General features: G+C 33.3%; 35 protein-coding genes. 28 read left to right on the top strand and 7 right to left on the bottom strand.

All coding sequences use genetic code 11. The features are described 5' to 3' along the window. Positions 1-3: 3 nt before the first annotated feature. The 3 genes from IKS50_RS09125 to IKS50_RS09115 are packed head-to-tail and all read left to right on the top strand — an operon-like array spanning position 4 to position 555. The gene (locus tag IKS50_RS09125) at positions 4-96 is read left to right on the top strand and encodes a TOBE domain-containing protein (RefSeq protein ID WP_394357530.1); all 93 of its coding nucleotides are present in this window, start codon (positions 4-6) and stop codon (positions 94-96) included. Positions 97-126: 30 nt separating this feature from the next. Next, positions 127-333, top strand: a complete 207-nt coding sequence (locus IKS50_RS09120; protein ID WP_292848784.1) for a molybdopterin-binding protein — start codon at positions 127-129, stop codon at positions 331-333. 15 nt (positions 334-348) lie between these two features. Further along, positions 349-555 carry a molybdopterin-binding protein gene (locus IKS50_RS09115; RefSeq protein WP_292848781.1) on the top strand — a complete coding sequence of 69 codons (207 nt, stop codon included), beginning with the start codon at positions 349-351 and terminating at the stop codon, positions 553-555. Positions 556-557: 2 nt separating this feature from the next. Here the strand turns inward: IKS50_RS09115 and IKS50_RS09110 are convergent, their stop codons facing one another. The 4 genes from IKS50_RS09110 to IKS50_RS09095 are packed head-to-tail and all read right to left on the bottom strand — an operon-like array spanning position 558 to position 2,435. Then, the gene (locus IKS50_RS09110) at positions 558-698 is read right to left on the bottom strand and encodes a hypothetical protein (protein WP_292848778.1); all 141 of its coding nucleotides are present in this window, start codon (positions 696-698) and stop codon (positions 558-560) included. Between the two features lie 2 nt (positions 699-700). After that, complete coding sequence (locus IKS50_RS09105; protein WP_292848775.1) at positions 701-1,138, bottom strand: molybdenum cofactor biosynthesis protein MoaE; 438 nt, start codon at positions 1,136-1,138, stop codon at positions 701-703. A 48-nt stretch (positions 1,139-1,186) separates the two neighbouring features. Continuing rightward, positions 1,187-1,720 carry a nicotinamide-nucleotide adenylyltransferase gene (locus IKS50_RS09100; protein ID WP_292848772.1) on the bottom strand — a complete coding sequence of 178 codons (534 nt, stop codon included), beginning with the start codon at positions 1,718-1,720 and terminating at the stop codon, positions 1,187-1,189. A gap of 4 nt (positions 1,721-1,724) precedes the next feature. Then, positions 1,725-2,435 carry a hypothetical protein gene (locus IKS50_RS09095; RefSeq protein ID WP_292848769.1) on the bottom strand — a complete coding sequence of 237 codons (711 nt, stop codon included), beginning with the start codon at positions 2,433-2,435 and terminating at the stop codon, positions 1,725-1,727. Positions 2,436-2,528: 93 nt separating this feature from the next. Between IKS50_RS09095 and IKS50_RS09090 the strand changes: the two genes are divergently transcribed. The 12 genes from IKS50_RS09090 to IKS50_RS09035 all read left to right on the top strand — a co-directional run bounded on the left by IKS50_RS09090 (position 2,529) and on the right by IKS50_RS09035 (position 18,948). Continuing rightward, positions 2,529-3,194: a hypothetical protein gene (locus IKS50_RS09090; RefSeq protein ID WP_292848766.1), complete on the top strand. Its 666-nt coding sequence runs from the start codon at positions 2,529-2,531 to the stop codon at positions 3,192-3,194. Then, entirely contained in the window at positions 3,195-3,725 is a 531-nt protein-coding gene (locus tag IKS50_RS09085; RefSeq protein WP_292848763.1) for a DUF367 family protein, read from the top strand. A gap of 257 nt (positions 3,726-3,982) precedes the next feature. After that, positions 3,983-8,212 carry a hypothetical protein gene (locus tag IKS50_RS09080; RefSeq protein ID WP_292848760.1) on the top strand — a complete coding sequence of 1,410 codons (4,230 nt, stop codon included), beginning with the start codon at positions 3,983-3,985 and terminating at the stop codon, positions 8,210-8,212. A gap of 28 nt (positions 8,213-8,240) precedes the next feature. Next, a complete protein-coding gene (locus IKS50_RS09075; protein WP_292848758.1) occupies positions 8,241-10,328 on the top strand; it encodes a SpaA isopeptide-forming pilin-related protein in 2,088 nt (695 codons plus the stop codon). A gap of 12 nt (positions 10,329-10,340) precedes the next feature. Beyond that, a complete protein-coding gene (locus IKS50_RS09070) occupies positions 10,341-12,398 on the top strand; it encodes a hypothetical protein (protein ID WP_292848755.1) in 2,058 nt (685 codons plus the stop codon). A gap of 117 nt (positions 12,399-12,515) precedes the next feature. Then, the gene (locus tag IKS50_RS09065) at positions 12,516-13,502 is read left to right on the top strand and encodes a toll/interleukin-1 receptor domain-containing protein (protein WP_292848752.1); all 987 of its coding nucleotides are present in this window, start codon (positions 12,516-12,518) and stop codon (positions 13,500-13,502) included. A 14-nt stretch (positions 13,503-13,516) separates the two neighbouring features. After that, positions 13,517-14,374, top strand: a complete 858-nt coding sequence (locus IKS50_RS09060) for a toll/interleukin-1 receptor domain-containing protein (protein WP_292848749.1) — start codon at positions 13,517-13,519, stop codon at positions 14,372-14,374. A gap of 15 nt (positions 14,375-14,389) precedes the next feature. Further along, positions 14,390-15,103 (top strand): hypothetical protein, encoded by a 714-nt coding sequence (locus IKS50_RS09055; protein ID WP_292848746.1) that lies wholly within the window; start codon positions 14,390-14,392, stop codon positions 15,101-15,103. Positions 15,104-15,302: 199 nt separating this feature from the next. Further along, entirely contained in the window at positions 15,303-15,449 is a 147-nt protein-coding gene (locus IKS50_RS09050; protein WP_292793602.1) for a 50S ribosomal protein L40e, read from the top strand. 79 nt (positions 15,450-15,528) lie between these two features. Next, complete coding sequence (locus IKS50_RS09045; protein WP_292848743.1) at positions 15,529-16,281, top strand: geranylgeranylglyceryl/heptaprenylglyceryl phosphate synthase; 753 nt, start codon at positions 15,529-15,531, stop codon at positions 16,279-16,281. Positions 16,282-16,378: 97 nt separating this feature from the next. Then, on the top strand, positions 16,379-17,452 hold the full coding sequence (locus tag IKS50_RS09040; protein WP_292848740.1) for a DNA double-strand break repair nuclease NurA: 1,074 nt from the start codon (positions 16,379-16,381) through the stop codon (positions 17,450-17,452). Beyond that, positions 17,446-18,948, top strand: a complete 1,503-nt coding sequence (locus IKS50_RS09035) for an ATP-binding protein (RefSeq protein ID WP_292848737.1) — start codon at positions 17,446-17,448, stop codon at positions 18,946-18,948. Before IKS50_RS09040 ends, IKS50_RS09035 begins: the two co-directional genes overlap by 7 nt. 63 nt (positions 18,949-19,011) lie before the next feature. Here IKS50_RS09035 and IKS50_RS09030 read toward each other — a convergent pair whose 3' ends face one another. Then, positions 19,012-19,854 carry a PfkB family carbohydrate kinase gene (locus IKS50_RS09030; protein ID WP_292848733.1) on the bottom strand — a complete coding sequence of 281 codons (843 nt, stop codon included), beginning with the start codon at positions 19,852-19,854 and terminating at the stop codon, positions 19,012-19,014. 303 nt (positions 19,855-20,157) lie between these two features. Here IKS50_RS09030 and IKS50_RS09025 point away from each other — a divergent pair, with 303 nt between their 5' ends. The 11 genes from IKS50_RS09025 (at position 20,158) to IKS50_RS08975 (ending at position 38,815) form a co-directional block, all read left to right on the top strand. Then, complete coding sequence (locus IKS50_RS09025) at positions 20,158-20,628, top strand: MGMT family protein (RefSeq protein WP_292848730.1); 471 nt, start codon at positions 20,158-20,160, stop codon at positions 20,626-20,628. A gap of 11 nt (positions 20,629-20,639) precedes the next feature. Next, the gene (locus tag IKS50_RS09020) at positions 20,640-22,196 is read left to right on the top strand and encodes a ClC family H(+)/Cl(-) exchange transporter (RefSeq protein WP_292848727.1); all 1,557 of its coding nucleotides are present in this window, start codon (positions 20,640-20,642) and stop codon (positions 22,194-22,196) included. Further along, a complete protein-coding gene (locus tag IKS50_RS09015) occupies positions 22,197-22,697 on the top strand; it encodes a nitroreductase family protein (protein ID WP_292848724.1) in 501 nt (166 codons plus the stop codon). It abuts the gene before it with no gap. 78 nt (positions 22,698-22,775) lie between these two features. Continuing rightward, positions 22,776-24,602, top strand: coding sequence for a BspA family leucine-rich repeat surface protein (locus tag IKS50_RS09010; RefSeq protein WP_292848721.1), 1,827 nt, complete (start codon positions 22,776-22,778; stop codon positions 24,600-24,602). A gap of 69 nt (positions 24,603-24,671) precedes the next feature. Then, positions 24,672-25,643, top strand: coding sequence for a methenyltetrahydromethanopterin cyclohydrolase (gene mch / locus IKS50_RS09005; protein ID WP_292848718.1), 972 nt, complete (start codon positions 24,672-24,674; stop codon positions 25,641-25,643). Positions 25,644-25,889: 246 nt separating this feature from the next. Continuing rightward, entirely contained in the window at positions 25,890-26,726 is an 837-nt protein-coding gene (locus IKS50_RS09000) for a DUF4013 domain-containing protein (RefSeq protein WP_292848715.1), read from the top strand. Between the two features lie 120 nt (positions 26,727-26,846). Beyond that, a complete protein-coding gene (rbr, locus tag IKS50_RS08995; protein WP_292848712.1) occupies positions 26,847-27,392 on the top strand; it encodes a rubrerythrin in 546 nt (181 codons plus the stop codon). 96 nt (positions 27,393-27,488) lie between these two features. Continuing rightward, positions 27,489-28,034: a rubrerythrin gene (gene rbr / locus IKS50_RS08990; RefSeq protein ID WP_292848709.1), complete on the top strand. Its 546-nt coding sequence runs from the start codon at positions 27,489-27,491 to the stop codon at positions 28,032-28,034. A 65-nt stretch (positions 28,035-28,099) separates the two neighbouring features. Next, complete coding sequence (gene bsh, locus IKS50_RS08985; RefSeq protein ID WP_292848706.1) at positions 28,100-29,077, top strand: choloylglycine hydrolase; 978 nt, start codon at positions 28,100-28,102, stop codon at positions 29,075-29,077. Positions 29,078-29,161: 84 nt separating this feature from the next. Further along, positions 29,162-34,741 carry an Ig-like domain-containing protein gene (locus IKS50_RS08980; protein WP_292848702.1) on the top strand — a complete coding sequence of 1,860 codons (5,580 nt, stop codon included), beginning with the start codon at positions 29,162-29,164 and terminating at the stop codon, positions 34,739-34,741. 144 nt (positions 34,742-34,885) lie between these two features. Beyond that, positions 34,886-38,815 carry a C1 family peptidase gene (locus IKS50_RS08975; protein WP_292848699.1) on the top strand — a complete coding sequence of 1,310 codons (3,930 nt, stop codon included), beginning with the start codon at positions 34,886-34,888 and terminating at the stop codon, positions 38,813-38,815. A gap of 3 nt (positions 38,816-38,818) precedes the next feature. Here the strand turns inward: IKS50_RS08975 and IKS50_RS08970 are convergent, their stop codons facing one another. Both IKS50_RS08970 and IKS50_RS08965 read right to left on the bottom strand, forming a co-directional pair. Continuing rightward, positions 38,819-39,529, bottom strand: a complete 711-nt coding sequence (locus tag IKS50_RS08970; protein WP_292848696.1) for a thymidylate synthase — start codon at positions 39,527-39,529, stop codon at positions 38,819-38,821. Positions 39,530-39,722: 193 nt separating this feature from the next. Next, positions 39,723-40,313 carry a DapH/DapD/GlmU-related protein gene (locus IKS50_RS08965; RefSeq protein WP_292848693.1) on the bottom strand — a complete coding sequence of 197 codons (591 nt, stop codon included), beginning with the start codon at positions 40,311-40,313 and terminating at the stop codon, positions 39,723-39,725. A 368-nt stretch (positions 40,314-40,681) separates the two neighbouring features. On the opposite strand from IKS50_RS08965, the gene IKS50_RS08960 reads away from it, so the two are divergent. Next, entirely contained in the window at positions 40,682-41,254 is a 573-nt protein-coding gene (locus IKS50_RS08960; protein WP_292848690.1) for a helix-turn-helix domain-containing protein, read from the top strand. A 145-nt stretch (positions 41,255-41,399) separates the two neighbouring features. Further along, entirely contained in the window at positions 41,400-43,064 is a 1,665-nt protein-coding gene (locus IKS50_RS08955) for an AMP-binding protein (RefSeq protein WP_292848687.1), read from the top strand. The last annotated feature ends 152 nt before the right edge of the window (positions 43,065-43,216 follow it).

The raw sequence follows: 43,216 nt of genomic DNA, 5'->3' as shown, positions 1-43,216 counted from the left end.
GTTATCACTAAAGAGTCTGCTGAAAAATTAGGTTTAGCTGAAGGCGATGACGTAACTGCAATCATCAAATCAACCGAAGTTATTATAGGTAAATAGATATAATTATTATTTAAGGAGGATATTAAAATGAAACTTAGTGCAAGAAATCAATTAAACGGTAAAATTACAAATGTCGAACTCGGAGCTGTTATGGCAAACATCAAAATCGAAATTTCAGAACCTAACACAATTACAGCTGTTATCACTAAAGAGTCTGCTGAAAAATTAGGTTTAGCTGAAGGCGATGACGTAACTGCAATCATCAAATCAACCGAAGTAATCATAGGAAAATAAATACGGAGTGATAGAATGCAACTTAGTGGAAGAAACCAATTACAAGGTAAAATCACAAGTGTCAATCTTGGCGCTGTTATGGCTAACATCAAAATCGAAGTAACCGAACCTAATGTTATCACTGCAGTAATTACTAAAGAGTCTGCTGAAAAATTAGGTTTAGCTGAAGGTGATGATGTAACCGCTATTATCAAATCTACTGAAGTGATTATAGGTAAATAGGACTAATATCCTATTAACCCTAATAATATTAAAACTATTAAAACAATCACACCAGCTTTTAAAAGTGTTTTTAAATTTTTTATAATTGCATAAATAACTAAAAATAATATAATTAGTCTTAAAATAAACATGAAGGTTATCATATCTATCCTCCTGCGAGGATAGTTTTAGTGCCTTCTTTTGATATTTCTTCTTTTTTAAATTCAACTTCATATTTGACGGTTTCAATAACTTCTTTTAATGCGTCAAGTGTCTCTTGTCTGTGATTTCCAAGCACAGCCACTAAAAATAACATATCTCCGGTGTAGAACTCACCAATGTAGTGAACAACTGAGATTTCATGAACGTTATATTTGATTTTTGCATTTTCAACAATTTTTTCAATTTCGCTTTGAGTTTTTTCCCTGTCAGGGGTTGTTAAGATCAACTTTTCCAGGTTCATGTTTTCTTCTTTTCCACGAACTATGCCTTCAAATGTGAATATTGCACCTGAATAATCTACTTTGCTGCTTTTTTTCAATTCAGCTATTAAATCGGCGGTTGTTATTTTATCTTCTTTTGCTTCGATAACTCTTACTGTCATATTATAATCTCCTAATTTAAAATGGGACGTTATAGTATATAACTATTGTTATATATCACTAACTTCTTTTTTGGATAAATTTTTAATTCGCTCAATACCATTTATCTCTCTAATCAACTCGACTGTAGCATTAGGCACTAAGTGTTGCCAAGGCTCATCGTTAATTATGCGGCGCCTAACCTCAGTACCTGATAGGTGAAGGCGGTCATAAAGAGGAGGTTGCCTTACTTCATAACCCTCTTCGCAGAATAATTGTTTAACCAATGGATTTCCTGAATAAACAATGTCAAATGGCGGAGTTAACATTTTAACATGTGAAGGCCAAATTGCATTGAAATTAATGTCCTGCATTGGGATAATATAATATCTTGATGGGTCAACTTCTATTTCAGCCAAAGCCTGATTCATCATCACCAGCCTTTCGCCTGCAGTAAATGGATCTTTTATCTCATGGCTTAACTGAGCACTGCCAATACCGATGATGATTTCATCCACTTCGGTTAAAATCTGTTTGATAACTTCCATATGTCCATTATGAACGGGCTGCATACGGCCAATTAGAATTCCACGGATTTTTTCCATAATATCACACTTCTATTCCATCCAAACTCCTGATTAGATTCACTGCAGTTTGATGTTTCTGATTAATCGGATCTGTAATTGAAGTTTCCATAAGAAAAGTATTGAGACCTTTATCGGCTATAGGCATTGTAACCTTTTCAGGACTGGTACCCTCATCAAACTGGAAATTTACAAGATTAACGTCATTCGCTATTTTTGTAATATACCTGTCGATGTCATCGGTTCTGTTCGATAAGCTAAATATGAAATTGGAATATTCATACTCCGGATTTATCTCATGAACATCGACAACTAAAAATGGGTCGTCTTTAACAATATTCGGAACAACGAACTTGTTCGCCAGCTCTTCACCGGCGGCTCTTGTTTCGTCATGTGAAGTGAGGCTAGGAATGGTTTTGATGTAGTAGATCACATACCTTTTACTTAAATCCTTAGTTCCGTTCTCTGAGGTGATGTTGTAGATTGTCTTGTTGACCTCTTCATGGATTTCATGTTCCCTTGGGTGAACTCCAAGGATGATGCCGACAGTTTCATTTGAAGATGGATTTCCTGCTATAATCTTGTAGACAGTTCCATTCGCATTGCTTCCGACTGTGGTTACATTATAGACATTGTCTGGACCTTTTGTAACTTCGCTGATAATAATCGCCAAATTGAATATTACGACTATTACCAAAATAATGAGCAATATTTCATATTTTAATTTTTTATTCATAGAAATAACCTATTTAAATATCTGCAAAAACTTATATTAAACACTTTTTACTAAACAGTATTATATAACTCAGAATTAAAGGAGTATTATTCAATGGAAAATAAGAATATTATTATAATTTTGGTAGCAATCATTGCAGTCATTGCGATTGCAGGAGGCATATTGGCTTCTGGAATATTAAATGGAGAAAGTAAAGCGCCAACTGAAACTACTCCATTTGAAACAGAATTCATGGACGGTAGCTTTGTTGGAAAAGTCAAATTAGCAAATGACGATGAAGCTTATATGCGCTCATATGTGGATAAAGAAAATAAAATAACATATAATATCTCAACAGTCGACGATTCAGACGCTTTAATGGACATATACTATATTCAAGGAGTCATGAATCCGGAAAAACGTACCATCAACGGCAACGATTGGAATATTTACTTTACCCAAGCGGTTGAAGGAAACGATACAGCATCCGATGACAACACAATGAACATTATCATTTGCCAATCACAAGGTGAAAAACAAGGATATTTAATATATTCCATTTTTGATGCTAAATCCAAAGTCAATGGAACAACCGTATATGGTGATGCTTATAAGGATTATATTGAGCCTTTGCTCAATAGCATAACTTTAAAAGAAAGCAGTGATGTTCCTAAAATCAATGAGGAATTCGGTTTAACCGAAGATCAGTTTGCACAGCAAATGGAATTAATTAAAGAGTACAAATCCGGTAATACATCCGCATTGGAAGGATATGTCTAGATGAAAATTACGGTTTTTCATGCAAATGAGTGCGACAAGAAAAAATGCACAGCCATTAAATTGGCAAAAATGGGGAAATGCAGATTAGTTGACAATATAAACAAGATTCCCTCAGGTGCAATAGTTCTCAATCCATATGCCGAAAAAGCCGTATCATATGAAGACTACCGTTATGTGCAAAGGAGAGGAATTGTGGGACTTGACTGCTCATGGAATGAAGTGTCAAGTTCTAAAAAATTCTTTGCTCTGTCAAAATACCATCGCTCATTGCCTTTTTTGATTGCAACAAATCCCGTAAACTACGGCAAGGCATGCATCCTGTCAACAGTTGAGGCAATCAGTGCCACACTTTATATAACTCGTTTTAAGGATGAAGCCATTGATTTGATGAACGGTTATAAGTGGGGCCATACGTTCCTTGAATTGAACCACGATTTGCTTGAAGCCTACAGCGAGGCGGATACAAGCGCTGAAGTGGTACAGGTTCAAAATGCCTTTCTGGCCGAAAAGGGCATCAATTCAGAAAGCTAATTTTCTTTTTTTTAGATTAAATTATCAATACAATTAAACTAGAATTCAATCCAAGAAATACTATCAGTTTAATAGAGAAAATGATTTTCTTTTTTCTTTTTTCAGTGAAAATTTTATAGATTTTTTAATATAAATACATATATACTTCATTAAATCATAATATTATTATATATAATAATAAATTTCAAATTGTAAAATTTATTATATATGCGGGGGTTTTATTTATTTTAAACAAAAAGCATTTGATGCTAGTGCTTATGGTGTGTCTGGTAGCAACATTGACGATTTCTTCGGCAAGCGCTAGTGATTTAAATGAAAGTGATATATCAACTTTTGATAATGAAATTACGGAAAATATTGAATCTATTTCAATCAGTGATGATACTGTTGAGCTGGAAGCAAATAACAATGCGGAAGTTTTATCCAATACTTATTATCCGAATAACTTCTCAGAGATTAAATCTTCTATATCAAGCGCTAGTGATGGAGACACTATTATTCTAAATGGTTATTACTCTTTTTCAGATCTTATTTCTGTTGGAAAATCAGTAGAAATTATTGGAATTAACAATCCAATAGTTGATGGTCTAAATTCTGTGAAATTATTTGATGTATCCTCTTCTGTAACTGGTGGGGTAACATTTAAAGGCATAACATTTGTTAATGCTAAATCTATGTATGCTGGTGCTTGTTATGGAGGTTCTTTTATAAATTGTACTTTTATTAATAATACTGCCACTTATGGTGGTGGTGCATTAACTTGTCCTAAAATGGTAATTAATTGTACTTTTATTAATAATTCCGGTCCTAGGGGTGATGCCATTTACTTTGATAATGATTATTCTGAAAACATTGGTTCTGTTGAGAACTGTACTTTTATTAACAATTCTGGGAGTTCGGAGGGAACTATTTATTATTCTCGTTGTTATGGAAATCACATTATAAATTGTCGTTTTACAGGTAATTCTGCAAATGGGGCTGTAATTTCATTCAATGCTATTTCTAATGATTTTTATATTGTTAATTGTTCGTTTATTAGTAATTCTATAGTTAAAGGTAAAATTATTAAGTTTTCGTATGGTAATGGTAATGGCTCTGCTGTGAATTGTACTTTTAGTGATAATATTAATTGTCCTTTGTCTGATTGTTCTGTAGTGAATTGTACTTTTAGTGATAATATTAATTGTCCTTTGTCTGATTGTTCTGTACTGGGCTGTAATTTTAGTGATAATATCAATTGTCATTTGTATGATTGTTCTGTAGTGAATTGTTCTTTTATCGGTAATTCTGATGAAAGTGGTGGTGCATTGTATTATACGAAAACAGCTATCAATTGTATTTTTATTAATAATTCTGCTAGCAGTAACGGCGGAGCTATTTCCGGTCCTGGCTCTTGCCCAATCAATTGTACTTTTATTAATAATACTGCTACTTATGGTGGTGCTATAGAAGGTGGTGGATGTAGCGCAGTGAATTGCACTTTTATTAATAATTATGCTACTGTAGATGGTGGTGCAATGGCAGGAACTTGCAATAACAATAATTTTTTATTGAATTGTATTTTTATTGATAATCATGCAGATGGAAAGGGAGGTGCAGCTCAAACAGGATATGGGCTCAATGTTACAAATTGTACTTTTATTAATAATTCTGCAGATAAGGGGGGTGTATTTTATTGGACATGTGATAGTACCCAATATCTAAACATCACTTCCTGCAATTTTACAGGTAACTCTGCAAATCAGGGAGGTATATTATACTTTGAGAATGGTAAATATCTAAATATTGAGAATAGTATTTTTGAAAATTCCGGTGATGATAGTTATTTAAAGTTAAGGTCTACTGGAATTATATATAATGTCACAGACTGCATTTTCGACATTGCTCCTAACAATATAAACTTTTATTACAATTCCCATCTTAAAGTCAATGATTTAGTACTTTTTATAGGTCAGGACGGCTTTTTAGTTGCCAATCTCTCTGATGTTAGAGGGCCGTTATCAAATAAAAACGTTATTTTCACAATAAACGGTCAAAATCATACTTTTAAAACAGATTCAAATGGTATCTATCAATTCAATATTCGCAATTACCTGACCAATGAAGGAAATTATACAATAACCTCCACATATCTTGGAGATGACATGAATTTCCCTGTTTCGACAAAATCCAACGTCATCATATCACAAATTTTAGATTCATTTTTAGTTGTTGATGATATATCATTCTATATGGGAAGTGATGGATTTTTGGTTGCCAATCTGTCTGATTTGCGAGGTCCTTTGGCCAATAAGGACATCATATTTAAAATAAACGGCACAAATCATGTCAAATCCACTGATAGTAATGGTTTGGCTTCAATAAATGTGGCTGATTATTTGGGTATGGCCGGGGAATATGTTGTTGGTGTCAGTTTTTCAGGCGATGAGTATGACAAGTCTGCTTCAAAAAACATAACAGTTAACATAAATAGATATGATTCTGAATTGACTCACAATGACTTAACCATTTATGTCGGTAGTGACGGATTTTTGGTTGCCAATCTGTCTGATTTGCGAGGTCCTTTGACCAATAAGAAAATCATCTTTAAGATTAACAACATTGATCATGTAAATTACACTGATGCAAGCGGTTCAGCAACAATCAACGTGGCTGATTATTTGAATCAGGCTGGTGAATATGTTGTTGGTGTCAGTTTTTCAGGCGATGAGTATGACAAGTCCGTTTCAAAAAACGCCACAGTCAAAATAAATAAATACAATCCCGATTTGAATTTCAATGATAACCGGATATTTTATTCAGGCATTAACGGATACTTGGTTGCCACATTAACAGACCTTCGCGGTGCGATAGCTTATAAGCCAGTAACATTTAATGTAAATAATGCCTCATATAACATTACAACAGACTCACAAGGCCAGGCCAAGTTCAACGTTAAGGATTACTTGAAAAATGCTGGCAATTACACTATAACCGTTGCTTTTGCAGGTGATGATTCTACAAAGCCTATTTCACGGAATGTTGTGATTCAGATTAATAACTACAAGGGATTTTTGACCATTCAGCAAGAGGGATATTTTTATAATCATAGTCGCCTTATATTCAAACTTGTGGATTTGAATACCAATCAGCCTGTTTCAGATGTTTTAATAAACCTTCAGTTTTCAAACAGACAAAACGTTAACGTAACTACAAATGACGAGGGAATTGCTCGCTATAATGTTGATTTTGTTCCGGGTTCATATAATGTTTATGCAAAGGTAATCGGTGAAAGCAGTGAAGTGAATGATGAACAACTTGATTTTTATATTTCAACATTATACGGAAAAATCTCATTGACACAGGTAAATGGCAATACTTTAAATATAAAACTATTCAATTCCAATACCGGAGAACTTTTCACCAATGTTAAAGTAACTCTCAGATTCGATGATTTGGATCCTATTGAACTGGTTACTAACAATAAGGGCATTGCAACATATGTCATGCCATTTGCACCTGGAATCTACTCAGTTTTAGTCGCTGCAAACGGCCAATATATGGATTTTGAAGCGGTTATGCAAAACATTGAAATTTCAGACGGCAATTCGAATAATAAAATTGATTCTAAAATTACATTATCTCCGATTACATTTACTTATGGAGGTTCCGGCTCAACCGTAGTGTCAATTATTGGAGGAACAATTAAAAGTAGCGGAATCAGTGTTGACAATCATCCTGAAATAAAACCAAGGTTTGAAGGCAATAAAATCATTGTCTCAGGATTGGGTGTAGGCACTTATACCTTGCGCGTTACAACCACTCCGTTTGAAAACTATTATTCAGTAACTGAAACTACTACCATTACAGTTAATAAGATTTCCGCTGTTGTTAAGGCTTCTAAAATCACAGTTGCACTTAAAAAAGGCACTTTGTGGAAAATTACAATCATTAACTCAAAAACAGGAAAACCAATAAGTGGTTTGAAATTAACATTAAAAGTTTACACAGGTAAAAATTATAAAACTGCCTCTGTTACCACAAATTCCAAAGGAGTGGCAAGCTATCAAACTAAAAGCTTATCTAAAGGCACTCATAAAGTGGTTGTAAGTACAAATCATGCTGGATATAAGTTGAATCCATTCTATTCTTCAATTAAAGTCATTAAACAAACTGCAGTGAAATTCAAACTTCAAAAGAGAACAAATGATAAAAACGGAGCATTGGTATCTTATATAGTAATGAATAAAAAAACCAAAAAAGGAATAAATGGAGTGAAAATTAAATTATTGATTTACACAGGTAAAAATGTTAAAACTGTTACATTAAAATCTAAGAAAAGCGGAAAATACAATGGAGCAATGGGTTTTGCAACAAATGAACTTTCAGTTGGAAAGCACAAGGTCGTTATTATGCCGGCCAGTATCAAATATGGAGGATCTGCAAAGACATCCATGATAATCAAGAAGGCAGCCAAAAAACGACAACTCTATTCCCACAAGCTTTAAAATTATATTATGAATGGGAGATTTGCAAATGAACAAAAAAATAATATTGCTTTTATTTCTATTGATATGCATATGTTCAATATCACATGCAAGCGCAGCAGATGATTGTGATGTCACGTCCTGCGACAATTCAAGTGATATTGAAGCTCAAAGCATAGATGAAATTAATGTTATGGATGAATCTGACTTAATTGAAGATTCAAATGATGAAATTGGTGATGTGAATCCCGAATATCGGGATATTCAAGACCAGATAGATGAAGCAGAAGAGGGAGCGACAATTACTCTTGAGGGAAATTATACCTGCGATTATCTGATTAATATCAATAAATCTGTTAAAATTGTCGGCCTTGGCGATGGAGCGGTTCTGAGATATAACGGATCCAATCCGCTTGAGACTCCATTCTTTTGCGTCAATGCTTCAAAAGTCGTTATAAGCAACATCAAATTCATTGGAAGCGTATTTGCATTTGGAGGAGCAATAACTTGGTTGGGAGATGAAGGATCCCTAGAAAATTGTGAATTTACAGACAACTCTGCTGTACGTGATTATGCCATTGGCGGAGCTCTTCTAATGTCCGGTAACTATTGTAATGTAACCAATTGTACATTCACAAATAACCGTGCAAAATACGGAGGAGCTATCTTATGGAATGGTACTTCAGGAATCATACGCAATAGCGTATTTAGAGACAATATTGCTGAAGACTCAGAAAGTAATGCTTATGGCGGAGCATTGGTTATATATGAACAATGCAATTGCAGTGTGATAAATTCTACTTTCGTCAATAACAAGTGCAGTGACTATGGTGGTGCAATTGCCATATTGGATACAACTGAAAATATCAGGATAGTTGATTGTGAATTTAGGGACAATTCTATTGACAATAGCTATTTTAATCCTGACAAACCTCAAGGTGGAGGAGCAATATTTACTGCAACAGATTTCATAACAATAATCGATAATTGTACCTTCATAGACAATAAAGCCGAAAACGGTTGGGGAGGAGCTGTCAGTCTGTCTGGAAATGACTCTCTTATAAATTCATTTTTCAAAGGCAATAAGGCTAAAATAGGAAATGATATAGTATATGGTGAAAACATAACCTCAAACACTTTCGTACTTGATTATGGTGAAACCGAACACGATGCAATAGCCGTAAATGAAAAGGAATTTTATAAGATATTGGAAAACAACATTTTCAACAAGACCAAGGCAAATTCCAGCGTTACCTTCAGTGCAGGTATGATTTTTGAATATGGAGCAACAGGTTCCATTTATGTTACTGTTGACGGTGGAACAATTCAACAGAAAAACATTGTTGTCCTGAAGCATCCAGAAGCAAAGATTACCTTTGCAAACAATGTATTGACTGTTTCCAATCTTGCAGTAGGCACCTATACATTGCGTGTAACCACCACTCCCGATGAAAACCATACAGCTGTTGACGGTGATTTGAGAGTCACTGTTAACAAGGCAAGGGCGGTCATCAAGGCTTCCAAATTGACTGTTGCATTAAAAAGCGGTGCCGTATGGACAATTAAGATTGTTGATTCAAGAAACAACAATCCGATTGCAAATATGAAAGTCACTTTAAAGGTTTATACAGGCAGCAAATATAAGACTGTAACTCTTACAACAAATTCCAAAGGCGAAGCATCATATAAAACAAAAGATTTAACCAAAGGCACACATAAGATTGTTGTTAGCGCATCACATGCAGGATACAATCTAAATCCGGTTACTTCATCCATTACAGTTGTAAAGCAGACTGCCTTGAAATTCAAGCTTCACAAAAAAGTAGATAATAAAAAAGGATCTTTACGATCATACCTTGTATTGAACAAAAAGAATAAAGGAATCAATGGCGTTAAAATCAAATGTTTAATCTACACCGGCAATAAATACAAGACTTATGCCCTAAAATCCAAGAAAATCAAAGATGGAAAAGTGGTTTACAAAGGCGCAATTGGTTTTTCAACCAATGATTTTTCAGCCGGTAAGCATAAGGTTGTTCTAATGCCATCCAGCATCAAATATAAAGGATCTGTAACAACCTATATTAAAATCAAAAAGGCTGCTACAAAAGGTCCGAAATTCTTCCGTAAAGTTTAATGAGGAATAGAAATGAATAAGAAAATTGTATTGTTGTTTCTTATCGTTTTGAGCATTTTCGTAATGTCGAATGTAAGTGCAGCCGATATTGATGCTCAAATGATGGAAAATACCAATGAGGATATTGCTGATGTGTCAATAAGTGATGAATCGCTAAACGGCAACCAAAATGATGTTGTCTTGAATGAGATTCGTCATGTTAATTCAGGACAGAGCATTCAAGAGGCGATTGATTCGGCCAATGACGGAGATACAATCATACTCAATGGAACCTTCGAATTAGAAAGCGAAGTTAAAATTAATAAGACACTCAACATCACCGGCGAAGGTGATGGGGCAAGCATAAAATATTATGCCTTTGCGTTAAGTAAAAAAAGGTTATTCAACATTGACTCCAGTACTTCCAATGTTGTTTTAAATAATTTGAAGTTCATTGAAGCCAATTATAATGGTTTTGGAGGAGCTGTCCTTTTTGAGGGCGATAACGGCATAATAAACAACTGTGTATTTGATAGAAATATTGCTGGCGGCAGTTATTCCGGTGCAGTATTGGTGACCGGCCAGAACTGTAATATAACCAACTGCGTTTTCAAGGCCAATCGCGCTGACCAGTATGGCGGAGCAGTTGTGATTGATGGGGATAATTCAAATGTAATAAACTGTACTTTCAATGACAATCGTGCTGACCAGTATGGTGGAGCTGTCGTATTGGGAGGTCTTCATTCCAGTGTAATTGGTTGCACTTTCGAAAACAATTATGCTGTAGGGTCAAAAGGAGGCGCAATTGTTGTAAGGGGCAGTGAAAACAGGATTTACAATTGCAGATTTGATAAGAATTACGTTTCAAACTCTTTAAATAGTACTTCTGATGTCGGCGGAGGAGCGATTTATTGTGATTGTGAGAATTTAGAAATTAATGGATGTAATTTCACTGACAATTACGCTAACAATTCCAATGGGGGAGCTATTAGTTTGGGAAGAAATAATATTGTTAACGGCTCATTCTTTAAAGGAAACACTGCAATTTTAGGAAACGATATTTACAGTGGTTCTCGTTCAAATGTAATGTCAAATTATTTCATTCTGGACTATGGTGAAACTCAAGGCCAAGCGATTTACGGAAGTCAATTAATAATTTCACAGGACAACACTTTCAACAGAACCAAAATCAACTCCAGTGTCACTTTCAGTGCAGGTATGATTTTTGAATACGCAGCATCCGGTTCAATTTACGTCACTGTTAAAGGAGGAACAATCCAACAGAAAAACATTGCCGTTTTGAATCATCCGGAAGCAAAAATCACATTTGCAAATAATGTATTGACTGTTTCTAATTTAGCTGTCGGAATCTATACATTGCGTGTAACCACAACTCCTGATGAAAACCACACAGCAGTTGACAGTGATTTAAGAATCACAGTTAAAAAGGCTACCGCTGTTATTAAGGCTTCCAAATTGACTGTTGCATTAAAAAGCGCTGCCGCATGGACAATCAAGATTGTTGATCCAAGAAACAACAATCCGATTGCAAACATGAAAGTCACTTTAAAGGTCTACACAGGCAAAAAATATAAAACACTGACACTTTATACCAATTCCAAAGGCGAGGTTTCCTATAAAACAAAGTCCCTGGCCAAAGGAACCCATAAGATTGTTGTCAGCGCTTCACATAAGGGATATACCCTTAACAGTTTAAAGTCTTCCATTACTGTTGTAAAGCAAACTGTACTGAAATATAAGCTTCAATCAAGAGTAAACGATAAGGGAGGGTCTTTGCTTTCCTACATTGTCTTGAACAAAAAGACCAAAAAAGGAGTAAACGGCGTAAAAATTAAATGTTTGATTTATACAGGCAAAAAATACAAGACATATGTCCTCAAGACCAAAAAGATTAAAGGTAAAAAGGAAACCTATAACGGTGCTGTCGGATTTGCAACCAACAGTTTTTCCGCTGGAAAGCATAAGGTTAAGCTGATGCCGTATAGCATCAAATATAAGGGGTCTGTTACATCATGCATCAAACTCAAGAAGAGCGCTGTAAAAGGACCAAAATATTTCCGTAAAGTTTAAGGGAATAAATCTTTATTTATTCCTCCCTATTTTTTTTAAATAAATCATACCTATCCATTATTATATATATTAAAAAAATATAATATCTTATTATAAGCATGTTTAAATGGTGAAGTCATGAATCATGATGTTTTTATTAGTTATTCGTCTCAAAACAAGGAGTTTGCAGATGAGGTCTGTGAAAACTTGGAGAATAACGGTATTGGCTGCTGGATTGCACCTAGAAATATTAAACCGGGCACTAATTATGCTGATGAGATAATGAAGGGTTTAAATGCAGCTAAAATTATTGTTTTAGTGTTTTCGAAAGAGGCACATGAATCCAAGTATGTGACAGGGGAGATACACACGGCTTTCAGTACCAACAAGCGTATTGTTTCTTTAAAAGTTGATGAGATGCTTCCCGAACGGGATATGAAATTCTATTTGAAAAACACCCAATGGATAGATGCTTCTCCTGAAGCCCTTGAAGATGAGAATAAAACACTTCAAAGCTGCTATGATCAGGTGGTTGTGACAGTTAAAAATATTCTGGCCCATTGGGACTTGGACGGGCAATGCATAAAATGCCATAGGATGTTTAAGAAATCTGAAGAGTTCAAAAACAAGGAAGCTTATCAGGAATACAATTCATCAGGCCTTTGTCAGAAATGTCAGGATGAAGGAGGAGTTCACTATGATCCTCCGGGCATTTGGAAAAGATACAAATTGCCTATCATTGCAGCAGTTCTTGTTTTAATAGTGGCCGTTTCAGGCTTCATGATACTTAACGGAAATGACGAATCTAGCGATGTAAATGAAACTGCAATCAGCATTGGCTATGTTGGTATAGACGATTACGGTGATAATAATTACGTTTACTCTGTATTTGGAACAGTTTCTCAGAATTTGACCGATTCTAAGGATGTTGTCCACATTGATTACTACGATGCATCCGGCAAGGTGATTGACAGCAGCGACACCAAGGTAAGCGACATTGAAGGAAATACCTTAGGCTCTATCGAAGTCGACAATAAGGACACCGCCAAGGTTTCAGTGGAACTGAGGGATGCAAACGATAAGGTAATATACAGTGAAGAAAGCGATAATATACTTGAAGAATGAATGGTGGGTTATTGATGGCTCATGATGTGTATATCTGTTATGATGAAAGAGATTTAGATGTGGCAAAGGATGTTTGTGACACTTTGGAAAAGAGTAGGCTGCGCTGTTGGATGAAAAACAGGGATGCCCGTGTAACTACCTCAGTTACCGAAATAACTGAAGCTATTGAAAAGTCCAAGGTTATGGTTTTGCTTTACTCAAAAAATTCCAAACAGTCCAACTTCGTTAACAATGAAGTAGACACCGCATTTGAGATTGATAAGAAAATATTGGTGTATCAAATTGATGATTCTAAAATAGAGGGTGGTTTGGAATTCTTTTTAAGGAACAAACCTAGGATAGAAGCCTATCCTAATCCTGAAGATAAATTTGACATATTGGTTAAGGACACTAGGGAATTAGCAAAGGGAACTGTTATAGATGCCATTAAACAACGCAAAAAACTAATACTTCTTGGAGCTGTTGTTCTTGTGCTTCTTGTTGGAGTCATCGGTTTCATGGCATTTAACGGTGATACCGGAGATTCAGGTGCCACACAGATGAAGGCAGGTGATGTCAAGCTGGAAATCACTGACTTTAAGGTAGATGATGTTAGAAAACAGAAAACTGACTGGAACTACTCCTATACCGTAGAGGGAACAATTTCACCGACCCCTTCACCGGGAGACAAGTGTGTGATTGTGGTTGACTTCTATGATCAGTCCGGCAGTTTGGTTGAGTCAAAAGAAACTGCATTTGAAAATGCTCAGGTTGTAAGTTCAGGATATCTGTTCGGTTCTACAGTATCCGATTCTAATAACATTAAGGCGGTTGATGTGCAACTGATTAATAAGAACAACATCATACTTGCGCAGGACGATTCTCAGATTTAATAGGGGATGGATATTATGGATAAAAAGAAAATCATTATAATTGTTGCCATAATTGCGGTAATTGCTATTATTGGAGCTTATTTCGTATTTAATGATTCCCATGTTGGAACCGCCAAGCAAAAGACAATTCTTTTAAGCAAATCTGCATATATGCAGGTTCCGGATACTAAAAACGTTACCAACAAAGTGGATAAGGATGGAGTTTTCCATTATAAGAATAAGGACTCAGATATAAATATTACAAGCTGTTCAAATCTATCCGCTGCATCAAGTGAAAAAGAGTTGAAGAAACTCAAGAATGATGTTGCAACCGGAGCGAAAAAATTGAAGGAAGATAATGTTGTAATATATGAAAAGGATGGAGTCTATTCAGTATTTGTTAAAAATACTCAATATAATGACACCCTATTGATACAATCTTCCGATAAAAATCTTTTATTGCAATGTTGGGAAAGTGTAAAATACCACGATCCTAGTGTAAAAATTAAAATCAACGACACTGGCAGTTCACCTGGTTCAGGCAATGTAATTGATGTTGTTGAAAAAACACAATCTGCTGTTCAATCCAGTTCATCAAGTACTAGTTCATCCAGTTCCTCTTCCTCTGATTATTCAAGTGGAGGATACAGTGATTTTGGATTCAGTTCTTCCTCTTCAAGTAGTCGTGGAAGTTCAAGCAAAGCTAGTGGATCTGGTAAAGGCGGATACAGTGACTTCGGTTTCGATTGAATATGGCTGTTGAATACAAAGATTTTAGGTCCAATCCTAAAATCTCATTTTTTAATTTTTTTAGAAGTTGATTTTTCCTTATTTTAACTCATTTTAACTAAACATTTAAATACTATTAATTTAAAATAATTAATTAATAGTTATGTATTCATAACAGTTTATTATTATTGATTTTCACGATTATAAGGAGGAATTATTAATGGCAAGATTTGAAGAAGCAGAAAACAGAATGTTTAACATCAAAATCTGCTTAAAATGTAACGCTCGTAACCCTGCTGGTGCTACAACTTGCAGAAAATGCGGTTACAAAGGTTTAAGATTTAAAGCAAAAGAACAAAGAGGATAATTATATTCTCTTTAACTTAACTATTTTTTTTATAAAACATTAAATATTATTTTTGACAAAACTATTTTTAGGTATTCATATGAAAGACGTTGAAAATTATATTAGGGATATTTTAAAAACAAGAAAACTTCATTTTACATTAATTGACCCTGATGAACAAACCCCTGAAGAAGCCTTAGAAATAGCAACACAAGCTATTGAAGGAGGCAGTGATGGAATAATGATTGGTGGATCAACAGTAAATGGAGATGATGTTGATAAGACATGTAAAATTTTATCTGAAAACATTGCAGTGCCTGTTATCATTTTCCCAGGAAACACAAGCAGTGTAAGTAAATATGCTGATGCTATATTTTACATGAGTTATGTGAATTCTAGAAATCCTCACTGGATTAATGGCGCACAAGCCATTGCAGCACCTGCTGTTAAAGCTTCAGGTATGGAAATCCTACCTATGCATTATATGGTAGTTGCACCTGGAGGTACTGTCGGATGGGTTGGAGATGCTAATTTAGTTCCTAGAAACAAACCTAAAATAGCTGCTGTTTATGCGATGTCTGCTGAATTGTTCGGCATTAAATTCTTCTATCTTGAAGCAGGTTCAGGTGTTCCAGAACCGGTGCCTCCTGAAATGGTCGCTTACTCTAAAAAAGCCGCACCTAAAAACATTTTAGTAGTCGGTGGAGGAATCCGTGATGGAAAAGCAGCTTATATGGCAGCGAAAGCCGGTGGAGACATCATTGTAACCGGTACAGTTGTAGAAGAAGTTGAAGACATCAAAGCTAAAATCCAAGAAATTACTGGAGCTGTAATGAAAGCTTCACTTGAGTAGTTCATCTACTCAACCTTTATCTTTTTTTAAAATACTTTTCAAATGCTCTTTAATCTTATTTATATAATATTAAGATTATACTTAAAACTGTGATATTATGTTAAATTCATTATATGAAAAAGCCATCGCTAAAAGAGGATTTATCAAAGATATTACTTCCGAATCAGATATTGATTCGCAACTTGAATACAAATGGTTTGACAGACAAATTGATGAAAGCAAGAGTGACTTTTCAATTGCAGCCGGTGACGGCAGTTTCAATAAAAGGAAATTCCTAACCACTAATTTCTGTGCAGTTGGAGCTGAATCAATAATTTATGACGGGGAGATTAAAAAGATAGATGATTCGGATATTTTTGATATTTCCCATGTAACATTTCTTGATGAACTTTTAAGTAATTATATGGCAATATATGAGTTAAAATGTGCATTAAGAGCAATTAAAGAGTATGATGTTGAGTATTATATGATAGACGGGTCTATTCTTGGGGATTTGCAAAATGCGTTTCCAAGGGGATCCAAAATGCCATCAAAACTTAAGGAAAATCTAGATGAATCTCTTTTAGCGGAGTTTGAAAGGAGATTAAGCGTTAAAAAATATGGTTTGGTATTTCCAGAAATCAGAGATTCTCTAAAATTAGTGGAATTGCCAAAACAAGAAAATTCAAATAAACTGGAGGAATATAATCTTCATCTAGCTTCTATTGAAAAATTCCTTCTTTTAAAAGAGATTTTACAATATAAAAAAAGAATCATTTCAATTTCCAAGACTTCGTCAGACAATGAGTTGTTCCATTGGAATATTCCTGATATTGCATTTCTCGACAAGTTCACCGATAAACAGGGAATGACCATAATCAAGGAAAGGAAAGTTCATGAAAAAGCTTCATTTCCATTTGGCAATGATTTCTTTAAAAGTCTCATATTCACTGTATTCTATGTGCGTTTACAGGACAATAAGAATGTTTTGAAAGTGGAATTGCCATATAAAGCAACAAAAGAGGAAGTTTTTGAGATTATTCGGAAAATAAATGTATTGGCTGTTCAGGGTTATCCTTATCTTTTAAACAAGGCACATAATGATGTTGTGATAACCGATAAGAACATGAAAGAATTGATGAAAATAGCTAGGATTTACGAGTCAACAAACAGGGAAGTGATGTCATGGTAGTTGGAATCTGCGTAGGAGAAACTAATTTAAGCGAAGTAACATTCATTTCAAACAAAATGCCACAAGTTGGTCAATATGTAACAATTGAATATGATGGAAAAAAGGTATTGGGAATGGTCGAAAACCTGGTCCGTGGAAACGATGCACTGAATATTGATGTAAATGACTTTAAAGCAATTCAAAAAATATCAAAAATCGGTGCGGAAGATAACTACATCAGAGGAAAAGTAAAAATTCTCGGTGATGTAAATGATGACTTAAGGCTTCCAAGAACTCCCGTACTTCCCGGAACAGAAATCAAACTGGCGGATGCTGAAATATTAAAAGACATATTTAAGGTTGCAAATCCTATTAAGCTAGGAACCCTTGTAAATCAAAGTGATGTTGATGTTAATGTTGATGCTAATCCGATCTTGTCAAGGCACCTTGCAATTCTTGCAATGACAGGTGCAGGTAAATCAAATACAGTTTCTGTGTTGATAGACCAACTATTAAGCTATAATGTGCCTGTATTTGTATTTGATATGCACGGCGAGTACAAAGATGCAGATTTCCCGAATGGCAATGTTAATGTAATTAAGCCAAGAATCAATCCGAAATACATGACATTTCATGAAATTAAAAAGTTAGTCAACATTCCAAGCAACGCATACCTGCAAGAACGCTACTTTAGAAAAGCATTTAAAGAAGCCAGAAAACAAATCGAAGATGGTGTGGCTAGCGAAAACAACTTCCTGCAATTGATGTATAATATCTTAGAGAAGGAATCACTTGATGAGGAATCAGACAAAAGGATAGTTGATGTAATGAACAAGATTGATGATTCAATGGATAAATACTCAAACCTGTTCGACCAGTACACAGGAAACATCTTGTCCAGTATTAAAAAATCACATGTTAATGTCTTAGATTTAAGTCAAGTTGATGAGTCAGTTGCAAGCGTCCTTGTAAGTCATATCTTGAGAAATTCACTTAAAAGGTCTAAAAAAGCAGCTAATGAAGGAAATAAAGAAAAATTATTGGATAATTCTGTATTTTATATATTGGAGGAAGCCCATATTCTTGCTCCAAATAAACGGGATAGCGATTCCAAGCACTGGATTCAAAGAGTTGCAAGGGAAGGGCGTAAGTTCGGTTTAGGCCTTTGTTTGGTAAGCCAATCTCCAAAGACAGTTGACCACGATGCATTATCACAAATGAACAATATGATAATCCTAAGGCTAGTCGAGCCGGAAGACCAAAGGCATGTGCAGTCAGCTAGTGAAAGTTTATCTCAGGATTTAATTAATCAATTGCCTTCTTTAAATGTTGGGGAAGCTATTGTATTGGGTCTAATGACAAGAGTTCCAACACTTGTTAAGATTGATAAATTCCAAGGCCGCAGACACGGTGATGACATGGATATCATCTCCCACTTTAAGGATTCATTAAAAAAAGAAGCTGAAGAGATTCAAAAACAGGAAGATGATTTATTAGACATGGGATATGATTATTAATCAGATAAAATAAGTAAAATAAGGTTGTTAATTAATATTAACAACTAAATCTTTTTTTTAAAATTATTCTAATAATTCCTGGATATCCGGAATTACTTTTTCAAATTTAACCCCATAGGTATGGGTTGGGTCATCAATTGTTTCTTCTATTGCTCTTTTGGTAAATTCTCCAGCAATTTTTGCAGCAGAAGAAGGTGATTTGCCATTCAATGTTGCTCCCACAAACGCTGAAGCAAAGACATCTCCGGTTCCATGAGAAGCGTAATCTACCTTGTCATTGTAAACGAATTCCGCATTGGAAGGGTCATCTTTGTCCAGAACAATCATTCCTAATTTGCCTTCAGCATGATTGTCTCCTTTTAAGATGACTGTTTTTTTAGTGAATGCAGCAAGTTCATTTGCCATTTCTAACATTTCTTCTTTTGAAAAGTCAGGTTTCCAAGGTTTATGCAATAAATAACATGCTTCAGTTGTGTTTGGAAGAACGAAATCGCCTATTTTACAAAGTTCGCCCATTGTATCTGCGAAGTCTTGGTCAAATCCATTATAAAATTCTCCATTGTCCGCCATAGCAGGATCAACAAAGACAAGTCCATCAGGTTTCAATCTTGAATCTATGATGTCTTTTATGTATTCAAACTGTTCTATTGAACCTATAAATCCTGTATATATTGCATCAAAATATATTCCTTCTTTTTCCCAATGTTCATTGATACCAGGCAAATCTTCTGTTAAGTCTCTAACTGTATATCCTGAAAATCCTGAAGTATGGGTAGATAGGATAGCGGAAGGTATTATTGCGGTTTCTATTCCAAAAGCGGAAACTATAGGTAATGCAACGGTTATTGAGCATTGTCCATAGCATGAAATATCTTGAATAGTTAAAATTTTTTTAGTTTCTGTCATTTTTTTCTCCATCTATTTTTTATTTAGTTAACATATGTTATTTCCAATATATTTGTTGAAATGAATTGCTATTTATACTTTTTGTATATATTTTCCATTTTTCCGAGGAAATTGTTATAATGATACTTTTTTGTACATTATACCAATCGAATGCAACTTTTTGAGCAATGCTGAATTTTAAACCGAATACTAAGTGAAGGAATTGGATTTTTTTAAGATGAATCAATCTTCCTAAACAGTTTTGATTATAGATATTTTTAAATAGTCATTAGTTAAAAAGTAGTTTACATTCTAGGTGATACCATGGCTCGCAAAACTTTCAATGAAAAATTACAAGACTCTAAAGACATGCCGAAAATAGTTGTTATTGAAGATGACAAATCAATTGAAAGATATGGTGGAAAAAACATGTTGATTGCTCCACCTATTGAATATAATGACACAATTGCCAAAATCCCAGAAGGTAAGCTATTGACTATCAAAGAAATTAGGGAATTTCTAGCTAAAAAATATGAAGCGGATTTCACATGTCCGATGACTGCGGGAATATTCATTAGTTTGTCTGCCCAAGCAAGTGACGAACGTGAAAATGATAAAATTCCATTTTGGAGATGTCTTAAAACTGATGGGGAATTAAATCCAAAATATCCCGGCGGAATTGATTATCAAAAAGAGCTGCTTGAAAAGGAAGGTCATGAAATATACACTAAAGGCCGAAAAAATATTCGCTATTTTGTAAAGGATTTTGATAAAAATTTATATGAATTAGTATAAAATTAATAATAATGAAAAATCTTGAAAAAACACTAAAATCTGTAAGCGAAAATCCCAAATACATTTTTCGCTTAACAATCCAGGGCATATTAGTAGGCATATTCGCCGGATTAATGGTTTGCTTATATCGTTTTTTACTTTTAGGTTCAGAAAGTGTTTTAAGAGATTATCTAGTTATAATACATGGAAATATAGTTTATATTATCTTATTTTTCATAGTTCTGGCTATTATGGGCCTTTTAATTGATTGGTTAACTAAATGGGAAGTTGACTCTGCAGGAAGTGGAATACCTCAGGTTTACGCTGAGGTAAAAGGCCACATGGAAGCTAATTGGGCAAAAGTATTGTTTTCAAAAATTGCTGCCGGAGTCCTCACCGCTTTAGGAGGACTGTCTCTGGGTCCTGAAGGGCCGTCCGTTCAAATAGGAGGTATGGCGGGCAAAGGTATTGCCAAATTATTTAAAGGATCAAAAACTGATGAGCTAAGATTAATTTTAGTAGGTTCTGCAGTAGGTATTACTGCGGCATTCAATGCTCCATTGGCTGGAGTTATCTTTGTTTTTGAAGAAATAAATCATGGATTTGATAAAACGTTAGTTTTCATCGCGTTAGTTTCAGCAATTGTTTCTGATTTTATTTCTAAAATAATATTCGGCCAATCAACAATATTAAATTTCCCAGTACTTAATATCCCACTTGAATCTTACTGGATTTTAATTGTTCTTGGAATATGCATCGGCTTTTTAGGTTATGTTTATAATATAGGGATGATTAAATCAAGTGATTTTATGAATAATCTTAAGATTCCTTCATGGCTAAAATTTGTATTGGTATTTATGGTTTCTGGAGTAGTGGCATTGCTGATACCTGAAATCAGCGATGGAGGGCACTTCATGATGGATATGTTGGATGTAGCTATTCCATCACTCGGGGTATTAGTATTATTGTTAGTTTTAAAATACCTCTTTTCAATGTTTTCATTCTCATCAGGAGCTCCGGGAGGCATATTCTTGCCTATTCTGGTATTGGGTGCTTATATCGGAGCAGTATTCGGTTCAATCGTTGTTCCTGTATTTGGATGGCAACATGATTTGATTTATAGATTTGTCATTATTTCAATGGCAGGATTTTTCGCAGCGACTGTCAGATCTCCAATCACAGGAATTGTTTTACTGGCTGAAATGTCTGGTTCAACAGAATCACTTGTAGCAATGGTCATTGTATCTTTAATAGCTTATGTGGTTCCAACTTTACTTGGAAATGAACCGATTTATGAGTCATTATATGATAGGTTATTGTTAACTAAAAATCAGGAATATGTTAAAAAACCTTCAAAGCATGTTTTATCTGAATATATAGTGCCTTTAGATTGTAATTATATAAATCTTAAAATTAAAGATATTCCTTTCCCAAAAAATGCCATTGTTGTGTCTGTAATTAGAAACGGAAAGTATATAATTCCAACTGAAGATTTTAAAATAAATTATTCTGATCAAATCCAAATTTTATCTGATAGGAATGATTACCCATTCGTACGTGAGGAAATTGAAGAGTTATTCGGTGGTTAAATGAGTCTGGTGTTCAAAAGAAAAAGTGTACGCAAGTATACTGATGAGAAAGTTCCTGATGATGTGATTGAAAACTTACTTAAAGCAGGTATGCAGGCGCCTTCAGCGTGCAATCAGCAAGCATGGGAGTTTATTGTTGTCACTAATGAAGAAGACAAAAAAGCAATTTCAGAAATGCATAAATTTGCAACACCTGCAGCTAACGCATCCCATTTGATTGTTACTTTGGGGAATTTGAATAAAGCGAAAGCTTATAGAATGATAGAGCAGGATCTTGGTGCCTGCAACGAAAATATTCTGCTTCAAGCCACTCATGAAGGGTTGGGTGCAGTGTGGTTGGGTTTTCATCCGGTCGAAGACCGTACCTTAAAACTAAAAGAGTATCTGGATATTCCGGATTATTGTATACCATTTTCTGTGATTTGTGTGGGGTATCCTGCCCATGAAATCCCGGTTAAACTTCGATATGACGAGTCAAAAGTTCATTTTGATAGATTTTAGGAAGTATGTATAATTTTATAAGCTAATGTAAAAATTATATACTTAATATAACAAATTATTAATTGAAGAGGACTTAACATGGCTAGAATTTATTTGAATGATTTTGAACATCTAAACACTACTACTGAGAGTATCTATGAATTACGCGAGTTTGATGTTCTTATTATATTAACTAACGGTACTAACTTAACCAACTGGGATGATGTTGAAAATCGTGAGGATATTCAATATATAAGTGAAGATCTATTTGGTAAAACTCATCTAGCCGGCAGATATAAAGGTTTGAAAAATCTTAAGGCCATCGTTACTTTTGGTGTTGGGAATGTCGCATCAACACGAGACATGTTTTCCGGATGCGAATCATTAGTTGATATTTCTTCTTTGGGCAAATGGGATGTTTCCCGCGTAAATGATGTCAGTAATATGTTTAAAGGATGTGCGAGCCTGGAGAATATTTCCCCGTTATCCAATTGGAATATGTCTGGCGTCATTAACATGTCTTGCATGTTTATGGGTTGCAGTTCCATAGAGGATGTTTCCCCATTGGCTGATTGGGATGTAAGCAATGTAGATGATATGCATTATTTATTCTCTGATTGTAGAAGCATTAGAGATATTTCACCTTTAAAGAATTGGGATGTAAGCAATGTAAAGGATATGGGTTGTTTATTCCAGTTTTGTACATCACTGGAGAATATTTCAGCTTTAAAGAATTGGAATTTAACCAATGTCTTCAATGTCACTGCTTTTTTCAGGGGTTGTGTAAGTCTAAAGGATATTTCTGCAGTATCCAATTGGGATTTAAGCACTATGACTCGCAATAAAAGTCTTTTATCTGTATTTTCTTATTGTACTTCTCTTAAAAATATTTCTCCTTTAAAATCATGGGATATGTCTAACATTAATAGGATTTCAGGGCTTTTTGAAGGTTGCAGTTTGATTAAAAATCTTTCAGCTTTAAAGGACTGGGACGTGTCCAATATCACTTCCTTCGAATTCTTGTTTAAGAATTGCAGTTCCCTGACAAATATTTCCGCTCTGGAAGCATGGGACATTTCAAATGTTCGTTCTTTAAAAAGCATGTTTAACGGATGTGAATTATTAACGGATATTTCAGATTTAAAATCCTGGAATGTTGGTGATATCAGATCAATGGAAGGAATGTTTAAGAATTGCGATTCATTGGTTGATGTTTCAAGTTTAAATGATTGGAAAGTAGCTGATGATGCTAATATAACTTCTCTTTTTGATTATTGTGAATTAATAGAAGATTATCCGCTTTGGTTTAAAATTAGAGTATTGAAAGATAACGATTATAATCCTGAAATTCGCCTGAAAATCATTCAGGACCTAGATGAATCGTTTTTCAAAAAGTATGATTTAAATGGTTTTGACGATATCACTCAATTATTTATAGCTCAAAATTCAACTGACCAATCATTTTTGGCTTATATTGTTGACAGGTCAAAAATTAGGCCTGTTCAAGAAATTACATTGGACAGCATCACTGATGAAAATGTATTGACAGATATTGCAATACATGACCATAATTATGATATTTCACCATCTGAAACTCCTTCAAATGGTTTAAATTATAAATTCTATTTCTATAATCGTGAAAATGCCTTATTAAAAATTAAGAATAGGGATTTGCTCATTAAAATAGCTAAAGAAAGTCAATATATGCCGGACAATATGAATTATATGGTGGAATATATTGATACCGAAGAAGAATGGATTGACATTGTTTTAAACTCAAAATCTCATGATGTCCGTTTATTTGCTTTTGATATTCTGGAATCTGAAGATGCATTTCAAAGAATCATCGATGAATCAAGTGATGAAGAGATTTTAGCCAAAGCTCAAGAAAAAATCAATGTCGAGGAAAATCTTAGTCAAGCTTAAATAATAATAACAATATAATTTTACATAATAACTTAAGATATTAAGTTAAATTTTTTAGAGGTTAAAACTATGGTAAGTGTAAACGTAGAAGCTAAAAAAACCGTAGATGTAATGATTGAAAAAGCAGATGAATTAAACATCGCTGTTGCAACTTTAGATAATGGTGCTACTGTTATTGACTGTGGTGTTAATGTAGACGGAAGTTTTAAAGCAGGAGAACTTTATACTAAAGTTTGTCTTGGTGGACTTGCAGATGTTGGAATTTCAATTCCTGGAGATTTATCTGAAAAATTCGCACTTCCTTCAGTAAAAATCAAAACTGACTCACCTTCAATTTCAACATTAGGTTCTCAAAAAGCAGGTTGGTCTGTATCAGTTGGAGATTTCTTTGCATTAGGTTCTGGACCTGCAAGAGCAATCGCATTAAAGCCAGCTGAAACCTATGAAGAAATTGGCTACGAAGACAAAGATGCTGATTTAGCTATTTTAACTTTAGAAGCTGATGTTTTACCAGGTGACGAAGTTGCTCAATACATTGCTGATGAATGTGATGTTGATGTTAAAAATGTTTACTTGCTTGTAGCTCCTACTTCTTCCCTTGTTGGATCTATCCAAATTTCCGGAAGAGTTGTTGAAAACGGAACTTACAAAATGTTAGAATTTATTAAGTTTGATGTAACCAAAGTAAAACACGCTGCTGGTATTGCACCAATCGCACCGGTTGACCCAGATGGACTTAAAGCTATGGGTAAAACTAACGATGCTGTTTTATTCGGTGGAAGAACTTACTACTATGTAGAATCTGAAGAAGGAGATGACATTGCTAACGTAGCAGCTCAATTACCATCCTCTGCTGCTGATGGATATGGTAAACCATTCTTCGACGTATTTAAAGAAGCAGGATTTGACTTCTACCAAATCGATAAAGGAATGTTTGCTCCTGCAGAAGTTGTCATTAATGACTTAACTACTGGTAAAATTTATAAAGAAGGATTTGTCAACGCTGAATTGCTTAAAAAATCCTTTGGTGTAGACGAATAGATCTATTCTATTCCTTTTTTTCTTTTTTTAATATTTTCATATAATTATTTTTAAAGTATTATTAATAGATAATGCTATTAAGATTTAAAAAAATCTATTAATCTTTGTTTTGTAAATGAAATGCTGTTCAGTAATGATGGGCACAAACTAATCTGGCTGTCTTGTTTTTTCACTAAACTTTAAATACTATCATGTTTAATAATAATATGTACTCATATGAGTAATACTTTTAAAGGTGTATCAAATATGGAAATTTTAGAAATTATTAAAGACGCATTTATTTTTCCAACAAATAATTTAGAAAAACTCGCGATATACATTGTATTAACCTTTGTTGTAGGTTTATTAATGGGTGGAGGAGTCATATTGGCTGCCTTTTCCACTATGGATGCAAGTTATTTAGCTATCATTGGAGCTATCTTATTAATTCTTGGAATAATTTTAGCATTAATCATTTCCGGTTATCAATTAGGTATTATGAAATCCGGTATTGATTTAGATGATGAGGCTCCATCTTTTGATTGGAAAAACGACTTAATAAATGGTATTAAATTATTAGTAGTAAGCATTGTCTACTTTATTATTCCGGCAATAATCGTTTTGATTGTTGGTTTAATAACCAATGTCCCTGGAAATGTTGTTAACCTTATTAATGAAGCAGCTGTCACTCCTGCAAATGCAACCGCAATGGCTAACTCAACAGGCATCTCATTAGATGCAGTTTCACAATCTACCATGGCTGCATTCGGAACTTCAATAGCTATTACCGCTCTTGTTGCTTTTGTTGTATTTATCATATTTGCATTTATCCAAACTATGGGTCAAGCAAGATTAGCAAATACCGGTAGTTTAGGTGAAGCACTCAACATTCCTGAAGCTGCAAAAGACCTTACAAGAATTGGAATCGGAAAAGTGATTGCTGTAATCCTTTTAGTTGTCATCATTGTAGCAGTAATTAACGCTATTTTAGGATACTTATACGGTCAAGTATCACAATTATCCATACTTTCAATTATTGTAACCCCATACTTGGCATTCTTCACACAAAGAGCTTCCGGGTTATTATATTCCGACATTGCATAAGGAAATTAGTTTTAATTTCCTTTTTTTTACTTTTTTTTTAAATTTTATAATTATTCAAAATCTTTTTTAAAAAACTTTTTATTTAATAATAATCATAGTAGTATTAATGGAGATGTTATTATGGTTGACTTAAAAGGAACCCAAACTGAAAAAAATTTAGAATTCGCATTTGCGGGTGAGTCACAAGCTCACACAAAATATCAATATTTTGCTGCAAAAGCAAAAGAAGAAGGCTATGTCCAAATCCACGATATTTTCATGGAAACTTCCAAAAACGAAAGAGAACATGCTAAAATCTGGTTTAAATTATTGCATGATGAAGAAATTCCAGACACAATAGCTAACCTCAATGCAGCAGCAGACGGCGAAAACGAAGAATGGACTTCAATGTACAAAGGATTCGCTGAAACTGCTAAAGAAGAAGGTTTCCCAATGATCGCTTTCTTGTTTGAAAAAGTAGGAGCAATCGAAAAAGAACACGAAGAAAGATACAGAACCTTACTTGCAAACGTTGAAAACGATGCAGTATTCAACAAAGAAGCAGATATTGAATGGAAATGTGAAAATTGCGGATTTGTTTTCTCAGGTCCTAATGCACCTGAAAAATGTCCTGTATGCGGACTTCCAAAAGCACATTTCGAAGAAAGAGCAACTAACTTCAAATAAGCTCTTATCTTTTTTTTATTTTTTTTAGTTACCAATTCATTACCAAAGACTTATATATGTTAATCTAACATTATTTTTAATACGGAGATGATAAAAATGGTAGATTTAAAAGGAACTAAAACCGAAGAAAATTTAAAAGCAGCACTCGCTGGTGAATCTCAAGCTCGTGTAAAATATGAATTTTATGCATCTCAAGCTAAAAAAGATGGTTACGTAGAAATTAAAGATATTTTCCAAGAATCATCTGACAATGAAAAAGAACATGCAAAAATTTGGTTCAAACTCTTGAATGGTGGAGGAGTGCCAGATACTCTCACTAACCTTGCAGATGCAGCAGCAGGCGAACACGAAGAATGGACTTCAATGTACAAAGGATTCGCTGAAACTGCACGTGAAGAAGGTTTTGATGATATTGCAGATTTATTCGATGCAGCAGGAGCAACTGAGAAAGCTCACGAAGACAGATACAATGCATTAACTGCTAAAATCGAAGCAGGAAAAGTATTCAAAAAAGATGAAGAAATTGCATGGAAATGTAATAACTGTGGATATATCCATTATGGAACTGATGCTCCAGAAGTATGTCCATTATGCGATCACCCACAAGCTCACTTCAGAAAACAAGATACTAGTTACATCTAGATTCTTTTTTTCTTATTTTCCTTTTTTAAGAAAACTTAAGTTTCTGCTTTAAAAAAGGTGATAAAATGTGTACTGCAAGTAATTATATAACAGATGACCATTATTTTGGCCGTAACTTCGATTACGAAATCTCATATAATGAACGAGTAACAATAACTCCAAGAAATTATATATTCGAATTTAGAAAAATTGATTCAATTGAAACTCATTACGCCATTATTGGAATAGCTGCTGGTATTGATTCATATCCTTTATATTACGATGCTTGTAATGAAAAAGGCCTTGCAATCGCTGGTTTAAACTTTGCAGGCAATGCGGTTTATAAAGAGTATGATGAAAATATGGTAAATGTAACTCCTTTTGAGTTTATTCCATATTTGCTCAGTCAAGCTAGTAATGTGGCCGAAGCACGCAAACTCTTAGCTGAAATTAATCTTGTAAACATTAATTTTGCAGATGAACTTCCATTATCTCCTCTTCACTGGATGTTGTCAGATGGAAAAGAAGCTATTGTAGTTGAACCGTTAGAAGATGGTTTAAAAGTATATGATAATCCTGTTGGAGTATTAACTAATAATCCTCCATTTGATAAACAATTATTTTACTTAAATAACTACAGAAGTTTATCCAATAAAAATCCAGAAAACACTTTTGGCGGAGATATTGATTTAGATGAATATTCAAGAGGTATGGGTGGCATTGGTCTTCCCGGAGATTTGTCATCTGCTTCAAGATTTGCAAAAGTAGCATTTACAAGAGCAAACTCTTATTCCGGTAGTGATGAAGCAAGCAGTGTATCTCAATTTTTCCATATTTTAGGTTCTGTAGAGCAACAAAACGGTTGTACATTTATTGATGATCCTAATTTATATGAATATACAATTTATACATCTTGCTATAACACAAACAAGTCTATATTATATTATAGAACTTACAACAATTCACAAATCACAGCTATAGATTTAAATCGTGAAGATTTAGATTCAACTGAACTAATTAACTATCTTTTAATTAATGAAGAACAATTTAACTTCATTAATTAATTCTTCTTTTTTTTATTTTCCTTAAATTATAATTGATTATTTATAATATTAATTTCATATTAATTATATTAAGGAGATGTTTTTGTGTTAAGTGATAAAATTAGTTTGGCATTATGTTTTTTAATTTTATTTATCATTATTCCTGCTAGTTTTGCAACTGATGAGTTATCAGATAATTTGACTATTGATGAAATTAATTCTACATTATCTATTAACAATGACGAGGATATTTTGACTACCAGCAATGATTATTATTTTAATGCATCATTAGAGGATGATAATGGGGATGGATCGATTAGTAATCCATATAAGTATTTAACTGCTGATAGAATTAAGAGCAACGCCAATATTTACTTAACCGATGGGGAGTATATATTAGATACTTCCAAAATGATAGACCAGGTTAACATAATCGGCAGCGATACTTCTAAAACCGTAATTAAATATGATGGTGTCGCTTTTAATGTTAATCACTATTTAACATTAACAAATGTAACATTATTGGATTTGTCAATAACAAATTCAGGAATTGTAAATTTTACTAATACCATATTTGACAGAGGCTATGGAAGCAATCCTGATAGTTATGGCAATAATTATGGTGGCGCAATATATACTACGGATACAAATCGTAATTCACAGGTAAACATTGTTAACTCTACATTCAAGAATAATTATGCGGTTTATGGTGGAGCAGTTTACATGGGCGCAGGTTATTTGAATATTGCAGATTCCGAATTCATCAATAACTTGGCCTATAATTATGGTGGAGCAATAGCCTGTGAAAATATTGTCAATATAAATATTTCTAAATCCAAATTCATTAAGAATATAGCTTTAAATGATGCCGGTGGGGCAATTTACATTAAACATGCTAAAAATTTTAATGCAGACAGCATTTTTATATCTAATTCCACAGCAACATTTGGCGGAGCAATAACTACTTTGGATGCTCATGTTTCATTAAGGGATATTAATGCATCAAATAACAGTGCTGAATGGGACGGCGGTGCAATTTATCATATGTATGGAACATTCGCCTCAAATAATGGTTATTTTGTTAATAATTCTGCACGTAATGGCGGAGCACTATTTATTGATAATTCAACTTCATTGAACGTTATAGGAAATACTTTCATAAATAATACTGCATCAGCATATGCTGGAGCAATCTATTCCATTTTGAATCATTTGGAAAGTGCAACAACACTTAGATTGGTTAATACTTTTATAAATAACTCCGCGGAATTTGACAATGAAGTATATGAAACCGATTTTATTAATTTAACTATAGGAAATGGGAACTATACATTATATGTAATCAATGAAACAATAATCAATGATATACCAAGTTACTATAGTATGGTTCAAGAGGGATACATAACCCCTGTTAAAGACCAACAGACTTCCGGTAACTGTTGGGCTTTTACCGCAATGGCGGTACTTGAATCCTGTATTAAAAAAGCAACAGGCATTGAATTGGACTTGTCCGAAGAGAACATGAAAAATGTAATTGCGTTGTTCTCCGATTATGGTTGGGATATTGAAACCAATAACGGAGGTTATGACTACATGCCGTGGGCTTATCTTACAAGCTGGCTAGGTCCTGTTTTCGAAAGTGATGATTATTTTGATGACAAATCAGTATTGTCTCCACTTTTAGAAAGTGTTTCACATATCCAAAACATATTATTCTTAAAAAGGGATAATTTCACAGATAACGATGATATAAAAACCGCTATATTGAAATATGGTGCTGTTGGAACTTCATTGTATTTTGATAGCTATTACTTGAATAACGGCGTAAGCTACTATTGTTGGAATCCATCTTCTAATAATCATGCCGTAACTATCGTTGGATGGGATGATAACTACTCTAAAGATAATTTTAAATTCGGTGCTTATGTAGATGGAGATGGTGCATGGATTGTTAAAAACAGTTGGAGTCCTAATTGGGGTGATGACGGATACTTCTATGTTTCCTATTATGATGAATCCTTTGCAAAGACAGGTCTTGACGCTTCTTCTTATACTTTTATATTGAATGATACAGTTAGATTTGATAAGAATTATCAATATGACATTGCAGGAATGACAGATTATTTATACGCCAGCAATTCAAAAGTATGGTACAAAAATAAGTTTACAGCAACCAATAATGAGATACTGAAAGGCGTATCAACATACTTCGAAAAATTGACAAATTGGACAGTATCCGTTTATGTAAACAATGTTTTGAAATCAACAAAAAGCGGAACCTCAAATCCAGGTTATTACACAATCAACCTGGACGATTTGATATTATTGACAATTGGCGACACTTTCGAAGTTGTTTTCAATACCACATCAGATGACATATCAAGGGTCCCCGTTTCAGAATACCATTCACTTAACAAACTAATCTATTCGGAAAATGTATCTTTCATAAGCTTTGACGGCGAAACCTGGAGCGATTTGTTTAATTATTCAAGGACTTATTCTCTGCATTCTTACAAATCTCAGGTAGCATGCATCAAAGCTTTCACAGTGTTAATCGATTTTAACACAACACTTTCATTAGAGGTTAATAATAATTATAATCCTATAACAGTTACTGCAACCGTAAAGGATCAATATGGAAAATTGGTAAACAGCGGTGCCGTTACATTCATCATAAATGGACAAAATACCACTGTAAACGTTGCAAATGGTAAAGCATCAATTACTTGTGATTTTAATGAGGGAATACAGGAAGTCTTTGCCATTTTCAGAGGAATTTCCTATATTTCATCTTCGAACAGCACTTCTTTTGAAGTTTCAAAAGAAAATATTACTCTTAATGTAATCATTTCAAAATATCAGAATAATATAACTTTAACAATAACCTCTTCAAAAAACATTTCCAAAAAGGTTTTGATTTTAGTCAACGGTCAGGAATACACTGTTAGGCTTGTAAACGGCAGAGCATCTTTTAAATTAACCAATTTAGAAAACGGAAAATATGACATTAATGTATCATTATATGAGAATAATGCTTATAACTCAAATGTGGTGAACTTATCCGCCATTATAAATGTTAAAAATACTCAGTTATTGGTTTCAGATTTTATTACAACTGACTATAGCGGAGATTCCTATACTGTTGTCCTTGTTGATGAGGATGGAAATCCTATTGCCAATAAAAAAATAACATTCCATCTAAACAATGATAAGATTAATAATTTCACAGACAGCAATGGAAAGGTTTCAATAGTCATTAATCTGGATAGTGGAGATTACGCAGTTGCAGTAGACTTCAATGATGAGGATGAATATTATGGATGTTCAAACTCAAGTGAAATCAAAGTAAAAACCAAAGTTGATGTAACTTTGGAAAATGAGACTTATCAAAACAATGTTTTAATTAACGTTAGCATATCAAAACCAATTAATGCCAGTTTAACCGTATCAGTAAACTGCAATAACCAGACAGTCAATGTCATAAATGGTATTGGGGCATTCAATCTAACTAATTTAGAAAATGGAAATTATACTATTGCTGCTTACTTGGATGACTCATACCAATATTCCTCAAACATTCTTGAAATCAATATCAATGTTAGGAATACTGATATTCTAGCTCAGAATCTAGTCACAAGCGATGAAAATGTAAATTATACCATAACTTTGATTGATGAAGATGGAAATCCATTAGAAAATAAAGAAATAGGATTTAGATTAAATAATGTTTCCTATTATGCAACCACTGATGATGGTGGAAATGCAAGCATTACTTTGCCTTTACTAAAAGGATTAAATTCAATCGGCATCTCATTTAAAGGAGACAAAAATTTCTTTAAGACAAATTCTTCTGGCCAAATAACCTATAAACCACGCATCACAGCAATAATCATCGTTGCAAATATGGTGGATTTATTTTTCATTGAAGCACAATTTTCAAGACCGATTAACCAGACAGCCATAATTTGTCTTGATGGAGTAAATACTACTGTAAATATCATCAACGGTCAAGGAGTAATAAGCAAATCCGGTTTAGAAAACGGGATTCATAACGTTTCAGTCGAGTTGTTGGGAGATGAGTATGATTTCAACAAAACATCAACCAATTTCACTGTTTTAATTAAGAAGACACAAATTCTTGCTGGTGATTTTATAACAGAAGAGCATAGCCGAGATAACTATACAGTTACATTAATCGATGAGGATGGAATTCCGATTTCAAATGAAAGAATAATGTTAGTTCTCGATAAGATATATTTAGTTTTCACTAATGAAACAGGTCAGGCATCTATTCCAATTGATTTGTCCTATGGAAACTATTCTATTACTTCTAAATTTGACCCGTCACTAGACACTATAAATGACTACTTCGGATGTGAAATTAAATCAAAAATCATAGTTAAAATCAATGCATCCGCAAATGTTGAGGTAACTAGAGATTTAAGGGACGTTAAAGTAAACATTTCATTTACAAAAGCCATCAATGAAACCATAAATGTTTCAATCAATGGCGAAAACAGAAGCGTTAACATAACAGATGGCAATACCATATTGAACTTAAATAATCTGGAAAATGGCAATTATACAATCAGATTCAATTTGGATGAAAATAAATATTTCTCATCACCACCTGTCGAATGTAATTTCACCGTGAATGTTAAGGGCACCCAAATAATTGCAAATGATTTTGAAACCTACTGGGGAAGTGGGGACTGTTATAAGGTACAATTAACGGATCAAGATGGCCTTCCTGTCAAATCAGCTTTAATCAGTTTGACCTTTGATGGGGTTGAGACCAATATTGTCCGAACAAATGATGAAGGAATTGCATTAATTCCGATTAAGCTTGATAATGGCCACCATAATCTTCTAATCAAATTCAAAGGGGATAATGATTTCATCTCTTCACAGGGCATGGCAAATATAAATGTTAATCCGAGTATAGTATTTTCAAATAATCAGTATACCTTAAATTCAGAGTATATTGCATCATTGACCGGAAACGTTAGTGGCAAACAAGTTGATGTTTCAATTGATGGAGTTTTATATAAAGTCATAGCCAAGGATGGGAGAATATCATTAAATATCAATCTTAATGTGGGATCTCATGTAATTACCGTTACAAATCCGGTTACAGGAGAAGTGCAATCCCAAACTATCAAAATTTTGCCACGGTTGGGCGACAATAAAAACATAATGACGTATTATGGAGCAAATAAACTTTATTCAGTTAAAGTTTATGGGGATGATGGAAAGATTGTAGGCGCAAATGAAGTAGTGCTGTTCAAAATCGATGGAACATCATACAACATTAAAACCAATAAGAACGGTATTGCATCAATTAAATTGAATAAATTTGCGGCTAAAACTTATGATGTAACCGTCACATATAAGGGATATAAGGTATCAAATAAGATAACAATCAAACCAACTTTAATAACTAAAAATAAATCAGCTAAAAAAGGAAAAACTGTTAAATTCACAGCAAAGCTATTAAATACTAATGGAAAAGCTCTTAAAGGCAAGAAAATAACCTTTAAAATTAAAAACAAAAAATGCACTGCTAAAACAAATAAAAAAGGAAAAGCGACAATTAAAATAAAAAATTTAAAGGTCGGAAAGTATAAGATTACCTCAAAATATGCCAAACTCCAAAATATTAATACAATTAAAATCAAAAAATAGGATTTTAAATCCTTATTTTTTCTTATTTTTTTCAAAAGTCATTTTTGCAATTTTTTTTACAAACATTATTTATAATATGAAAAACTAAAATAAAAATATTATATGATGTTTAATAATCTTTCATGATTATTGGAGTGGAATACTATGAAAAGAATGAAATTTGTCGCATTTATTGCAATATTGATTTGTTTATTGATTGTAATTCCAGATAGTTTTGCAGTTGATAATGAAACAGTCCTTGCAATATGTGACGATAATCAGAATTCTACTTTATCAAGTATTCCTGACGATGTTTTAGACGTTGATTATTATTATAATGCTTCTGTTGAAAATGACACTGGAAACGGGTCAATGGATAATCCATATAGAGATTTAAAGTCCAGTAGGATTCAATCCAATAGTGTTATTCATTTAGCCGATGGAGTGTATAATTTGGATTATTCTAAATCTGTGAATAACTTGACTATCATAGGCCAAAATGTTGAAAGAACTATTATATCTTATAGTGGGGCTGGTTTTTATGTTGCAAATTCATTAACTCTTCAAAATGTAACCTTAATTAATTTAGCTATTTCCGATAGTTCAGATTCAATTATTGAAGCAACAAATGTAATTTTTAAAGATTCTAAAATTAGTTCGATTAGCACATCTTTTTCTAATTCCAATGTTGTTCTCGAAAACTGTACTTTTTTAAATAATCATGCATATTCAGGTGGTGCAATAAACATCAATAAGGGTAGTTTAGAAATTGTCAACTCTTTATTAATGAATAATTATGCTGAACAATATGGTGGAGCAATTTATATTCGTGAATCTAAATTTATTTGTCGAAATTTAGAAATAATTAATTCTACATCAAAAATGGGAGGAGCAATTACTGCAGTATCTGCAAATCTAAATTTAACTAATTTAACTGCTAGAAATAATAGTGCAAAGTATAGTGGTGGTGTGATATATGCCCTTTTTGGTTCTCTATCACTTTATAATTCTACTTTTATTAATAATACTGCACAAAAAGATGGCGGAGCATTATTTATAGATGAAGTCAATAATTTTATTCCATTTAATAATAATTTTACTAATAATACTGCAGGAAGTATTGCAGGAGCAGTTTATTCAGCAATTGGCAGAAATTTTAATCATAATTCCGTTTTGAATGACTCCCTAATGAATTCATTTTTCAATAATGTCGCAAGCTTTGAAAATGATGTTTATGAATGTGAAGCCATTAATATCAATTATAATTCTCAAAACTACATGCTCATTCAATCCGATTCATTATATAATTTAACTTTACCAAGCAGTTATGATTTAAGAAATGAGTATATGGTCACCCCTGTTAAAAATCAAGGTAATAATGGAAATTGCTGGGCATTTGCGTCAATTGCTTCTCTTGAATCATGTATTTTAAAGGCAACTGGATTCACTTATGATCTATCTGAAGAAAATATGAAAAATTTAATGTCCAAATTTTCAAGTTATGGTTGGGATATGGAAACAAATACTGGAGGCTATGACCGTATGGGTCATGCTTATCTTGTAAGTTGGTTGGGGCCAGTTAATGAAAGTGATGATAAATATATACTTAACGAAGTATTATCTCCTGTTTTAAATAGTATTTTCCATATTCAAAACATTTTATTTTTAAAAAGAACTAGCTTCACAGATAATGATGAAATTAAAAGAGCAATAATTAGTTATGGAGCTGTTTCAACAAGTATTCATTGGTATCAATCTAATGAGGATGGAACTAATTATTATGTTAATGGAAAAAATATTTACTGGTATAAAACGGATAAAGGAGCAAACCATGCAGTAGCTATTGTTGGTTGGGATGATAATTATTCAAGAAATAACTTTAAAACAACACCTTCAGGAGATGGTGCTTGGATAATTAAAAATAGTTGGGGTCCTAGTTCTGGAGAAGGAGGTTATTATTATGTTTCTTATTATGATACTTCTTTAGCTCCTTTAAATAAGCCTTATTCAACATATGTTTTCTTGTTCAATGAATCAATAAAATATGATAAAAATTACCAATATGATGTTAGTGGAAGAACAGATTTCTTTTTAAATTCATCAAATACTGTTTGGTATAAAAATAAATTCATTGCTAGTGATAATGAATATTTATCTGCTGTTTCAACATATTTTGAAAAAGATACATCTTGGGATTTATCTATCTATGTAAATAATATCTTAAAACATACTCAATCAGGCAAATCAACTTCTAGTTATTCAACAATAGAATTGAGTAATTTTATTCCACTTAATTTTGGAGATATTTTTGAAGTCGAATTTAAAATAACTGTTGATAAAGAGGCAAGTGTTCCAATTTCTGAGGATATAATTGCTAGTGGTGTTCCAATAAACAAACAGTTATTTTATGAAAATATATCATTTATAAGTTATGATGGTGAACATTGGACAGATTTATATGAATTAGTTTGGGCATATTCCTCTCATAATTATGCTTCACAAGTGGCTTGTATTAAAGCATTCACCATTTTAAATCCTGTTAACACTACAATTGACATATCCGTTGAAAATCCGGAAAATCCTTGCTTAATTAAGGCTGTTGTATTAAATCAATATGGAAATCCGGTTTTATTCGGCAATGTCACTTTAAGTATTGACGGAATGGATTATGTTGTAGAAATTGTGGATGGGGCAGCTAGCCTATACCACCTTTTTGAAAATATTGGAAATAATACGATTACTGCCAGCTTTGAAAAAGTAGGTTTTAACAGTTCCTCTTCACAGAAAACATTTACAATCAATAAAGGAAATCTTGAAATTGATTTAAACATTACCGTTGATGTCACTGATGCTCAAATCAATATCCAGTTATCTAAACCAATAAATGAAACAGTTCATGTTGTTGTAGACCAATCAACCCATAATGTGACCATGACAAATGGAGTTGGAAAATTGGTTTTAACTGATGTGTACTATGGAATACATGATGTTAAAGCATATGTTAATTCCAATTGCTACAATTGCAATAATTTCACTGATTCATTTGATATAAAATATTTAAAAACCTTTATTGAAGCGAACGATAGCACTATTTCTTATGGTGAAGACTTCACTTATTCCATTAGGCTATCTGATATGAATAACAATCCGATTGTTGGCAAAATCATCAGGTTCATAGTTGGAACTACTACCAAGCAATCTATAACTAATGATATGGGTATTGCAAATGTTAAAGTTGATTTGAACCCAGGAACATATAAAATTGAAATTATATGTCCTGAAGGAGAGAAATACTTAAAATCAGAAGCAATCAGAAACATTATAATCAAATCAACAATTGTATTGCCTTCCACATTATCTTATACTTACAATTCTAATTATATTGCAGTTTTAACTGATTCAGATGGAAATAATTTGGTCAATGGTGAAGTGACTCTTTTGATTGGCAACTCCCTTTATGACTTGAAGACAGACGCCAATGGAAAATTGAATTATAACCTTAAGCTTTCCCCAGGTTCTTATAAGATTACTGTTGTTAATGTAGTCACAGGTGAGTTTAAGATTCAAACAGTTAATGTTGTCAAAAGAATTACAGAAAATTCAAACCTGGAAATGTATTACGGTGCAGGCAAATACTACAGGGTTAAAGTGTTCGATGATAACGGTAATGTCGCCAAAGGCGCTAAGATCACTTTCACAATTAATAATGTCAAATACACAAGAACCACTGATAATAAGGGATATGCTTCTTTTAAAATTAATCTAAAGCCGGATTCATATAAGATAATTGCTGAATATAAAGGTTTCAAGGTATCCAATAAAATAGTCGTCAAAACAACTATCATAACCAAGAATATAATTGTTAAAAAAGGAAAAACCATCAAATTCACCGCAAAAATCCTTGACTCTGAAGGCAAGATATTGAAAAATAAAAAGGTCAAGTTTAAATTTAAGGGTAAAACCTACAAAATCAAAACAAATAATAAAGGAAAAGCCACCTTAAAAATTAAAAATAAATATAAAAAAGGAAAATATACCATAAAAACAAGATATGGTAAGCTACAAATAAAAAATAAGATTAAAATTAAAAATTAAATCTTATTTATTTGCTTTTATCAATTTACGTGCTGCTTTAATATCAGTATTATAAATATGGCCTGAAGTTGAGTGGTAGTGAACTCCGCCGAAGTTTAATTTTTCACCCATTATTTCTTTGTTAACTTCTTCTTTCATTTTAAGGCCTAAATATGCTATGAAAAACATATTTGAGTAAAAAGCACCGAAAATATCATTACTTCTGAATATACAGTGGATTGTAAGCTCATTGTCACGTACAAGGCACTGCAAGAATTGAAGGCAAGGAATGTCCTCTTCTTCAGCATCTTCAATAGGATTAATTGTAACTGCCACCGCACGGTTTGATCCGGTCGCGGTTAAAATTCTTTTTTTCATTGTTTCGAATTGGTCAACATCAAAATGAGCGAAGATACGGTTTGGGTAAGTGTATACGAATCCTTGAGTGTTGTTGATTATATCCGGATCTTCCACTGACCGTACATATTCATATAATGCATCGCTTTTAATTGGGCATGCTTCCAAATCATATTTTCCAGATTTAATGTCAGCCAACATCATTTCAGTTGTATAATTTTGATATTTTGCTCTAAATTTCAAATCCAATGGGTCATCTATTACATAAAAGTTTCCTAAACTTTCTAATAAATGATGATTGGAGTCCTTATAGGTTTCTTTTCCGGTTTTTAAGATTTTATCAACAAAATCTAAGTAACATTGGGTAATACTTAACATATAAAACAGTCCTTTTTTATTGATTAAAACTTTGTTTGTATTAATATATGTAGATATTGGTTAGTATATTTTTCATATTCAATATCTTATTACATTTAATTAAATTTCTACTTGAATATTTGAAAGGATAATGTTTAACTATAATTTTAATTGCAGTTAGAATTAATTAAATTATGGTTTGGAATCGTGAGGATTATTCAATTTTTTTAATGATTCTTGCAGGCACGCCACCAACAACACTATTGGCCGGAACGTCTTTTGTGACAACTGCTCCTGCTGCAACAACTGCGCCTTCACCAATCCTAACGCCAGGCAGAACTGTAACGTTTGAACCCAGCCATGCTTTATCTTCTATGAAAATTGGTTTAGGATGCATATCTGCCCTGTTTTCAGGATCCATATCATGGTTTAATGTCAGTAAACATGCATTATGTCCTATTAAAACGTTGTTGCCAATGTATATTCCTCCCTGGTCTTGCATTTTGCAACCGGAATTGATAAAAACATTTTCACCTATGTGGATATTTTTACCAAAGTCTGTGTTGAAAGGAGGCATTAAACGTAAAGTCTTGTTAGCCGGCTTTAAGGTTAGTTCTGCAAATAATTCCTGAATTTCTTCAGGGCTATGATATTCATTATTGATTTTGTGGGTAATTTCTAAAGCTTCATTAAGCTTTTCGGTCATGAAAAGATGCTCATGTGAGCCCCCAATTATTCTTTTTCCACTATTTACATAATCCAAATATTCTTGTAGTTCCATGTTCAATTGTTTATTGCCCCTCATTAAAATAGTTTTTAAAATAAGACTGGAAAATTCCAGTCTTACTAGTTCTCATCTACTAATATAGTTTATTTCTACATAACTTTGTAAAGAAATAGGAATTTCTCTACATATAATCATATGTTCTCAAAGCATATATTATTTTTCTTATTTTTAAGGTTAATTATACCTTTTTAAGTTAATCGTACCCATTTAAATCAGTTTTCATTTCAATTAATAATTGATTAACAATTATCTTTTAACTTTTTTCATGTTCAAACAAGAAATTTTTTATAAAAAAGGCAAAATGCAAGATACTTTTAAATATCTAATTAAATATAATTATAAATAACTTAATTTATTAAGTAAAAATCCAAAGAAGTGAAAATAATATGACAAACGAAGATTTTGCACAAAAAATCAAAGATATTAGAGCTAGACAGAATATGTCTATCGAAGAACTTGCTGAAAAAAGTGGCGTAAAACTTGAAGTTTTACAAGCTATGGAAAACGGAGAAGTCATTCCGTCCCTTACACCATTAACTAAAATGGCAAGGGCATTAGGCGTACGCCTCGGAACATTCTTAGATGACACTCCAGAACTCGGACCTGTTGTAACCCGTGGTGGAAAAACCGAAAACTCATTATACTTCTCAGGCAGAGAAGACGTTACAAACGCAACTAACTTAGAATTCCACTCATTAGGTGCAGGTAAAATAGACAGGAACATAGACCCATTCATCATTGACATTGATTATGAGGAAGGAGAAAAAGAATTATCCTCTCACGAAGGTGAAGAGTTCATCTATGTTTTAGAAGGAGAAATTGAAGTAATCTACGGTAAAGATGCCTTCACAATTGGCGAAGGAGACACAATCTTTTATGATTCAGTAGTGCCACACCACCTTCACGCAAGTGGAAACGATAAGGCAAAAATACTCGCCGTATTATATACACCATACTAGGAGAGAGAAAAGTGAATAAAATAACTTTCAAACCAAATAAATTTTTCACAGAGGATTTGGGTTTCTACTTAACATTGCAATTGGGATTGCATTAATGATTTGTATTTTGGTTTAGTTATTTTATTAAAAAAATTGAGGTGAAAATATGAGCGAATTATTTACAGAATTACCAATTGGAAAATTTTTCGAATCAATGGTTGAAAAGCAACCAGATCATGAATTTATTGTTTATCCGGATAGAAATTTAAGATTCACATATGAAGAATTTAATGAAAGAGTAGATAACCTAGCAAAAGGAATGCTAGCTATTGGAATTGAAAAAGGCGATCGTGTTGGAATTTGGGCAAAAAATGTCCCTGAATGGTTAACATATATGTTTGCAACTTCTAAAATAGGTGCAACAATAGTGACAGTTAACACAGCATATCAGGCTCATGAATTAGATTATGTATTAGGCCAATCCGAGATGAAAGCTTTAGCAATGACCGATGGATTTAGGGATACAAGTTATTTTGATATTATTAATGAACTTGTCCCGGAACTTAAAACAAGTGCAAGAGGAAACTTAGTATCTGAAAAATTCCCATATTTAAAATTTATTTTCCATGTAGGTCAAGAAAAACACCGTGGAATGTTTAATACTAATGAATTATTATTACTTGGAATGAACTATGATGAAGAGGAGTATCAAAAAGTAAAAGATGCAGTAAGTCAATATGATGTAATTAATATGCAGTACACTTCAGGAACTGAAGGTTTTCCTAAAGGTGTAATGCTTTCCAGCCGTAACATTTTAAATGATGGTTATTATATTGGAGAAAACATGAATTACACTGAAAAAGACAGATTGCTCTTACAAGTGCCTCTTTTCCATTGTTTTGGAACTGTTTTAGGAGTAATGGCGGTCATAACTCATGGTTCCACCATGGTTGTTTTAGAGGAATATGATCCGCTTTTAGCTATTTCTTCAATTCAAAAAGAAAAATGCACATCAGTTTATGGCGTTCCTACCATGTTCATCGGAATGATGAACCATCCAATGTTCGACATGTTTGACATGAGTTCACTACGTACAGGAATTATGGCAGGATCAACTTGTCCTGTTGAAACCATGAAAGATGCAATTGAAAAAATGAACATGAAAGAGATTACTAGTGTTTATGGGCTTACTGAAGCAGGACCGGGTTTTACACAAACCAATGCTGCCGATTCATTTGAGAAAAAAATCAATACTGTGGGAAGAAAATTCCCAAACATTGAAGTGAAAATCGTTGACCCTGAAACTGGTGAAGAGTTAGGTCCTGGTGAAACAGGCGAGATAATGTGTAGAGGTTTTAATGTTATGAAAGGATATTATAACATGCCTGAAAAAACCGCTGAAACTATTGAACCTGACGGATGGTTACACTCAGGAGACCTTGCAACAGTGGATGAAGACGGATACTACTCAATTGTGGGCCGTATCAAAGACATGATTATTAGAGGTGGAGAAAACATTTATCCACGTGAAATTGAAGAATTCTTATTTACTCATGATTGTGTTCAGGATGTTCAAGTTGCAGGAATTCCAGATGAAAAGTACGGAGAAATTGTAGGCGCATTCATCATTAAAGAGAATGGATTTGAAGATGTGACTGAAGAGGATATCCGTGATTTCTGTATTGGATCAATTGCAAGGTTTAAAGTACCTAAATATGTGTTCTTCGTTGATGAATTCCCACTAACAACAAGTGGTAAAATCCAAAAATACAAATTAGGAGATTTAGGTCTTAAACTTCTAGACGAACGTCGTGAAAGAGGAGAATTATAGTTCTCCATTACTTATTTTTTTTTAATTTTTAACTTCCAAAATTCTTCTTCAAATGTTAAAAAAACAAAACATTTATATATTATAGGAACCATAAATTATTATACACTTTAAATTATCGAAATAATTTAACCACATCATTTAAAGAAAATTAT

The organism is Methanobrevibacter sp., assembly GCF_017539065.1.
Lineage (GTDB): Archaea > Methanobacteriota > Methanobacteria > Methanobacteriales > Methanobacteriaceae > Methanocatella.
This window is presented reverse-complemented; position numbering and strand designations above follow the sequence as displayed.

Coding starts and splice junctions, on each gene's coding strand:
- IKS50_RS09120 (WP_292848784.1), top strand. CDS start 127: ATGAAACTTAGTGCAAGAAATCAATTAAACGGTAAAATTACAAATGTC.
- IKS50_RS09115 (WP_292848781.1), top strand. CDS start 349: ATGCAACTTAGTGGAAGAAACCAATTACAAGGTAAAATCACAAGTGTC.
- IKS50_RS09110 (WP_292848778.1), bottom strand. CDS start 698: ATGATAACCTTCATGTTTATTTTAAGACTAATTATATTATTTTTAGTT.
- IKS50_RS09105 (WP_292848775.1), bottom strand. CDS start 1,138: ATGACAGTAAGAGTTATCGAAGCAAAAGAAGATAAAATAACAACCGCC.
- IKS50_RS09100 (WP_292848772.1), bottom strand. CDS start 1,720: ATGGAAAAAATCCGTGGAATTCTAATTGGCCGTATGCAGCCCGTTCAT.
- IKS50_RS09095 (WP_292848769.1), bottom strand. CDS start 2,435: ATGAATAAAAAATTAAAATATGAAATATTGCTCATTATTTTGGTAATA.
- IKS50_RS09090 (WP_292848766.1), top strand. CDS start 2,529: ATGGAAAATAAGAATATTATTATAATTTTGGTAGCAATCATTGCAGTC.
- IKS50_RS09085 (WP_292848763.1), top strand. CDS start 3,195: ATGAAAATTACGGTTTTTCATGCAAATGAGTGCGACAAGAAAAAATGC.
- IKS50_RS09080 (WP_292848760.1), top strand. CDS start 3,983: ATGGTGTGTCTGGTAGCAACATTGACGATTTCTTCGGCAAGCGCTAGT.
- IKS50_RS09075 (WP_292848758.1), top strand. CDS start 8,241: ATGAACAAAAAAATAATATTGCTTTTATTTCTATTGATATGCATATGT.
- IKS50_RS09070 (WP_292848755.1), top strand. CDS start 10,341: ATGAATAAGAAAATTGTATTGTTGTTTCTTATCGTTTTGAGCATTTTC.
- IKS50_RS09065 (WP_292848752.1), top strand. CDS start 12,516: ATGAATCATGATGTTTTTATTAGTTATTCGTCTCAAAACAAGGAGTTT.
- IKS50_RS09060 (WP_292848749.1), top strand. CDS start 13,517: ATGGCTCATGATGTGTATATCTGTTATGATGAAAGAGATTTAGATGTG.
- IKS50_RS09055 (WP_292848746.1), top strand. CDS start 14,390: ATGGATAAAAAGAAAATCATTATAATTGTTGCCATAATTGCGGTAATT.
- IKS50_RS09050 (WP_292793602.1), top strand. CDS start 15,303: ATGGCAAGATTTGAAGAAGCAGAAAACAGAATGTTTAACATCAAAATC.
- IKS50_RS09045 (WP_292848743.1), top strand. CDS start 15,529: ATGAAAGACGTTGAAAATTATATTAGGGATATTTTAAAAACAAGAAAA.
- IKS50_RS09040 (WP_292848740.1), top strand. CDS start 16,379: ATGTTAAATTCATTATATGAAAAAGCCATCGCTAAAAGAGGATTTATC.
- IKS50_RS09035 (WP_292848737.1), top strand. CDS start 17,446: ATGGTAGTTGGAATCTGCGTAGGAGAAACTAATTTAAGCGAAGTAACA.
- IKS50_RS09030 (WP_292848733.1), bottom strand. CDS start 19,854: ATGACAGAAACTAAAAAAATTTTAACTATTCAAGATATTTCATGCTAT.
- IKS50_RS09025 (WP_292848730.1), top strand. CDS start 20,158: ATGGCTCGCAAAACTTTCAATGAAAAATTACAAGACTCTAAAGACATG.
- IKS50_RS09020 (WP_292848727.1), top strand. CDS start 20,640: ATGAAAAATCTTGAAAAAACACTAAAATCTGTAAGCGAAAATCCCAAA.
- IKS50_RS09015 (WP_292848724.1), top strand. CDS start 22,197: ATGAGTCTGGTGTTCAAAAGAAAAAGTGTACGCAAGTATACTGATGAG.
- IKS50_RS09010 (WP_292848721.1), top strand. CDS start 22,776: ATGGCTAGAATTTATTTGAATGATTTTGAACATCTAAACACTACTACT.
- mch (WP_292848718.1), top strand. CDS start 24,672: ATGGTAAGTGTAAACGTAGAAGCTAAAAAAACCGTAGATGTAATGATT.
- IKS50_RS09000 (WP_292848715.1), top strand. CDS start 25,890: ATGGAAATTTTAGAAATTATTAAAGACGCATTTATTTTTCCAACAAAT.
- rbr (WP_292848712.1), top strand. CDS start 26,847: ATGGTTGACTTAAAAGGAACCCAAACTGAAAAAAATTTAGAATTCGCA.
- rbr (WP_292848709.1), top strand. CDS start 27,489: ATGGTAGATTTAAAAGGAACTAAAACCGAAGAAAATTTAAAAGCAGCA.
- bsh (WP_292848706.1), top strand. CDS start 28,100: ATGTGTACTGCAAGTAATTATATAACAGATGACCATTATTTTGGCCGT.
- IKS50_RS08975 (WP_292848699.1), top strand. CDS start 34,886: ATGAAAAGAATGAAATTTGTCGCATTTATTGCAATATTGATTTGTTTA.
- IKS50_RS08970 (WP_292848696.1), bottom strand. CDS start 39,529: ATGTTAAGTATTACCCAATGTTACTTAGATTTTGTTGATAAAATCTTA.
- IKS50_RS08965 (WP_292848693.1), bottom strand. CDS start 40,313: ATGAGGGGCAATAAACAATTGAACATGGAACTACAAGAATATTTGGAT.
- IKS50_RS08960 (WP_292848690.1), top strand. CDS start 40,682: ATGACAAACGAAGATTTTGCACAAAAAATCAAAGATATTAGAGCTAGA.
- IKS50_RS08955 (WP_292848687.1), top strand. CDS start 41,400: ATGAGCGAATTATTTACAGAATTACCAATTGGAAAATTTTTCGAATCA.